Source organism: Saccharibacillus qingshengii, from assembly GCF_013185195.1.
Lineage (GTDB): Bacteria > Bacillota > Bacilli > Paenibacillales > Paenibacillaceae > Saccharibacillus > Saccharibacillus qingshengii.
In genome coordinates this window covers 1-57,671 of sequence record NZ_JAAZWC010000022.1, presented here as the reverse complement: position 1 = coordinate 57,671, position 57,671 = coordinate 1, and the positions used below count along the sequence as shown (strand labels likewise).

Annotated in this window: 46 protein-coding genes and 1 tRNA gene; 17 read left to right on the top strand and 30 right to left on the bottom strand. The window is 57.6% G+C overall.

What is annotated here, in order from left to right:
* Window positions 1–8 precede the first annotated feature (8 nt).
* Together HRQ60_RS17340 and HRQ60_RS17335 are read right to left on the bottom strand one after the other, a co-directional pair.
* A tRNA-Thr gene (locus HRQ60_RS17340) sits at window positions 9–80 on the bottom strand.
* A gap of 202 nt (window positions 81–282) precedes the next feature.
* Window positions 283–603, bottom strand: a complete 321-nt coding sequence (locus tag HRQ60_RS17335) for an MTH1187 family thiamine-binding protein (protein ID WP_172197964.1) — start codon at window positions 601–603, stop codon at window positions 283–285.
* Between the two features lie 355 nt (window positions 604–958).
* On the opposite strand from HRQ60_RS17335, the gene HRQ60_RS17330 reads away from it, so the two are divergent.
* The 6 genes from HRQ60_RS17330 (at window position 959) to HRQ60_RS17305 (ending at window position 9,283) form a co-directional block, all read left to right on the top strand.
* Window positions 959–3,007, top strand: coding sequence for an anaerobic ribonucleoside triphosphate reductase (locus HRQ60_RS17330; RefSeq protein ID WP_246281381.1), 2,049 nt, complete (start codon window positions 959–961; stop codon window positions 3,005–3,007).
* A gap of 40 nt (window positions 3,008–3,047) precedes the next feature.
* The gene (nrdG, locus tag HRQ60_RS17325; protein ID WP_172197961.1) at window positions 3,048–3,578 is read left to right on the top strand and encodes an anaerobic ribonucleoside-triphosphate reductase activating protein; all 531 of its coding nucleotides are present in this window, start codon (window positions 3,048–3,050) and stop codon (window positions 3,576–3,578) included.
* Between the two features lie 376 nt (window positions 3,579–3,954).
* On the top strand, window positions 3,955–4,797 hold the full coding sequence (locus HRQ60_RS17320) for a TerC family protein (RefSeq protein ID WP_172197958.1): 843 nt from the start codon (window positions 3,955–3,957) through the stop codon (window positions 4,795–4,797).
* A 269-nt stretch (window positions 4,798–5,066) separates the two neighbouring features.
* Entirely contained in the window at window positions 5,067–5,519 is a 453-nt protein-coding gene (locus HRQ60_RS17315; RefSeq protein ID WP_172197955.1) for an IDEAL domain-containing protein, read from the top strand.
* 607 nt (window positions 5,520–6,126) lie between these two features.
* A complete protein-coding gene (serS, locus tag HRQ60_RS17310) occupies window positions 6,127–7,434 on the top strand; it encodes a serine--tRNA ligase (protein WP_172197952.1) in 1,308 nt (435 codons plus the stop codon).
* A 262-nt stretch (window positions 7,435–7,696) separates the two neighbouring features.
* Window positions 7,697–9,283 (top strand): methyl-accepting chemotaxis protein, encoded by a 1,587-nt coding sequence (locus HRQ60_RS17305; protein WP_172197949.1) that lies wholly within the window; start codon window positions 7,697–7,699, stop codon window positions 9,281–9,283.
* A 151-nt stretch (window positions 9,284–9,434) separates the two neighbouring features.
* Here the strand turns inward: HRQ60_RS17305 and HRQ60_RS17300 are convergent, their stop codons facing one another.
* Window positions 9,435–11,093, bottom strand: coding sequence for an NAD(P)H-hydrate dehydratase (locus HRQ60_RS17300; protein WP_172197946.1), 1,659 nt, complete (start codon window positions 11,091–11,093; stop codon window positions 9,435–9,437).
* Between the two features lie 88 nt (window positions 11,094–11,181).
* Window positions 11,182–11,814 carry an NAD(P)-dependent oxidoreductase gene (locus HRQ60_RS17295; RefSeq protein WP_172198027.1) on the bottom strand — a complete coding sequence of 211 codons (633 nt, stop codon included), beginning with the start codon at window positions 11,812–11,814 and terminating at the stop codon, window positions 11,182–11,184.
* 339 nt (window positions 11,815–12,153) lie between these two features.
* Here HRQ60_RS17295 and HRQ60_RS17290 point away from each other — a divergent pair, with 339 nt between their 5' ends.
* Complete coding sequence (locus HRQ60_RS17290; protein WP_172197943.1) at window positions 12,154–13,083, top strand: hypothetical protein; 930 nt, start codon at window positions 12,154–12,156, stop codon at window positions 13,081–13,083.
* Window positions 13,084–13,250: 167 nt separating this feature from the next.
* Here HRQ60_RS17290 and HRQ60_RS17285 read toward each other — a convergent pair whose 3' ends face one another.
* Both HRQ60_RS17285 and HRQ60_RS17280 read right to left on the bottom strand, forming a co-directional pair.
* Window positions 13,251–13,703, bottom strand: coding sequence for a DUF4385 domain-containing protein (locus HRQ60_RS17285; RefSeq protein WP_172197940.1), 453 nt, complete (start codon window positions 13,701–13,703; stop codon window positions 13,251–13,253).
* 39 nt (window positions 13,704–13,742) lie between these two features.
* The gene (locus HRQ60_RS17280) at window positions 13,743–14,819 is read right to left on the bottom strand and encodes a lactonase family protein (RefSeq protein ID WP_172197937.1); all 1,077 of its coding nucleotides are present in this window, start codon (window positions 14,817–14,819) and stop codon (window positions 13,743–13,745) included.
* Window positions 14,820–15,062: 243 nt separating this feature from the next.
* Between HRQ60_RS17280 and HRQ60_RS17275 the strand changes: the two genes are divergently transcribed.
* The 3 genes from HRQ60_RS17275 to HRQ60_RS17265 all read left to right on the top strand — a co-directional run bounded on the left by HRQ60_RS17275 (window position 15,063) and on the right by HRQ60_RS17265 (window position 18,663).
* Window positions 15,063–15,992: an ArsR/SmtB family transcription factor gene (locus HRQ60_RS17275; protein WP_172197934.1), complete on the top strand. Its 930-nt coding sequence runs from the start codon at window positions 15,063–15,065 to the stop codon at window positions 15,990–15,992.
* Window positions 15,992–17,098, top strand: a complete 1,107-nt coding sequence (locus HRQ60_RS17270; RefSeq protein ID WP_172197931.1) for a MerR family transcriptional regulator — start codon at window positions 15,992–15,994, stop codon at window positions 17,096–17,098. Before HRQ60_RS17275 ends, HRQ60_RS17270 begins: the two co-directional genes overlap by 1 nt.
* 206 nt (window positions 17,099–17,304) lie before the next feature.
* Window positions 17,305–18,663 carry an amidohydrolase gene (locus HRQ60_RS17265; protein WP_246281380.1) on the top strand — a complete coding sequence of 453 codons (1,359 nt, stop codon included), beginning with the start codon at window positions 17,305–17,307 and terminating at the stop codon, window positions 18,661–18,663.
* Between the two features lie 45 nt (window positions 18,664–18,708).
* Here HRQ60_RS17265 and HRQ60_RS17260 read toward each other — a convergent pair whose 3' ends face one another.
* The 12 genes from HRQ60_RS17260 to HRQ60_RS17205 form a co-directional block, all read right to left on the bottom strand.
* Window positions 18,709–18,936, bottom strand: coding sequence for a hypothetical protein (locus tag HRQ60_RS17260; protein WP_172197928.1), 228 nt, complete (start codon window positions 18,934–18,936; stop codon window positions 18,709–18,711).
* Window positions 18,937–19,021: 85 nt separating this feature from the next.
* Window positions 19,022–20,434, bottom strand: coding sequence for a DUF4179 domain-containing protein (locus HRQ60_RS17255; RefSeq protein ID WP_172197925.1), 1,413 nt, complete (start codon window positions 20,432–20,434; stop codon window positions 19,022–19,024).
* Window positions 20,435–20,449: 15 nt separating this feature from the next.
* Complete coding sequence (locus HRQ60_RS17250; RefSeq protein WP_172197922.1) at window positions 20,450–20,956, bottom strand: RNA polymerase sigma factor; 507 nt, start codon at window positions 20,954–20,956, stop codon at window positions 20,450–20,452.
* A gap of 478 nt (window positions 20,957–21,434) precedes the next feature.
* On the bottom strand, window positions 21,435–22,901 hold the full coding sequence (locus tag HRQ60_RS17245; RefSeq protein WP_172197919.1) for a DUF4179 domain-containing protein: 1,467 nt from the start codon (window positions 22,899–22,901) through the stop codon (window positions 21,435–21,437).
* Window positions 22,902–22,946: 45 nt separating this feature from the next.
* Window positions 22,947–23,465, bottom strand: a complete 519-nt coding sequence (locus tag HRQ60_RS17240) for a sigma-70 family RNA polymerase sigma factor (protein WP_343044727.1) — start codon at window positions 23,463–23,465, stop codon at window positions 22,947–22,949.
* Between the two features lie 195 nt (window positions 23,466–23,660).
* Entirely contained in the window at window positions 23,661–26,654 is a 2,994-nt protein-coding gene (gene pgmB / locus HRQ60_RS17235) for a beta-phosphoglucomutase (protein WP_172197916.1), read from the bottom strand.
* A 473-nt stretch (window positions 26,655–27,127) separates the two neighbouring features.
* Window positions 27,128–28,354, bottom strand: a complete 1,227-nt coding sequence (locus HRQ60_RS17230) for a hypothetical protein (protein ID WP_172197913.1) — start codon at window positions 28,352–28,354, stop codon at window positions 27,128–27,130.
* A gap of 7 nt (window positions 28,355–28,361) precedes the next feature.
* Complete coding sequence (locus HRQ60_RS17225) at window positions 28,362–29,864, bottom strand: glycosyltransferase family 2 protein (RefSeq protein WP_172197910.1); 1,503 nt, start codon at window positions 29,862–29,864, stop codon at window positions 28,362–28,364.
* On the bottom strand, window positions 29,845–30,945 hold the full coding sequence (locus HRQ60_RS17220) for a HEAT repeat domain-containing protein (RefSeq protein ID WP_172197907.1): 1,101 nt from the start codon (window positions 30,943–30,945) through the stop codon (window positions 29,845–29,847). The genes HRQ60_RS17225 and HRQ60_RS17220 overlap by 20 nt, the downstream gene beginning before the upstream one ends.
* The gene (locus HRQ60_RS17215; RefSeq protein WP_172197904.1) at window positions 30,942–32,723 is read right to left on the bottom strand and encodes a response regulator; all 1,782 of its coding nucleotides are present in this window, start codon (window positions 32,721–32,723) and stop codon (window positions 30,942–30,944) included. Before HRQ60_RS17215 ends, HRQ60_RS17220 begins: the two co-directional genes overlap by 4 nt.
* Window positions 32,720–35,866, bottom strand: coding sequence for an ATP-binding protein (locus HRQ60_RS17210; protein WP_172197901.1), 3,147 nt, complete (start codon window positions 35,864–35,866; stop codon window positions 32,720–32,722). The genes HRQ60_RS17215 and HRQ60_RS17210 overlap by 4 nt, the downstream gene beginning before the upstream one ends.
* On the bottom strand, window positions 35,863–36,243 hold the full coding sequence (locus HRQ60_RS17205) for a response regulator transcription factor (RefSeq protein ID WP_172197898.1): 381 nt from the start codon (window positions 36,241–36,243) through the stop codon (window positions 35,863–35,865). The genes HRQ60_RS17210 and HRQ60_RS17205 overlap by 4 nt, the downstream gene beginning before the upstream one ends.
* 206 nt (window positions 36,244–36,449) lie before the next feature.
* Here HRQ60_RS17205 and HRQ60_RS17200 point away from each other — a divergent pair, with 206 nt between their 5' ends.
* A complete protein-coding gene (locus HRQ60_RS17200) occupies window positions 36,450–37,001 on the top strand; it encodes a CcdC family protein (RefSeq protein WP_172197895.1) in 552 nt (183 codons plus the stop codon).
* A gap of 734 nt (window positions 37,002–37,735) precedes the next feature.
* Here the strand turns inward: HRQ60_RS17200 and HRQ60_RS17195 are convergent.
* Window positions 37,736–39,169, bottom strand: a complete 1,434-nt coding sequence (locus tag HRQ60_RS17195) for a glycoside hydrolase family 1 protein (protein WP_172197892.1) — start codon at window positions 39,167–39,169, stop codon at window positions 37,736–37,738.
* A gap of 95 nt (window positions 39,170–39,264) precedes the next feature.
* On the opposite strand from HRQ60_RS17195, the gene HRQ60_RS17190 reads away from it, so the two are divergent.
* Together HRQ60_RS17190 and nagZ are read left to right on the top strand one after the other, a co-directional pair.
* Window positions 39,265–40,377 carry a LacI family DNA-binding transcriptional regulator gene (locus HRQ60_RS17190; protein ID WP_172197889.1) on the top strand — a complete coding sequence of 371 codons (1,113 nt, stop codon included), beginning with the start codon at window positions 39,265–39,267 and terminating at the stop codon, window positions 40,375–40,377.
* A gap of 102 nt (window positions 40,378–40,479) precedes the next feature.
* The gene (gene nagZ / locus HRQ60_RS17185; RefSeq protein ID WP_172197887.1) at window positions 40,480–42,333 is read left to right on the top strand and encodes a beta-N-acetylhexosaminidase; all 1,854 of its coding nucleotides are present in this window, start codon (window positions 40,480–40,482) and stop codon (window positions 42,331–42,333) included.
* 130 nt (window positions 42,334–42,463) lie between these two features.
* On the opposite strand, the gene HRQ60_RS17180 is transcribed toward nagZ, so the two are convergent.
* A complete protein-coding gene (locus tag HRQ60_RS17180; protein ID WP_172197884.1) occupies window positions 42,464–43,462 on the bottom strand; it encodes an NADP-dependent oxidoreductase in 999 nt (332 codons plus the stop codon).
* A 306-nt stretch (window positions 43,463–43,768) separates the two neighbouring features.
* On the opposite strand from HRQ60_RS17180, the gene HRQ60_RS17175 reads away from it, so the two are divergent.
* Window positions 43,769–44,725, top strand: coding sequence for an L-lactate dehydrogenase (locus HRQ60_RS17175; protein WP_172197881.1), 957 nt, complete (start codon window positions 43,769–43,771; stop codon window positions 44,723–44,725).
* Between the two features lie 147 nt (window positions 44,726–44,872).
* Here the strand turns inward: HRQ60_RS17175 and HRQ60_RS17170 are convergent, their stop codons facing one another.
* The 5 genes from HRQ60_RS17170 to HRQ60_RS17150 form a co-directional block, all read right to left on the bottom strand.
* Complete coding sequence (locus tag HRQ60_RS17170) at window positions 44,873–45,223, bottom strand: hypothetical protein (RefSeq protein WP_172197879.1); 351 nt, start codon at window positions 45,221–45,223, stop codon at window positions 44,873–44,875.
* 164 nt (window positions 45,224–45,387) lie between these two features.
* Entirely contained in the window at window positions 45,388–46,128 is a 741-nt protein-coding gene (locus tag HRQ60_RS17165) for an ABC transporter permease (RefSeq protein ID WP_172197876.1), read from the bottom strand.
* Window position 46,129: 1 nt separating this feature from the next.
* Window positions 46,130–46,846: an ABC transporter permease gene (locus HRQ60_RS17160; protein WP_172197873.1), complete on the bottom strand. Its 717-nt coding sequence runs from the start codon at window positions 46,844–46,846 to the stop codon at window positions 46,130–46,132.
* On the bottom strand, window positions 46,843–47,829 hold the full coding sequence (locus tag HRQ60_RS17155; protein WP_172197870.1) for an ABC transporter ATP-binding protein: 987 nt from the start codon (window positions 47,827–47,829) through the stop codon (window positions 46,843–46,845). Before HRQ60_RS17155 ends, HRQ60_RS17160 begins: the two co-directional genes overlap by 4 nt.
* Window positions 47,830–47,995: 166 nt before the next feature.
* The gene (locus HRQ60_RS17150; RefSeq protein WP_172197868.1) at window positions 47,996–48,775 is read right to left on the bottom strand and encodes an SDR family NAD(P)-dependent oxidoreductase; all 780 of its coding nucleotides are present in this window, start codon (window positions 48,773–48,775) and stop codon (window positions 47,996–47,998) included.
* A gap of 112 nt (window positions 48,776–48,887) precedes the next feature.
* Between HRQ60_RS17150 and HRQ60_RS17145 the strand changes: the two genes are divergently transcribed.
* Complete coding sequence (locus HRQ60_RS17145; protein ID WP_172197865.1) at window positions 48,888–49,244, top strand: MerR family transcriptional regulator; 357 nt, start codon at window positions 48,888–48,890, stop codon at window positions 49,242–49,244.
* A 60-nt stretch (window positions 49,245–49,304) separates the two neighbouring features.
* On the opposite strand, the gene HRQ60_RS17140 is transcribed toward HRQ60_RS17145, so the two are convergent.
* From HRQ60_RS17140 to HRQ60_RS17120, 5 genes are all read right to left on the bottom strand, one after another.
* Window positions 49,305–49,499, bottom strand: a complete 195-nt coding sequence (locus HRQ60_RS17140; protein WP_172197862.1) for a DUF4177 domain-containing protein — start codon at window positions 49,497–49,499, stop codon at window positions 49,305–49,307.
* Window positions 49,500–49,530: 31 nt separating this feature from the next.
* Window positions 49,531–50,826, bottom strand: coding sequence for an ABC transporter permease (locus HRQ60_RS17135; protein WP_172197859.1), 1,296 nt, complete (start codon window positions 50,824–50,826; stop codon window positions 49,531–49,533).
* On the bottom strand, window positions 50,823–51,719 hold the full coding sequence (locus tag HRQ60_RS17130; protein ID WP_172197856.1) for an ABC transporter ATP-binding protein: 897 nt from the start codon (window positions 51,717–51,719) through the stop codon (window positions 50,823–50,825). The genes HRQ60_RS17135 and HRQ60_RS17130 overlap by 4 nt, the downstream gene beginning before the upstream one ends.
* Before the next feature lie 492 nt (window positions 51,720–52,211).
* Entirely contained in the window at window positions 52,212–53,795 is a 1,584-nt protein-coding gene (locus tag HRQ60_RS17125; protein WP_172197853.1) for a sensor histidine kinase, read from the bottom strand.
* Window positions 53,792–54,469, bottom strand: coding sequence for a response regulator transcription factor (locus HRQ60_RS17120; protein ID WP_343044726.1), 678 nt, complete (start codon window positions 54,467–54,469; stop codon window positions 53,792–53,794). The genes HRQ60_RS17125 and HRQ60_RS17120 overlap by 4 nt, the downstream gene beginning before the upstream one ends.
* A gap of 270 nt (window positions 54,470–54,739) precedes the next feature.
* Between HRQ60_RS17120 and HRQ60_RS17115 the strand changes: the two genes are divergently transcribed.
* Both HRQ60_RS17115 and HRQ60_RS17110 read left to right on the top strand, forming a co-directional pair.
* Window positions 54,740–55,132 carry a hypothetical protein gene (locus tag HRQ60_RS17115; RefSeq protein WP_172197847.1) on the top strand — a complete coding sequence of 131 codons (393 nt, stop codon included), beginning with the start codon at window positions 54,740–54,742 and terminating at the stop codon, window positions 55,130–55,132.
* A gap of 224 nt (window positions 55,133–55,356) precedes the next feature.
* Window positions 55,357–57,129: an alpha-glycosidase gene (locus tag HRQ60_RS17110; protein WP_172197844.1), complete on the top strand. Its 1,773-nt coding sequence runs from the start codon at window positions 55,357–55,359 to the stop codon at window positions 57,127–57,129.
* The last annotated feature ends 542 nt before the right edge of the window (window positions 57,130–57,671 follow it).

Genomic DNA, 57,671 nt, shown 5'->3' with positions numbered 1-57,671 from the left:
TTAATTGATGCTGATGAAGGGAATTGAACCCCCGACCTACGCATTACGAGTGCGTTGCTCTACCCCTGAGCTACATCAGCCTATCTGTTGTTCTTGAACAGCAACGAAATCTATTATACACCGATTCGGAAAATCCGCAAGCTTTTCGGAGCAAAAAAACAGAAGTTTTAGCGGGTCTGCGCATATGCTTTTTCACATACTTTTTCACATGCTTTTCCTGCGTCTTTTTGCTCCTTTCCCTTCTTTCTTGAACCGTTATTCATACACCGGATGCTCCGGCGCCTACTGCATCTCGCTCTGCTCCGTCATCCGGGCCTGAACCGAAGCCAGCTTCTGCGCGGAGGACCCTTCCTTGTCGCGGCGGTCGTCGATCTTGACCGACGTCGAGACCCGCAGCGCGCCGGATTCGAACGTATGCTCATGCAGCGTCTTCACCGCGTCCAGGATTCGGTCGAGCGGGCCTTCGATGATCGTGCTCATCGACGTCAGTTCGTAGCTGATCCCTTCAAGCGTCGCAAGCTTGCGCTGCATCTCCGCGACGTAACCGCTGAGGCTGGTCGTACCCGTTCCGATCGGAACGATCGTCAATTCCGCTATCGCCATTTGGATTCTCTCCTTTTTTCACGGATTCGACCGTCTGTCAACTCCGTTTTTGGGTTCTCTTCATTGTATACCCCTTTGGCTTCGAAATCGAATTTGCGTTCATCCCGCGCCGCTGTTGGGTTCGTGCAAAAAGGACGTTTTCAACCTTGACGATTTGATTAATTTTTCGATGCCCGTTTGTGTCGGTTATGTGGCAATCCCTCTCCGTTCGCTTCACAACCCCCATATATAGGTGTAAATTTAGTAGCCGAAGGCCAAATATAGTGTTTGGCAGATAAGTGCTTACAGCCCGCATTCCCGATACGATCCGGATGCGGCTCACATAAACCTACATAACGAAAGGACGGAATTCCCAATGAGCATGACCCTTTCCTTCTCCCCAACCCGTCAAGAAAACGATGCGCTCGAGGAAGTGATCCGGTTGGGGCGCGATATCGCCGACAGTCTCAATACCGAGACCCTGCGCGAGAACGCCAACCTGAACGGTGACAGCTTTTCCGGCAAAATGAGCAAATTCGGCAGCGAGTACGCCAAATGGTATGCGCGCCGCCTCGTGCTGCCCAAGGAAGTGGAAGCGGCGATCCGGGACAACACCGTCTATGTACACGATCTGGACCATTATGCGGTCGGCACGACCAACTGCATCTTTATTCCGTTCGACAAACTGCTGGCCGAAGGCTTCAGCACCGGCAATGGTGATCTGCGGACGCCGCGAACGATCATGACGGCGATGGCGCTGGTCGCGATCATCTTCCAATGCCAGCAGAACGCGCAGTACGGCGGCGTCTCGGCCAACAAACTCGATTACGACTTGGCGCCTTACGTAGGCCGTTCCTTCATTAAGCATTTCCGCAAAGGACTGGCGTATTTCGAGAGCTTTGCCGAAGAACAGCGGACTCTTTCCGGCAGCGCTTCAGACAGCTCCCAACCGGACAGTCCGACCGACGAAGAGATCTATATGGACAATGCCGATCTCCAAGCCCGTTATCCGCATGCGTACCGCTACGCCTACCAGGAGACCCGGCAGGAAACGTTCCAGGCGGCGGAGAGTCTCGTCCACAACCTGAACACGATGTCGAGCCGCGGCGGCGGACAGATTCCTTTTACCAGTATCAACTACGGCACCTGCACGTCGAGCGAAGGCCGCCTCGTCATGGAGAGTCTGATGGAATCCACGATGCGCGGACTGGGACAGGGGCAGACGCCGATTTTCCCGATCCAGATCTTCAAATGCAAAAAAGGAATCAACCAGAACCCGGGCGATCCGAACTACGATCTGTTCCTCAAAGCGATCGAATGCTCGACCAAGCGCCTGTACCCGAACTTCGCCAATCTCGATGCGCCGATCAATATGGAATATTACGTGCCGGGCGACCCGAATACGGAGTTCGCGACCATGGGCTGCCGCACGCGGGTCGTGGCCGACCGCTTCGGCCGCAACCACCTGTCGGGCAAAGGCAATCTGTCTTTTAATACGATCAATCTGGTGAAGCTTGGACTGGAACACGGCACCGTGCTCGGCAAACGCAAATGGGCCGACGAAGAAGGCTACTACGCCATGCTGGACCGGTCGCTCGGGATCGCGATGCAGGGACTCCTGCACCGCTACCGGATTCAAGCCAAACAGCCGGCCAAAGCGTCCGACTTCATGATGCGCGAAGGCGTATGGGAAGGCGGAGAAGCGCTCGGTCCCGACGACAAGGTCGAAGACCTGCTCAAGCACGGCAGCCTGTCGATCGGCTTTATCGGAATTGCCGAGTCCATGAAAGCCATGTACGGCAAGCACCACGCGGAAGACGCGGACGTCTATGCCAAAGCGCTGGAGGTTGTCCGTTATATGAGGGATTACTGCGATGCGATGAGCGAGAAACACGATCTCAATATCACGCTGTTCGCTACGCCGGCCGAAGGATTGTCGGGCAAGTTCACCAAGAACGACGCCCGGGAATACGGCTCGATTCCGGGCGTAACCGACCGCGAGTATTATACGAATTCGTTCCATGTGCCGGTCTATTACCAAACGACCGCCGCGCGCAAGATTTCGCTTGAAGCGCCCTTCCACGAACTGTGCAACGCCGGCGCTATCTCGTATATCGAGCTGGACGGCAATGTGCGCAGCAACCCGGAAGCGTTCCGCAAGATCGTCGCCTATGCTCTGGATCAGAACGTCAGCTATTTCAGCATCAATCACCCGATCGACCGCTGCACTTCGTGCGGACACGAAGGCATCATCGGCGAATCGTGCCCCTCCTGCGGGAAAAAGGAAACCGAAGTGCGTATCTCCCGTCTGCGCCGCGTCACCGGCTATCTGACAGGCGATTATCAGACGCGGTTCAACGGAGCCAAGCAGGCCGAAGTGCGCGACCGGGTCAAGCACGCCGGCCAGGCGGTTCGGCAGGAGTAACGCAAGTCACGGCAGAGCGGTCCAAGGAGGCGGAACATCCATGAATATCTGCGGGTATTATCCCGAATCCATTAATGAAGGCGAAGGACTGCGCGCATCGGTCTTTATCAGCGGATGCAGGCATGCCTGCAAAGGCTGCTTCAGCCCGCGTACCTGGAATTTCGATTACGGGGAGCTTTTTGACGACGCCCGGCAGCGCGAAATCATCCAGGAAATGGCGGACAATCCGCTGCTGGACGGATTGACGCTGGCAGGCGGAGATCCTTTCTTCTCGGCGGCGGAAGCTGCCGCCTTCGTCGATCTGGCGCGTGAGCGTATTCCCGGACTCAATGTCTGGATGTACAGCGGCTACACGTTCGAACAGCTTGCCGCCCGCCCGGGCAGCGACGAGTATGAACTGCTGCGGCGCGGCCAGGTGCTGGTCGACGGACGGTTCGAGCAGCATCTGCGCGACGTCTCGCTGCTGTACCGGGGCAGCTCGAATCAGCGGCTGATCCGGATTCCCGAAAGTCTGGAGCGCGGCGAAGCCGTATTGTGGGAACGTTCCAATCCGCTGATTTCTATTCGGTAGGCGTCTCCGCTTGTCACTTTGTACTGTGTAAACTTTTACCTATATAAATCCATTTCCGCCTTTTCTTGTTGACAAGCCGACTGTCTATCCTTTAAGATAAGCGTAACTTATGGAAGACCCCAATTTCATACTTGATCTTTCCTTAACCGGGTAAGAGGGAGTAGCTTTTACAGCAAAGTCGTCAATACGGGAGTATATCCCCGGCTTTGTTGGCAACCATCGTTGTTAGCGAGACTTTTACCGCTTTAGGTTACGTTTGTTCGTGCACACCCGTGTACCTCATCGTATCCTGTGGCGGTAAAAGTCTCTTTTGTTTTATTGGGGTCTTTTCATGGATAAGAGGGAATACAATCCCCACACAAAAGGAGAGAAGCTCATGGATTTGTCGTTAATGCTCGAATACGGATGGGTACTGCTCGTACTGATCGCGCTGGAAGGTCTCCTGGCTGCGGATAACGCGCTGGTACTGGCGATCATGGTCAAACCCCTGCCGGAAGAAGAGCGCAAGAAAGCTTTGTTCTACGGCCTTGTCGGAGCCTTTGTGCTTCGTTTCGGTTCCCTGTTCATTATCTCGTTCCTCGTAGACGTCTGGTGGATTCAAGCGATCGGAGCCGCGTACCTGCTGTTCATCTCGCTCAACCATATCATTAGGGCCATGCTCAAAAAGAAGTCGGAAACCGAAGAAGCGGAAGAATCCGCGGACGGCAAAGGCGTTGGCAAGAAGAAAGTCAGCTTCTGGGGCGTGGTCTTCAAAGTCGAGCTGGCCGACCTTGCATTCGCGGTCGACTCCATCCTTGCGGCTGTCGCTCTCGCGGTAGCGCTGCCTCCGACCAACTGGGGCACGATCGGCGGCTTGGACGCCGGACAATTTGCCGTAATCTTCGCAGGCGGATTTATCGGTCTCGTTATCATGCGTTTCGCGGCGAACCTGTTCGTCGGACTGCTGCACTCCCGTCCGGGTCTTGAAACGGCCGCTTTCGTTATCGTCGGCTGGGTGGGCGTCAAGCTCGCCATGCATACCCTCGGTCACGAAGCGATCGGTCTGGTCCCGCATGATTTTGTCGAAGGTACGATCTGGAAAACAACGTTCTACATTGTTCTCGTCTCGATCGCCCTGATCGGCTGGTTCACTTCCAAGAAGGTTGAAGTGAAAACGCACGAAGAACCGATTCGCGAAGTCGACGAACAAGCCAAGAAGCTTCCAAAGCTCGATAAATAATTGCGAATCCCCCATAGTACCCTGTATTTCAAGGTACCGGGCCGTCCTCTAGGACTGTCCGGTACCTTTTTGCGTGCGTGAAAAGTTGTGCGTATCGGAAGATGTTCCTATTAATCTTTTACGAGTAGATTTTTGCGTAATCATTTTAAAAAAAGCTATAAACTTTCATTTCCCTGCACCGATAAATAAGTCAAGAAGACAAGGCAACAACAAAAAACGACAAACTCATTCAATAAACGACAAATACAAAAGAGAGAGGTGCAGCAATCATGATCATGCTGAATACTAAAGGAATCATGGAAGTTCTCCACAAACAAATCGCCAAGTTTTTCGAAGCGGAGCCTGTACTGCTTGAACTGACCCAGGATGTCCAAAACGGCAGCAGTGAAGAAGCCGGTCAGACGCTGCACTTCTCCAACCCCCACTACTGGGTCAAAGTGATGGACTGCTCGTTCGAAAGCTACGTCAGACCGGTGATCCTCTGCGAAGTGATCTACTTCCTGAAAAAAGAATACATGGACGCCGAAGTCGAAGTAAACGTCGATATCGACCTCTCCGCCAATGCCGAAGAACGCATCACCATTTCCGCCAGCATCAGCTTCAACGACCAGGTCGAATTGGAGCGCGGCGAACTGAACAACCTGATCGACCTTGCCCTGCAGCTCAAAGACAAAGAATGGTTCGAAGAACTGTCGAACCGTTACAACGCCATCAGCGCCTAACACGGCTGGACGTCTCGACAACCTGCCAAGCAAGCATTCGACAAAATCGGACAGCTCCTACTCTTTCTGCATATCGCGTCCGATATCAAACTTCATCCGCTTTTTTCACCTCAGGGTGTACTGCGGACTCCCGACTAGTATCCTTCATCCAGACTTCGCTTCTATCGCCGGGACCCGCTTCATCATATCTTTTTCTCCTTCCCTTTCGGCGTATCTTCTCCCTTCAACTCCAGCCCGATACGCCTGCAGGCTCCGGATTCTCCCCGAATCCGGGCCTTTTTTTGTGCCGATGACGATTGGCGGGATTGACGGACGCGCGCAGACGGCGTTATACTGGGGATCACAATTTCAGAACCCTTACATGCCGATGAAGAGCATCCAACTCCGAGGCGTTTTCGTCAAGGGCCTGCGCAGAGTTGCAGTTGATCCGCAGGCCGCCTAAGTCAACCGGTATTCGCCCGTTATCGCGGAATCCAGAGCGGATCGCTCCTTCGGGAACGGTCAAATTGGGTGGCACCGCGAGCGTAGATTACGCCCCTCGTCCCAAACGAGAGGGCGTTTTTGCGTTTTTTCTACCCCCAATTTTACTCAAGGAGCGTGCATGCACATGATGGACATCAAGGATATTCGGGAACGGGCGGAAGAGTTTCAGGCGGCGGCAGACGGCAAAAAAATCGGGATATCGATCGCGGAGCTGCTCGGCACGGACGATCGCAGACGCGAGCTGTCGGTGCGCGCGGAAGCGCTGCGGACCCTGCGCAACCGCCGAAGTGCGGCCGTAGCTGCCCGGATCGCTGCCGGAGAAGACGCCGAAGCCTCGTTGGAAAAAGAACGGATTCGGGCGGAAAAAGAAGAGCTGGCGAACGTGAAGGACGAACTTGAGACTGTTATGCTCCGCTACCGCTATCTGATGGACCGGGTGCCGAATCGGGTATCGCCGGACACTCCCTTCGGAGAATCGGATGCGGATAATGTCGAAATCGCGGTCGCCGGGCAGATTCCGGACTTTGATTTCAAGCCGAAAGACCATGTCGAATTGGGTGAAATTCACGGATTATTCGACATGGAGCGCGGCGTCAAAGTCGCGGGAAGCCGAAGCTATTTTCTCAAAGGAAACGGACTCAAACTCCAGCGCGCCGTGCAGCAGCTGGCTTTGGATCTGCTGGAAGAACGAGGATTTACCGGAATGGACGTGCCGCTGATCGTTCGGACCAAAGCGATGCACGACACCGGATTTTTCCCTACAGGGCAGGATCAAACCTATAAGATAGAAGGAGAAGACGCGTGGTTGGCGGGAACTTCGGAAGTGCCGCTGATTGCGTATTTCTCGAATGAGACGCTGGATGTGAAGGAACCGATTAAGGTCGCCGGGATCTCGACCTGCTTCCGCAGCGAAGTCGGTTCGGCCGGACGGGACGTTCGCGGGCTCTACAGGGTGCATCAATTCGCCAAAGTCGAACAGGTCGTTATTTGTCGAAATGACAGCGAAGAATCGGAGCGGCTGCTGCAGGAAATTACACGAAATGCAGAAGATCTGCTGGACCGGTTGGAGCTCCCGTATCGCAAAGTGGCCGTCTGTATCGGAGATCTGTCGCAAAAAAATTACAAGCAGTACGATATCGAAACGTGGATGCCGAGCCGGGGCGCTTACGGCGAGACCCATTCGGCTTCGCATGTCGGCAATTTCCAGGCCCGACGGGCCGGTCTGCGCTATCGGGATAAAGACGGAAACCTTCGTTTCTGCCATACGCTGAACAATACGGCTGCCGCAGTACCCCGTCTGCTCATCCCCCTGCTGGAAAATCACCAGCGCGAAGACGGCTCGATTTATCTGCCGCAGGCGCTTCGTCCTTATCTGGGAGGACTCGAATTCCTTGCTGCTCCCGCTTGTATAGCTTGGCAAGCGGACAAATAAATTTCACAAACAAAGTTCTGGAAATCCGATATCCGCACTCGCAGAGCCGCCGTCCTTCAAGGAATGGCGGCCTTTTTTCGTACGGATTACGTTTGGATCTCGGTATGTATAAAATATATTTTTTTACAATTATGTGTTTGGGGTATCAAAAATATCGGATAGGTTGACGACAAATACAGGTATCAAGGCAAAACCCAAAAACCAGGGCTGCAGGAGCAGACGTGCCCGGTAGACCCAATATAATAAAACGGAGTGATTTGGTATGCGATGGTTCAGAAATCGAAAAATCTTCACCAAGCTTATGACGGTAGTAATGACCATGACACTCATTACGGCGGGCGTCGGACTCTACGGTCTGGCCAATATCAACATGATGCGCCACAATCTCAATCAGCTGTACAGCAACAATATGCTGCCGATCCGGAACCTGTCCTTTACCGAAAGCACCCTGCTGAAACTGCGCATCATCTCCCGTGATATCGCAATTGCTACCACCCCGGAACAAAAGAAAGAAATTGCCGATACGGTCGCGCCGCTGGTCGAGAAAGTAACGTCCAATATGAACGCCTACCGGGCCACCGACCTGACTCCCGAAGAAACCGTACTGCTCACCGATTTCGAAAAATATTGGACCGAATATCAGAAGCTGTACGGAACAGCCATCGATATTGCCCAAACGGGCAGCGAAGCGGAATTCCAGAATTACGTGAACGATAAGGTTTCCACGACCAGTAATCTGATGTACGAATCGATCGAACAGCTGGGAACGCTCAACGAGCAGTTCGCTACCGCCGCCAATACAAAATCGACCGGCGATGTGAACAAAGCTTCGATGTGGACGCTGATCGTAATCGGTGCTTCGCTTGTGTTCGGTCTGCTGCTCGTGGCGCTGGTTACCAGCATGATCAGCCGCCCGGTCCAACGGATCGGAGACGTCGTGAAAAAGATCGCCGACGGCGACCTGCGCGAGAAATCCGATTACCAGGCCAAAGACGAAGTCGGCGATCTGTCGTTGTCCATCAATAAAATGGTCGATACTCTCTCCGTTCTGATCGGCGGCATCCAGGATTCCGCCCAGAACGTAGCGGCTTCGTCTCAGGAAATCTCGGCCAGCACCCAGCAGATTGCCGGCGGGACATCCGTGCAGCTGCAGGCCGCCCGTTCGATCAACGAACTGTTCAAAGATATGTCGATCGCTATCGACGATGTAGCCAAAGGTGCGGAAGGTGCCGCAGAACTGTCGAATGCGACGGTAGAAATGGCCCAGGCCGGCGGCGAAACGATCCAGCTTGCCCTGCAAAGTATGGAAGACGTAACGGAACAGGTCGGCAAACTGGAAGAGCATTCGGTAAAAATCGGCGATATTATCGGCGTAATCGACGATATTTCCGCCCAGACGAACCTGCTTGCCCTTAATGCCGCGATCGAAGCCGCACGGGCCGGCGAATCGGGCCTCGGCTTTGCCGTGGTCGCCGACGAAGTGCGCAAATTGGCGGAACGCAGCGGTGCGGCGACCAAGGAGATCACGTCGATCATTCGCGCCATGCAGCTTAACATCGACCGAAGCGTAACGGCCGTCAACACCAATCTCCAGCATGCCGGCGAATCCGGACGCGCCTTCAGCGATATTATTGAACATGTTAGCAGCACTTCGCTCAAGGTCAACGGCATCGCCGCGGCCAGCGAAGAACAAGCGGCGCAAACCAGCGAAGTCATGCACTCACTTAGCGGGATCGCAGGCGCAAGCGAGGAATCGGCAGCCGCAAGCGAACAGACGGCTTCGTCCTCCCATGCCCTTGCCCAGCTTGCGGATCAACTGCATCTGTCCGTGTCCACCTTCCGGGTGTAACCTACCGTAGAGCGGCCGTTTCCTTTTGAAATCGAAAAAACCTGTCTTTTTCCCTTATGGGAAGAAGACAGGTTTTCGGCATGTTCGGAGCGGAATCCGGCATCCCGAGGTTCAGGGACGAAGCCGGAACCGGCACGCAGGCAGACGCGCTCTAGAGCGCTTCGATCACGTCGCCGGCCAGCAGCGACGCGGGGTGCTCGCGCAGCTCCGCCGCGCGCTCGCCGGCGCGGCCGTGAAGGTAGACGCCAAAGGCGGCGGCCTGCAGCGGCGTCAGACCCTGGGCGATCAGACCCGAGATCGCCCCGGTCAGCACATCGCCGGTGCCCCCGGTCGACATGCCGGGATGCCCCGTCGTATTGACGAAGACGGCTCCGTCCGGCGAAGCCACGACCGTGCGGGCGCCTTTGAGTACGAGGGTGACGCCATAGTCGGCGGCGTAAGCCCGAGCCGCACCGATCCGGTCCTGCTGCAGTTCGGCGGTCGGTACGCCGAGCAGGCGGCCCATCTCCCCGGGATGCGGCGTCAGCACGACGTTCTCGCGGCGGCCCCACCGCTTGACGTCTTCTCCGGCATCCGCCAGAATATTCAGCCCGTCCGCGTCAAGTACAAGCGGAACATCCGAGCCGGTCCACAGTTCGCGAAGCCATTCGACATCGCCGTCGAAACGGCCGAGGCCGGGCCCTACAGCCAGTACATCCATCTTGGAAGCCAACTTCAGGATCGCGGCGGCCGAACTGCGCTGCCAGCCGTCTCCTTCCGAGGCTTCCGCCACCATCAGCTCCGGCACATGGCCGACAATATCCGGCAGCAGCGCCTGCGGGAGCGCCCAGGTCACCAGGCCGCTCCCGATCCGCAGCGCGGCGCGGGAAGCCATGAATCCGGCGCCGCTCATCAGCCGGCTGCCGCCGACAACGAGCACATGGCCGTAGGTGCCTTTGTGGCTGTCTTCGGCTCTGCGCCGGGAAACGTCGATCTTAAGCGTACCTTGCAGCGAACGCTCCGTGATCAGATGCGTATTCGGACGCTCGGCGATCCGACCGGCAGCCAACCGGGGAATGCCGACCGCGCGCACGCGCACTTCGCCGGCGGCTCCGGCTCCCGGATACTGTACCAGTCCCGCCTTAAGGAAGGCGATACAGACTGTCCGCACAGCGCGGATACCGTTCTCCGCGATCTGTCCCGTATCGGCATTCAGGCCGCTCGGCACATCGGCCGCCACAATCGGCAGTCCGCTGTCGTTCGCCGCGCGGATCAGCGCGGCGTAAGGCTCGCGCGGCTCGCCGCTCGCGCCCACCCCGAGCAGCGCATCGACAAGGCCGGTAAAGCGCCCGAAGTCCGGCACTGTACCGACTTCAAGCACCGGAATGCCGGAACGACAGGCGGCCCGGTATTGGGACGCCGCTTGTTCCGAGAAGCGGTCTTCGCTCTTGGCGCACAGAATCGAGACGTTCACCCCGGCATCCTGCAGGTAGCGGGCGGCCGCCAGACCGTCGCTGCCGTTGTTTCCTTTGCCGGTCAGGATCAGCCAGTGTTCCCGCTCCGCTCCGTCGAACGGAGCGATAAGTCCGTCTTCGTACACGGGACTCTCAGAAGTTACCCCACGCTTGGAGGAACCGTCGGGCCGCGTTCCGGCCGCCGCTTCGGGGAGGCGGCCGGAGCCGGATGCGCCGCGGCGTTCGCGGCACAGTTCCAGCACTTCTTCGGCGACCGCACGGCCGGCGGATTCGATCAAGGCAAGCGGCGAAATTCCCAGTTCGTCGATCGTATAGCGGTCAATCTGCTGCATCTGCTGCGAAGTTACGATTAGCATGAGGTTCAATCGTCTCCTTTCGTCGGTGCATCCGGCATTCCGGATGCTTCGCCTTCGAGGAACATCGGTCGGCGCGGGCCGATTCGGATCAGTAGCCGACCGTAAAGCGGGCGCGGATAAAGTTCGGATCGTCCAGTTCGTCCACGATCGCCGCGGCAAAATCTTCGATACTGATCCGGCTGTGTCCTTCGTCGTCGGTGACCAGCAGCGACATCCCGACCCGGAAGTTGCCGGTGCGGCGGCCGGGTTCGATCCAGGCGGCCGGGCTGGCATACGTCCAGTCCAGATCGCTCTGCGCAAAAATCTCATACGCTTCCGCGTGCGCCTGCGCCAACGGAAGCAGTTCCTGCGGATATTCCGGGCTGTCCATCAGCCGGACTCCCGGCGCTGTCAGCAGCGTGCCGGAACCGCCGGCCACGATCAGCCGGGTAACGCCGGCGGCATGCGCGCCTTCGATAATCAGCCGCGCCGCTTCGGGAAGCAGCGACCCTTCGCCCGGCTCCGACCCGAAAGCGGTCAGAATCGCATCGCAGCCCGCGGCCGCAGCCGCGATCGCGCCGGGTCCGAGCAGATCGCCGGTTCGGATCGTAAGCGCCGCATGTTCTTCATGAAGCCGCGACGGTTCGCGCAGCAGAGCCGTGACCTCGCATTTGCGGTAAAGCGCTTCTTTGACCAGACCGCGTCCGATCGCACCGTCCGCTCCAAGTACCAGAACTTTCATCAATTCCAATTTGTTCCCGTCCTCTCGTTTGGCCGCCTTGCGGCCGGATGTGGATATTCCTTTCCGGCAAATTGCCGGGAAACGGAACGTTTTTCTTTCTTTATAATACCCGTTTCGGGAGGCGGCCTCTCAGCGGAGCTTCGTCGTCCGGGCAAAATTCCTCTCCCGCTCCGCAAGCCGCCGGCGCAGTCCGTATACGGCCGCCTTTTCTCCCTGCGTTCCGAATTGTACGCGCGACCCGCCTCTTTGTCCATGAATTCGCTTTATTGAAGCTTGAAGAGGCAGGAGGCTTGTGTAATAGTGGAGAGGACAGGTTATGCGAGAGGAAGGCGAATCGGAATGGAAACGTATGTCTGGCTGGCAACGGCCGCATTTGCGATATGGATCTACGAACAGGCCCGCAGGGCGCTGAGCCGGAGGTCCACGAACCGCGAACGAAGGCTTCGCACAGCGCTGGAAGCGCTGGGATCGGCGGCGGCGCTGGTAGACGAAATGATTGAATCCCCGACGGTACCGGCCTTAAGCCGGCTGCGGGAACGCCTGCTGCTCTGTCAGGGCATGCAGGGCTTCGCATCCGATCTGGACGGCCATCTGGCTCTGTATGTGCAGGGCGGCGAATCCAAACGCCTGCCGCTGCTGCAGGAAGTGCTGCACCGCGAACTGGATCGGACCCGCCACGAGCTGGCTCTGCTGCTCGAACGGGAAGAACGGCCGTCCTGGGGCGGCGGATTCCTGCGCCTGCTGAAGCCGGCGCTGGTCCCGGCCCTGCTGGCGGGCGCGGGAGCCGCCGTATGGCAGTATATCCGGGAGCCGGAGATGTACGGCTCCGTATGGCTTCCGCTGTGCCGCCTGTTCTCCTGGCTGCTGGCGGCACTGCTCGCGGCCCGGCTGCTCGAGCCGGGCTACCGGGCCGAACGCCCCGTGCTGCGGCGCGTGGTGCCGCTGCTCGCGGCGGCTCCGGCCCTGCTGCATCCGCTGATGAACGCGGAAGCGGCTCCGTGGCTGCTGGGCGTGCAGCTGGCGCTTGCGGCCGCAGGCTTTGCCTGGCTGCAGCCTGCGGCAGGCAAACGGCGCGAGCGGCCCTATGCGGGCTACTCGCCGCAGCTGCGCCCGCCTGCGGAAGAGCCCGCGACTTTTCCGAAGCGCAGCTCGGCGGCGCATGCCCATCACGCCCATCACGCTGCGCAGCCGATCAAGGCGCCGGATCGCGAGTCGGAACAGGCTGCTGCCGGAGTCTCCGATTCCGAAGGCGCACTGTCCCCGCGCTGAATCCGGCGGGCAGGCTATCCCCTATACAAAAACCGCGGATCCCTTAAGGACCCGCGGTCTTCAAAAGCCGGGAATCCCCGGCTTTTTTTGCTGCCTGCTTCACCGGCGCCCGGACCTGAACCGCTGCCAGCCAACGGCCAGCCGCTTGGCCGCACGCGCAGAACGCCTTATTTCTCGTAGCGCGCTTTGTGTTCTTCCTTCATGCGGATATAATCCGGATCGGTTTTGGCCTGTTCCCAAGCTTCTTTAAAAATCGCGGCCGACTCCGCTTTGACCGGATCGCCTTTGCTGATCGAAAGCGTTCCGTTCTCCGCATATTTGCGGCCGCCTTTGTAATTCGTATAGCGCCTTGCGCGCGTATAGCCCATCTGCAGAAATTTGCGCGCCATATCCATGCCGACAAAATCTTCCGCTTCTTTGTAAGCAAGAAACAGCTCGCGGATCTTCTCGGAAGATTCGCGGGCAATTTCCGGCGTTTTGAAACGCCAATACGGCAGAATCTCGTTCTTGTACGGCTGCACGAGCAGGACTCCCTGCTCGCCGCGTCCCACCCGGTACAGCTCGGGCTGTTTGCGCAAATCCAGGTTTTCATAGTCCAGATCGTAATCGAATGCTTTCATCGCCCGCGCCTCCTTCTGTTCGCTTTTCGCAGTTGGTTTTCAAATCATCCAGTCTGCGGAGTCCGCTTCCGGCATCGGGCAGATACATACCGGACGACTCCGTTCCAGCGCATATCCGATTGGAGTCAACCGCCCGTCTTCCGCCCCGATCGCAAAAGAAACGATGCGGCCGCTCTCTTGGTTGGCCGCCACCAAAAAACCGCCCAGAATCGCGAAGTGGCGCGGAATCCGGCCTCCGGAAGATACGCGTTCGACCAGCGACAGCCGCCCGTCCGAAGGATCGACGGCAAACTGCGTAATGCTGTCGTCCCCGCGGTTCGACACATACACGTATTTGCCGCAGGGCGATACTGCCGTGTGGGCCGCGGTGTTCGCCGGATCGGACGCCTGTTCTGCCGGCAGCAGAGCTTCGCGCTGAAACGGAGTCAGACCGCCGCTTTGCGGCTCGTATTCCAGCGCCGTCACCGTATTATTCAGCTCGCCCGATACATAAGCCCATCTGCCGCCGGGGTGAAAAGCGAGCGTCCGGGGCCCGGTACCCGCAGGAAGCTCGATATCTTCTTGTTTGAACAGCCGCTCATCTTCCAGCGTATATCTGGCGATCCGGTCTGTCCCGAGATCCGGAGCAAACAGGAACGTTCCGTCCGGCGAAGGTACGAACGCATGCGGATGCGCGCTTTCCTGCCGCTGCGGATGGGTGCCGGATCCCGAGTGCTGCACGCAGCTCACCTGTTCCAGCAAGCCATGGGCCCGAATCGAGAAGGCCGACACGCTGCCGCCGTAGTTGGCGGCAAGCAGTATTTTTCCGTTCGGAGTCGCACTGACGAAACACGGCGCTGCGCCTTCGGAAGCGGTCCGGCCGTGCAGATGCAGCTCATAGGTCTCCGGATCAAGCGTGTAAGCGACAATCTCGCCATAGTCTTTTTCGCTCACCGCATACAAATGGGTCCGATTCGGACAGACGATCAGATACGACGGATTCTCGATGCCGCCCATACCGGACACGAGGTGCAGCTCGCCCGTTTTTTCGTTGAGGGTGCAGTGAAACAGTCCTTCTTCTTCCTCCGATGCGTACGTGCCTACGTAGAAATGTCTTGCCCGTTCAACTGCGGTCATCTTTACAGTCTCCTTTTATGCCAACCCGCGCTCGATGCCCAAGCCGGTTCTGAAGTCTTTCTATGTCTCCTTATTAACGGGAATTCATGCTGTATGAAACGAGTTCGCCTAAATTCGCTTGTTTTCGACAGTCGAATCCCGCCTAACCTTTGTTATCCGTGCTTTTGAACGCTTCGCATTATATACTGATAGGAAACGATCCCCGATCGGATATTCGAAAATCGCTACCATTTGGAGGAAGCCATGGAACTCGACATTACCGAACAATCGCTGCCCGTGTACGAAGCGCTTGCCAGCAAAGTCCGTCTGAATCTGCTTGCCCTGCTCGCCGAACGTCCGATGAACGTACGCGAACTGGCCGAAGCATCGAATCTCAGCAGCGCGATCATGACCATGCATGTGCGCAAACTGGAGACGGCCGGACTCATCCGCACGGAACGGATGGCCGGCCGGGGCGGAGCGCGCAAAGTCTGCTCGCTGGCCGAAGACCGCATCGAGATCACCCTGCCCAAAGCGGGCAGCGACCGGCGGTCCGTTCATCCGGTCAATGTGCCGATCGGCCATTTTACCGATTGGGAAGTCCATCCGACCTGCGGCCTGGCGACTACGGAAAAAATGATCGGCCAGTTCGACGACCCGCGGTTTTTCCTGTCGCCCGAACGGGTCAACGCTTCGATCCTCTGGTTCGGCCAAGGCTTTGTGGAGTACCGCGCGCCGAACTTCCTTCTGTCGAGCCAAACGCCCGATGAACTGGAGATTTCGATGGAAATCTCGTCCGAAGCGCCGGGAATCGACGAAGATTGGCCGTCCGATATCACGTTTCATCTGAACGGCGTCGATCTCGGGACTTGGACAAGCCCGGGCGATTACGGCAAACGGCGCGGGAATCTCACCCCGGCGTGGTGGCCGAACGATATCAACCAGTACGGGCTGCTCAAGCGGCTCAAGATCAACCGGACCGGCACGTTCATGGACGGCACGCCGCTCTCTTCCGTGACGCTGGATCAGATCTCCCCGTCGAGCAAAGAATGGAAGCTGCGGATCGGCGTGCGCAGCGAAGCGCAGCATGTTGGCGGCATGACGCTGTTCGGCAGCGGCTTCGGCAATTATAACCAGGACATCCTGTTCCGGCTATACTACCGCGACGCAATGAAGCCGGAGCCCGCCTTGTAATGCGGATTCAGCAGCTTTCGCAAAAACTCGGACTGTCGGCCCGCTCGATCCGTTTCTACGAAGCGAAAGGGCTGCTGCCGCCTGCCCGGCGGTTGGAGAACGGGTATCGGGTCTTCGGCCCGGAGGACGAAAAGCGCTTGAAACGGATTGCCGCGCTGCGGGAGATCGGTCTGACGCTCGAAGAGATCGGCGCGCTGCCGTCTGCCGAAGGTTCGGCGGAAACGGACGAAGCGATTCGCAAAGCGCTGGAGCGGCGGCGCTCGGAGCTGTTTGCGCAGAAAAACCAGCTGGAGCGCGATCTGGAAACGGTCGGGCGCATGATCTCGCGTTCCGAATCGAACGCCGCGCCGGATGCGGCCTCTGTCGAAGAAGACGCATGGTTCGTCATGGCCGCCGAATTGAAACGGATCCGGGAACTTCATGCCGGTTGGACCGACGTCTGGGATTTCGACGCACAGGCCGCCCTGCACGACGAACGCGTGCTTGGCGGCGCTTCTCCCGCCCATCCCTATTACGCGCAGGCGTTGGAAGCGGTCCGGGAACTGATCCGTCCGCATCAAGGGGAATCGGGGCTCGATATCGGAACGGGGACCGGCAATCTGGCCGGGCTGCTGATTCGCGAAGGCGCCATCATGTCGGCGGCGGAGCAGTCGAGCGCCATGCTGGAGATCTGTCGGGCCAAACTGCCTCAGCTCGACGCACGGACAGGAAACTTCCTCTATCTGCCCTTCGACCGCGGCAGCTTCGACTTCGCGGTCAGCAGCTATGCTTTCCATCACTTGAACGACGAGCAGAAGCCTTTGGCCCTGCGGGAAATCCGCCGGGTGCTGAAGCCCGGCGGCCGATTTGGCCTGGTCGATACGATGTTCACGGACTCGGCGCACCGCGAACGCCGAATCCGTGAACTTGAACAGGCTGAACGTTCGAATGCCCGGTCGGAGGAGCCGCCGCTTTCTGCGCGATCAGAAGCCGGGGAGCTTTTTCAAATTCGGAATTCGTACGAAGCGCATCTCGACGAACTGCTGGCTCTGCTGGACTCGGAAGGGTGGCAGACCCAATATTCCCGCGTGTCGGGCCGGGTCTACGCCCTATTGATATCGACTTGAATCTTCGAAGCGGCTCTACGTTTTCCGGGCTGCTTTTTTGGTGCGTTTGTCGAGCCTTCCCTCCCTGTTCCCAACTTCCCGATCTTCCCCGCTTGACCTTGACGCCGCGTCAAGGTCTATGCTTGGCTGCAGGCGAAACGGATTTGCGGCATGCGTCGATTCCGACAAGTGCCGCCGCGTTTTGCAAAGCGAGAGGAGAAGAGGACATGACCGAAAAATACGAAAAAAACGCACGCGAACAAGCCGGCCTTGTGATCGAAGGGGCGGCGATTGTCACGATGGAAAACAAAAAGAGGCCCGAGAGCGGCCCGTTTATCGGAGATATTCGGATCGCAAACGGAAGGATCGACGCAATCCGTAACGGCGATTCGGGCACCCCCGGTCTGGCACAACCCGGAGACGAGATTCTCGATGCCCGCGGATGCGTAGCCATGCCGGGGCTCGTCAACGCGCATCAACATACGCCGATGGCGCTGCTGCGCGGGTTCGCAGACGAACTGAAGCTGATGGATTGGCTGGAATCGAAGATGTTTCCGGCCGAAGCCCGAATGACGCCCGATGATATCGCGGTGGGCTGCCGACTGGCGATGGCCGAGATGATCCGCTCGGGAACGACGGCTTTTGCGGATATGTATATCCATATGGACCGGATTGCCGAAGAGACTCTTCGCAGCGGGATGCGGGCTTCGCTGACTCGCGGCTTAATTACCGCGGACGATGATAACGGACGGCGCATGAACGAAGCTCTTGATCTGATCGGACGCTTCGAAGGCGCCGGTAACGGGCGCATTACGACCATGCTCGGTCCCCATTCGCCTTATCTGTGCTCGCCGGAATCGCTCGGCGAGATCGTCCGCCTGGCAGAAGAGATGAATATTCCGATTCATATCCATCTGGCGGAGACGATCGAGGAAGTCGCGATCCTTCGCGAGCGCTGCGGCCGTACGCCAACCGAGCACCTGCATGAGTTGGGTCTGCTGAACGCACGGACGCATACGCTGCTTGCGCACGCCGTTCATTTGAGCGCCAGCGATATCCGATTGCTGCGCGGCATGCGCGGCGGCGTCAGCCATAACCCGGTCAGCAATATGAAGCTCGGCTGCGGAACGGCCCCGATTGCGGCCATGCGCCGCGAAGGCATTCCGATCGGTCTCGGAACCGATGGAGCCGGCAGTGCGGCAACGCTCGACATGTTTCAGGAAATCCGCGCGGCTGCCTGGATGCACAAATCGGCAGCCGGTGACCCCGCGGCATTCGGCGCTTACGATGCCCTGCATATGGCTACGGCCGGCAGCGCGGAACTGCTTGGGCTCGGCGCAGAGATCGGCATGCTGACCGTCGGGAGAAAAGCGGATCTGATCCTGGTCGACATGCGCAGGCCGCATCTTCAGCCCGTACATGACTTCTACTCGCTGCTTGCCTATGCGGCAAACGGTTCCGACGTCGAGACCGTCATCGTTGACGGCCGCTTCCTGATGCGCGATCGGCAGCTGCTGACGATCGATGAAGAAGCGACGCTGCGCGAAGCGGCAGCCGCAGCGAGACGGATCACTGCCGGAATCTAGATGTCGATTGATGAGTATATCCGTATAAAAAAAGAACCCGCAGCATTATTCCTCGTATGCCGCGAGTTCTTCCTGCAATTTTTCCAGCTCATTCTGGGCCTGCTCCACTTCCGAACGCAAATCGCGAAGACGCTCGTCCGCTCCGCCCTGCGAAGCCGAAATCTCGGCCTGCAGCCGCTCGATCCGGTCCAGCAGTTCCCCGATCCGGTATTCGAGATGCGCAATATCCGAAGAAGCCCCGGTCTGTGAACTGCCGCGCTGCGAATAGGTCATTGTACGCCGCCCCTTTCCGTTTTTCGTTTTTCTTACTATACCCAAACGGGAGGCTTGGAGCAAACTCGAAGCGTACGGGTGCAGATCAATCGATCCGCACTTTTACCGCTTCCATGATCGGATTGGGATAATGCACAATATGGAAGGTCAGCGGCTGAGGCCACTTTTTTTCTCCGATATAGACATATTCCAAGCTCACCTCTGCACCGTCGGCGTCCGTCTGCGAATAAGAGACGGTGCCCGATTGGTCTCCGCCTTCGGAGCTGTGTTCGACTCCGTTTCCGTCCGTGAACGTGTAGTCCAGCTGCATATTGGCCGCCATGCCTGTCGGCGTCCCTCCGGTTCTTTTGAATGCGATGTAGCCTTTGCCGTATTCTGTCCCCGCCGGTTCCAGGCTGATTCTCGAGTCCGGCGCCTTGATGACCCGCATGGCATCCGTATCCACGACAAGCGTGAGCTTGTCGCGATCCAGCGCGGAGATACCGTCGATTGCAAGCGTCAATGAATCGATATCGGGCGAAGCGGCACTTTCGAACTCCAGCGATTCTTCCGTATCCGTCTCGCTTATGGAAGAAGAACCGAGCCAAGCCAGCTCCTCAGTTCTTCCGCCGGATTCGGCGATCAGCCTTGAACGGATCAATCCGAAGATTTGCTTAGTGTTGCCTTTGTCGTAAGCGACATCAACATAGGTAGCGATCGGCGTGACGACCGTGCGCCTCACGTGGATACGTTGGCCGTCTACGGTCAAGACACGGTCGTATTCCGTCGTCCGCTCTCCCGCAGACAACGCGCGAAGGTCCAGCTCGAAAGGTACCGCGATTTCCGTTCGGTATTTCCAGCTGCTGGAAATCATAGCTTCGGGCGTATCCGGTGTCACGATCAGATTAAGCACGGAAGTCATGGAAGATTCCTCGATTTTTCCAGTCCGCGATACAGATAATGTATGGTAAGAAGTCTCTCCTGAATGAAGACGAACATCTCCACTATAGGAAGTGGCTGCGCGAAGACCTTTTGGGTATTCAACCGCCGACCCGTCAATGAGTGCGGGTTGGGCCGTATCGTTCTTGACGCTGTAGAGCAGGATCATGGAACGGCTGTCCGCCGCGGCTCCTTTCAAAGTCACGGTGTAGCCGTTTTTCTGTATCGTGCCGTTCAGAGGTACAACCGCTCCGCGATTTAATATTCCGGTCAGCTTCATGTCGCCTTCCGCCTTTTCCCGGAAAACTTCAAACGTTCCCCAATCCTGCTGCGCCGATTCAGGGGCATCCGGGCCGAAATCTCCTGCAGGCCGAAGCACGGTTAGCATCAGCAGCAGCGCCGCAGCGAAGGCCAAGCCTCCGCCCGCAATGCGCAGGAAGTTCTGGCGACGGGCGCGATTTCTTCCTTCTCCGATTCCTCTTCGGACTGCCGAATCAAGTTTGGCCTTGGATATGACGGCTGCCCGTTCTCCGGTGATCTCGGCATCCTGGCGAAGCCTTCTCTCTTCTTGTTCCTCCATTGCCTTCATACCTCCTCACAATTCCTTTTTCAACTGCTTTAAGCCTTCGCGCAGCCAGGTCTTGATCGTCCCTTCCGGCTTTTTCAATATCCGGGCAATTTCTGTCGTCGTCATATCCTGGTAATACTTGAGCATGACCGCATGCCGATATTTCGGCTTCATTCTTCCGAAAGCCCGTTCCAGATCGACCCGATCGTCGCTCTTCATTTCTTGTGCCTGTCGTTCTTCGAATTCCGCTGCCGGGAACGAGCGTTTTCTTCGGCGCAGTTCATCCATGCAGCAGTTGATCACAATCCGGATCAGCCAACTGGAGAACATCTCCGGATTTTTCAATTTCCTGCGCTTGATCCACGCCCGGCACGAAGCTTCCTGTACGGCTTCCAAAGCATCCGTTTCGCTGCGCAGATAGCTTAAGGCGATCGCATACAGTCTGCGCTGCTGCGTTTCGATCCGCCCGAAAAATAATTCTTCTTCCGAATAAGCTTCTAAGACCGCTTCCGCCTCATCCGACGTTTGACCCATTCTCTATTCCCTCCCCCTCAATTCCGTCCATTAGGCTTCTGCCGAATCGAATCGATATAGGTAAGACGCCGCTTCCGGGCAAAACGATTGATTTATTTTAACAGACGCTGGGCAAAAGAACAGAAAGACACCAAAAAGCCGCCTCCTGTAGGAGACGGCTTCAGGCAGTCGAGAAAGTCCTATTCGTTTAGTAAGCTCGTCGGCTGCGGGAGAAATTCGTTAGCGTATGCTTCCGATGTGCCTTTCTCCGAAAGGCTTTAGGTCGCGTGTTGAAATCGGGAAAAAGGATTGGATTTTAGCGGAATTTTCCCGATTTCAAAGGCGAACACTATCGTTCCTTCACTGAATTTCTCCCTCCGCCTCCTCGCTTCACTTGGCAGCAGACCTTTCTCGACACGTTGAAGCCGCCTCCTGTAGGAGACGGCTTTCGAATGGCTTACTCTTCTAACACCTAAAGAAATCGCTCTGCACCGTTGATTCATTTCAGCTTCACTTCCTTGTGTTCGAGAATTTCGTTGGCGTAGGATGCGATGGTGAAGGTAAGCGGCTGTACATAATCTTTTTGTTCATATTGGTAGCTGACCGTCGTCGATTTGCTGCCGGGCCAAATCTTGTTAATCGGAACAGCGCCGTTCACCGTAAAATCTTGCAGCGGGTATTCCCGGCCGGCTGCGTCGGTGAATGTTCTCGCAAGAGACAGCGTCGAAGATGGGTCGAATGTATTGGAAATCTTATCGAAATTGATCGGATAACCGAACAAAATGACTTCGGTATTATCCGCACCGGCATTAACGTTGGCATAAAACTGCCGGTTGGGCGCCTGCAGGACTTCGTTGGTCTTCGTGTTCACGACCAATTTCCGTTCTTCTTGGCCCATTGCTTCGATGCCTTCTACACTGAACACGACAGAGTCGGGATTTTGGGGCAGAGGTGTCCGGTTAAAAGTAAAGATGAATCGAGAGGAACCGTCTTTCAAAACTTCGGTCACGTCCACGCCGGCGCCGCCTTTCGATACAACCGTTTCCCCGTCTTTGCTCACCGTCAATTTGGCTCCGATCAATCGGGAAATATTCTTGTCGTTAGAGGCATCCGGTACAAGGACGAAATAGCCACGCTGCGGAGTGACAAGCGCCTCCTCGACATGCAGGATTTGCCCGTCGACGGTCAGGGTTTGTCCGGCAGCCAAATGCTGCTCAAGCGCTTCCGCAGCATTTGAACCGATCCGCACCTCCGTCTCCAATACGGCCAGCTTCTCGCTATTTTCGTCATAACCCGGATTAAGCGTCCGTCCGTATACCGGTGCCTGAAGCCGGAACGACTCCAGCTCTTGGCCTGCCGATCCGTTCAGTTCAAATTGGGCATACCCATACACACTGCCGTCTTGGTAAAAATCGCTGCGCGCTTCCTGCGAACCTATGACTGCACCCGAAACATTGGTGAGCGTACCCAAACTGATGGCGGCCGACTGCACGCCTTGTCCGCTAATCCGGTACAGCAGGATCAGTTTCCGGCTGTCGCGTACGGCTCCGTACAGTTCCAGCGTGTAGCCGTCTTTTTCCACTTCGATATTAAGCGGTTCTACTGCCCCTTTTTCCAGTGCGCTTCTCAGAATCGGATCGTTTTTGGTAATGGGTTTGAACACTTCGTACTCGCCCCATTTTCCGTTCTCGTCCGGCTGCTGCCCGGCTACCGCTGCCGGAACGATCGCCGATTCCCTATGTCCTAAAGCCCCTTGTTCCACTGACAGAAATACGCCGGCAGCCAGCGCTAATCCTGCGGCCGTACCGCCTGCATACGTGTAGGTTCTTTTTCTTGAGGCCGTCTTCCCCCGATTTACACCGAAACGTATAGCCTGCATCAGCTTGGCATCGTCGATCTTCCCGCTTTGGTGAAGCGATTCTTCACGGTACATCGCTCTTACACGCTTATCCTGCCCATCTTCCATTTTCATTTCCTCCCCGTACCGCAGCCGATTCCTGTCGTCTGCCGATTATTCGCTTTTTTCCATCTCCCGCATTTGTTTGAGCGCTTTGTGCAGCCAGCTCTTGACGGTCCCCTCCGGCTTGTTCAGAATCCGCGCGATCTCAACCAATGTCAGATCGTGAACATATTTCAAGATCACAACATGACGATACTTGACATGCAGCTGGTTAAGCATGTGATCCAGGTCGATCCGGTGCGAGCTGATCATTTCCGCCGACTTGTCCTCGCCTACTTTTGCCGACGGCATCACCCGCTTGCGCCTTCTCAGCTCGTCCGTGCAGCAGTTGATCAAGATCCGAATCATCCACGGCAGGAGCGCCGAGTCGTCTTTGAGCGATCTGCGTTTGATCCAGGCTTTGCAGGAGGCTTCCTGCAAAGCTTCGAGCGTATCCGCTTCGTTATGCAGATAACTGAAGGCGATCCCGTACAATTTCCGGCGGTGTTCCGCTATTTTTTCGATAAAAAGTTCTTCGTTCTCCGCCGCTGCGCGCGCATTATCCTGCTTAATTTCCAGCGGTGTGTCCACCTGCACTCCCCCTCGGCTTCAATCACACGTGTCTTCTTTTTTTAATCGATTATGTATAGTAGACGGCGTAAAGGCGACGAACGGTTTTCGGGTTTTGAAAAACACGCAAAAAAGCCGTACGGTTCTCCCTGCCGGGATAAACCGTACGGCGAAGCGGAACTTCCGCCCTCATTCATTCAACGATCCGCAGTTCCCTTACCCTCTCAGATCGCGCTTCGGAAATTCGTTCATCCATTCGCGCAGCAGCGCAGGCGTAAGTTCGGCCGGCGAAGCGACATGATGGTCGGCGTCCGGCAGCGTCTCTTCCGTGCCGATCCCTACCGCTGGCATGCCTGCGCGGTGGATCGAGATCACACCCGCTTCGGCGTCTTCGATCCCGATGCAGCGCAGCGGATGGACGCCTACGCCTTCGGCCGCGTTCAGGAAGATTTCCGCGTCCGGCTTCTGCAGCGCGACCGCGCCGGCATCCGCAACGAAGTCGAACAGATCCGTGACTCCGAGTCGGTCCAGTACGGTCGGCGCGTTGCGGCTGGCGGAAGCCAGTGCCGTGCGGATCCCGTCGCGGCGCAGCGCTTTGAGGAGCTTGCGCACGCCCGGCAGCAGCGCTTCCGGGGTCAGCGTGGTCAGCAGTTCTTTGTAGCGCTCGTTTTTGCTGTGCGCGAGTTTTTCCATTTCTTCCAGCGAATACGTCCGGTCTCCGTTTTGGAGAATAAGCTTCAGCGAAGTCATCCGGTCCACGCCTTTGAGCTTCTCGTTATGCTCGCGGTCAAACGGAATACCCAGTTCGTCGGCGAGATCTTTCCAGGCCTGATAATGCAGTTCGGCCGTGTCGGTGATGACTCCGTCGAGGTCGAACAGCACCGCGCCCAACACCCGGTTCGGCAGGGTCAGCTCTTCTTCCAGCTCCACCTCGACGCCGAAGTGTTCCAGCTTCATCGGTTCGCCTTCCAGCAGGCGGTACGTCGTGGATTCCTGAGTGGCGTTAACGTACAGTCTGCGCCCTCTCCACTTCAGCGAGAAACTGCAGCGTTCCCACTGACCCGGCAGCAGCGGACGGAAGCTCAATTTGCCTTGGTCCTGCTTCATGCCCGCGAAGCCGTTGACGATCGCAAGGCGGCTGCCGGCCATCGCGGCGGCGTGAATGCCGTCTTTGACATTGCCGTGCGTATCGTCGAGATCCAGACGCGAAGTTTCCATGAAGAATTCATAGGCCTGATCCATGTACCCAAGTTCCGAAGCGACCATCGAATGCACGCAGGCGGACAGGGACGAATCGTGCGTCGTGAGTCCTTCGTAGTAAATATATCCGCGCGCTTTCTCCGCCCGGGTGAAGCGTTCCGGCTGCACATGGAAAGCCAGGACCAGATCGGCCTGCTTCAGCACCTGGTGCCGGTAGATGTCCATCGGATGATAATGGAGCAGCAGCGGATATTTTTCTTTTGGCGTATTGGCAAAATCCCACGGAGCTTTGTGCAGGAAAGAGTCGTCTTGGCCGATCATTCCCTGCTCGCGGTAAATGAACATCTCTTCGGCCATCTTGCGCCACGAGCCCAGCTCGGCCTCGGTAACCTGGAGACGGTCGCACACTTCCTCGTATTGACCTTCGTGCTGTTCTCTCATTTCTTCCAGCAGATGGACGGTATATTCGAATTGATCCTGAACCATAACGTTCGTATAGGCGTTGTTGTTCACAAGCGCCGTATACTCGTCGGGTCCCGTAACGCCGTTGATACAGAATCCGCGGCCCGGAATGAAGCTGCCGTAACCGGCGAAGAAGCGGCTCGTCTCGATCAGGATCTCCAGTCCGTTGCCGTACTTATAGTTCGGATCGTCAACGGATTCGTTGTACAGCTTGATCGCATGGGCGATATCGGCGTTGATATGGAGCTGGGCCGTTCCGGCCGGGAAATAGGCGGACGTTTCTTCGCCGCTGATCGTTCTCCAAGGGAACAAGGCTCCTTTGAAATTCAGCTCTTCGGCGCGGCGGCGAGCTTCCGGCAGAATATAGTAGCGATAATCCAGCAGTTTGCGGGCAATCTCCGGCTCCGTATGGAGGAAGAACGGGAACACGTACATCTCGGTGTCCCAGAAGTAATGCCCCTCGTATCCTTCCCCGGTCAGTCCCTTGGCAGCCATATTGGTCCGTCCGTCGCGGCCGACGGATTGGAACACGTGGTAGGCGCTGAATCGGAGTCCCTGCTGCAGCGCATCGTCGCCTTCGACGACAATATCGGCGGACAGCCAGAATTCGTCCAGAATGCCTTCTTGAATCGCCGCGTAGCTGTCATAGCCGCGTTCCATCGCTTCGTCGAGCTGACGGATGCCTTCTCTCCACAGATCGCCGGTATTCGGTTCTTCGGAAGCATGATAGACGATATATTTCTCCATCACGAATTCGTCGCCCGGCTGCGCGGCTACCGTGAAACGTTTCTCCACTTTGCCGCTCGAAGCTTCCGTCGTCAGTTCGTACTCCCCGCCCGTCAGCTTATGCTCGACCGCACAGGCCACGTGGAATCCGGTGACCCGGGTACGCTGCATGATGCCCGCGTAGGTCCGGTCTTCGCGCATTTCCAGAGTGGTCAGCACGGGACCCGAGAACGAAGAACCCGAACGCGGATCGCCCGAAGACGACTGGTTGACGACATTGCCGTCGATCTCCGACTCGAAACGGACCGTACCTTCGAAGTTCATCGGTTTGACCGTGCAGCGCAGCAGCAGCAGATGCGGATCGTCCAGCGAAGCCATCCGCTCGAACGTGATCTCCACTTCCCGGCCTTCCAGCGAGCGCCATTGGATCGTACGGGTCACGGTGCCTTTGCGCATATCGAGCTGGCGCCAATAACCGAACAGCGTACCCTGGAATATATGTACAGGTTCGTCGTCCAGCCAGATCCGGATGATCTGGGCATCGGCCACGTTAAGCATCGTTTCGCGGTCGCGTGCCGAACCGTACGTTTCTTCCCCGTATACGATCGGAGCCGATTCGTAGAACCCGTTGATATAGGTCCCGCGCAAAGAAGTGCCCAGCGGCCCGTAATATCCTTCTTCGAAATTGCCCCGCATGCCCAGATACCCGTTGGCTACGGCAAAGATCGTCTCGTCGCGCAGATTCTGTTCGGTGTCCAGCGTATGCTCGGTCACCGTCCAAGGCTCGTAGGCATAAATCGGTCCCCCGGCTGAGTGCTTCATAATATCTTCCTCCCATTCCTTCTGTATCTCGTTCACTCTTTATCCTATTCGTTCTTTTTCACGCAGACTCCTGCTTCATTACCCAACTGGCTCCCGGTAAATAACTCGTCCATGCAGAAAAGAATACGAAAAATTTAAAGAAAGCGTATTCCTACGCAGGCCGGAAGGTGAGTCAGGCGTTGAGCAGCGGGGCCCGACCTTCTTTCCGGACGGATTCCCCGCAGCCTATAAAAAAGAGAGCCTCCGCCGGGTGGCGAAGGCTCCAAGTCAGGGTTGTGTTGAAAGGGCTTACATCTGCATTATAAGCGCAGGTTTTCGTTTTGGGAATCCCTAATTTGTCAAAAACGCGGAAGAACTTCGAAATACACGGATAAACCATCCGAAAACCCTCCGTTTCTCCCGCTGCATCCTGTTTATGCCTTTTTATCCCGGATGAAAGAGTTGGAACACCGCGTCTAAAAAGAAGACTCGCTCTATTTCTGCGGATCCCCGCCGTCTTCAAGAAGGGTGACGGACGCCGCTTCTTCAAGCACCTTGTTCATCAGCGGCACATACACATCCCAATAGAAAGCATCTTCGCTGCCCGGCGGGTCGAAGGTAAACCAGCTTTTGAACGTCGGCCAGCCTGCATAACGCCGCCAGAACGGATATTCGTCGTGATCGGCGTAATCGCCCGCGAAGTAGTAACTGACCTGGCCGGGAGCGGCGGAATCCGGCGAAGCCGAATCGGCGGTTCCCGGCGCTTCACGCCGGACAATCGCCGGAAACCGCTCGCGGATTCCGTGTTCGGCGAGCAGCGCCCGGCCGTTGCCGGTCAGCTGCAGATCGTATTCCGCCAGCACCTCGCTGCCGGACGAAGCCGTTACGATATCGAACCAATAATTATACCGGTTATCCGCATTTAGGCCGAGACGCCCGCGTCCGGCATCGGTGAACGAGATCCGCGCACCGCCTTCGGTCTCTTCGCCTTCGCGCATCACGAACAGATCGCCGTCTTCCTCGACAAACAGGAATCCGGCGCCCGTGTACGTCCATTCCCGCCCTGTCACTTCCCGGTAGCGTCCCGGCACCCAGTCCGGCACTTCGACGCCGGCCGACAGATCCGGGAAGTAGCGGGCGGTCCATCCTGTCCATTCCATGCCCAGCATTGCACTTGCCCGTTTGCGCACCGCTTCTTCCGTCGGCGCGGCCAGCGAGTTGAACTCGGCGACGATCATCGTCCCCCGGGCCGCCGCCGCTTCGATAACGTTGACATCGGCCGTTTTCAATCCGCCGTTTTGTCCCTGGGGAGCGCCGCCGCCGGCATTTGCCGGCACGTCTTCGCCCGCTTCCGCTTCTTCGCCGCTTCGCTCTTCCTCCAACCCGTAGGTATCGGCGATATAGAGCAGCTGCGGTTCGGCCTTCATCTCCGCAAGCGTCCGCTCCTGCGGACGCGTCCCGTTCTTCTCCGGATAATTGCCGTAATAATCGAGATCGTACAGATATTTGTCTCCGGTTTCCGTCCGGTACTTCTGCTGGTTCAGCACCCAGAACAGCCCTTTGTGTTCCCGGTAGCTGTCATCGGCCACCGTCTTGTCGAGCACGGCGACGGACAGCGTACGGGCGGGGCTGACTTCCCAGATGATCCACGGCAGCAGCAGAAGCAGCATCAACGCGGCCAGTCCCGCCCAGAAGCGGGGAAAAGGTTTCTTTTTTTTCAACTGCGGCTCACTCCTTCTTCTCCGGCGGAACCGGCTGCGCGCCCTGAATCGTTCCCGGTTTCTTGTTCGCTCCAAGCACATTGACCCGGGTCATCTCTCCCCAGCCGTGCTTCTTGCCGCGGAGTGCCTCGAACAAGCCCACGGTGCGCCACCACGTCATGATCGGGCGGTACCAGAACGATTCGGACAGCGCGTAAAAGAACAGCCGGAACGTATCCGAAATCCGGTTGTAATTGTGAAACCGCCATTCTTCGAACAGCACGCTCATCGTCGACATCAGCGAACCGAAGAGCAGCATGACCAGAGCCAGCACCAGCGAAATCTCCACGTTGATCCGATCCAGGAAAAAGCCCGACACGACCGTGAAATAACCGAACAGCTCCACCAGCGGTCCAAGCAGCTCGACAAACAGAAAGAACGGCATCGAGATCATTCCAACCCGGCCGTAACGGGGATTGAAGATCATTTTCTTGTGCGCCCGCAGGCTTTCGTACAATCCACGGTGCCAGCGGGTCCGCTGTCTTTTCAAGATGGTGAGGCTCTCCGGCGCTTCGGTCCAGCAGACCGGTTCGGGCACATACACGATACGGGCCTTGCTGTTCTTGCGCCGGATATGTTCGTGCAGCCGCACGGTGAGTTCCATATCTTCCCCGATCGTCCCCGTCTCGTAACCTCCGACTTCGACGACCCAGCTTTTTTTGAATACGCCGAACGCGCCGGAGACGAGCAGCAGCATATTGTAGCGGCTCAGACCGATCCGGCCCATCAGGAAAGCCCGGAGATATTCCACGACCTGCATCACGACAAGCGGCTTGTTGGACAGACGAACGCTTGCGCTGCTCAGGTAGCCGCTGTCGACCTCGCTGCCGTTGGCAATGCCCACACTGCCTCCTGTTGCCACAATTTCTTCGCCGGGACGCGCATCCATGATCGGTTTGACCACTTTGATAAACGCATCCGCATCCAGTACCGTATCGCCGTCAAGCGACACGAAGTAGGGATACCGGCAGACGTTGATCCCCACATTCAGCGCATCGGCCTTGCCTCCGTTTTCTTTGTCGACCAGCACCAGATTGGGATGCCGCAGCGACCGGTAGACGGCGCGGATCGGCTTGGTTTCTTTTTTGAGTCCCGAAAAAGGAACCCGGCCTTTCACTTCGGTCATATTGAATTCTTCCAGCATGATCGGGACAGTGCGGTCTTTCGAACCGTCGTTGACCACGACGATCTCGAACTGCTTGTAATTGATACTGAGCAGGGACCGTACGCTTCCGACGATATTGATCTCTTCGTTGTAGGCGGGCACGATAATGCTCAGCGGAGGGACAAGCTCGGTCTCCAGTACGGTGCTGTACTGGATCTCGCTGAGATCCCGTTCGCGCCACAGACTGCGCGCCGCAGCTGCGGTCAGAAACAGATAAATGCCGGCCGACAGCGCGACGTAGATCGTAATCAGGACTCCGAACACCCGGTGCACACCGGTCAGAATATCAAACCACATTCCGCTCATAAGCCCTCCTCTCCAGCGTTTCCACCGCCATGTCGCGCGCAAAACGGTCCGGATGCTCTTCGGCAACCTTCGCGATGCGTTCAAGACCGTTCCGGTAATTCGACAGCGAAGCGGCCGCTTCGCGGCGCACTTCGTAGGCGGGGTCGGCCATCAGGTTCTCCAGATGCGGTGCGAATCGTTCTTGGCGCACGGCACCGGCCAGACGGGCCTGCATCATTCGCTCGGGCCAGATAACGGCTTCGCCCTGCGAAAAACGTTCTTCCAGCACATCCGCCGCTTCCGGCGTCATATACCCGAAATTGGCCAGCGCTTTGAGCGCGCGGATCCGGGTCTCCCGGTCTTCGGAGCGCATCGATCTCTCCAGCAGCTCCAACACTTCGACCGTGCGCACATTGCCGAGCCGCAGCGTATCCAGCAGACAGCGCCGGACACGGATCGGCAGGCTGTCGAAGCGGCGCACCAGTTCCTCCAGACGCTCTCCCTGCAGCGCAACCAGCACCTGCATCAGCTGCAGATCGGAGAAGCGCTCCGCCGCAATGTCGAAATAGTCCGATGTCTCCTGCGCCTGCAGCGAAGCCAGCGTACGCACGAGCAGAAAACGTTCGTCGTCGCTGTTCGGACCGTTCTCCAGCAGGCCCAGCCGTTCGATCAACCGGTCTTTCATTCCGGTCATCCGGAACTTCTCGATATGGAGCAGCACGTTCATCCGGTCGCCCCAGCGCCGCCGGCCGAGCAGGTATTCGTACTCTTCGGCAAAATAATCCGCGGCAAAAGCATAAATCCGTTCCCGTTCCGTCTGGGACGCGCTGAGCGCAAGGCGGCTGAGCAGCGCTTCTTCCAGCGCTTCGCGGCGCAGCCCTTCGCCCGACATTTCCAAGCGGCGGCTCCGCTCTCCGCTGCCGAGATATTCGACAAGAGGGGAATCAGGATCCGCAAATCTGCGGGTCGCTTCGGCGACCTGCAGACGGTGGCGGGTCCGAAGAACCTTGCGTTCGACCAGGTAGAACAGGGTCAGACCGATTAGTACGACCAGAATGGCGACGGCTGTCCACAATACCCTCAGAACGCCCGCATCGCTCATTGGAAAGCCCCTACTTTCCCGAGCAGACGCCGGACCCGGGCTTCAAGTTCAACCATACTGAACGGCTTCGTCATGTAATCGTCGGTACCCGCACGGATCGCTTCCGCAATCCCCCGTTCGTCGCCGACACCCGTGAGCATCAGCACCGTATAGATCGGCTCGTATTCGCCGCTTCGCAGCCTTGCGAGTACTTCCATCCCGTTCATCCGGGGCATCATGCGATCGAGAATCAGCAGATAGCGGGATCCTCCGGCATGCCAGGGATCGCTCAGGAATTCTTCTCCGTCGGCAAACGAACGAATCTCCAACTCGTATTCCTCTTCCAGACTCTGAAGCTGCTGCTCCAAAATGGTGCGCATCAGAGGATCGTCGTCGATCAAAGCGAGCCTCAGTTGGGAAGCCTCCGGGCCTTCGCTTGCAGCGCCGCCGGACTTCTGGGCGCGTTCACGGCCGGCGGCCGCTTCGAGCGCCCGAACCGCACCGGACAGCGCCCGCTGCCGCGTGAATCCTTCCTGGGCTTCGACGACGCCGTGCAGAGCCGTAACGTCCACCTCGCGGGTCATCGCGCCGATCTCCTCGTCGAGCAGGATCCGCTCCAGGAACTCGCCGCTCTGGTCCGCATTCATCCCCGGCTGCAGCAGATAAAACCGGCCGGCGCGATCCCGCGCCCAGATATCGCGCGGTTTGAGCAGGCGGCGAACGGCATCCGAGAAGTCTTTGAGCAGGCGGTCGCCTTCGCGGTAGCCGGTCCGCTCGTTCAAGCGGCGCAGACCGTCCAACTCGACAGCGGCCAGCGCAAGCGGTTCGTTCAGCTCGCCGAGCAGACCGATTCGGCGGGTCAGCTCGCTTTCAAGAAACGGCATCCCGTAAGCGCCTGTGGTCTGATCCAGCATTAGCTGCGCGGTCACCCGACGCCGGTGCCGGATCAAACGGCGGATCCGCACGACAAATTCGTCGGGATTCATCGGTTTGGTCAAGAAATCGTCGGCGCCTTCTTCGTAAGCCTTCAGGCGCGTGGCGTCGTCGCTTTTGGCCGTCATCAGCACTACGGGAATCATATAGCGGTCGCACAGTTCGCGCAGCCGTCCCATCAGTTCGAATCCGTTTTGTTCCGGCAGCAGAACGTCAAGCACCGCGCAGTCCGGTCTCATTTCGTAGAACCATTCCACCGCTTTGTCGAAACGGGGCGTGGCAAACACGGTGAATCCGCGCGACTCCAGGATATCTTTTAACAGCGCCAGCAGTCCCAGATCGTCGTCGAGCAGCAGCACCGTCCCTTCGGACTCCGCTTTCTCTTCGAATTCTTCCGTAAATTCCGGCTGCTCCCGCCGCGGCACCTGCGGTGCCGATTCTACGGGAACCGCTCCGGCTTCGGCATCCGGCGAACCCGTCAGATTCGACAGCGCCCGGCGCAGATTATGCCCGTCGGACGGCGGCCCGTCCGGTCCGGAATTCCCGGAAGCCGGCGCCGGGTACAAGCCCGCGCCGCTCTCGCTTGGCCAGTCGCCTCGGCCCGGCACTTCAAGCAGCCGCCGCAGCATTTCCAGCCGCTCCGACAGCTCTTCTCCCGTAAAGACGCGGTCTCCTTCTTCACGGAAATCGTTCATCAGACGAAGCGACACTTCATACCACTGCTGCAGACCGATGGTCCCCGAAGTTCCCTTGATCGAGTGCAGCATTCGGTAGACGGTGCGCTCGTCCGTTCTTGCGTCCGGATTCAGCATGCGGTCCAGATTCTCCGCCGCCTGTTGGGTGAATAGTTTCTGGTATTTATTCATAAAGGGGTCTCCTTATCTTCGCTTCCGATCTCCACGATCGAAAAATCCGAGTTCACTTCGACCTGACGGATATCCAGTCCTTTTTGTTCCAGCGAAGCTCTGGCAAACGGCTCGCTCGGCGCGGGAATGGCAAGAGCGGGACGGGACGGCGGATCTTCGATCAGCCGCCGGCCAAGCGCCAGCAGTTCCTTTACCGTAAACGGCTTGCGCAAATAGGTTTCCAGGTCCGCTTCTTCATAATCCTGCGGCGGATCGAGCGCCGAGGAGATCACAATCGGAATTTGCAGGCTGCCTTGTTCGCCCGCCAGCAGCCGGATAAAGTCCCAACCGTCCAGTTCGCCGGCCAGGGACAGATCGACGATGCCCAGCACGGGCGGACGGTTCTCCGGAGATTGACGCAGGGCAAGCAGCGCCGCTTCGGCTTCGGAGAACAGCACCGCCGGACGTCCGTCTTCCCGGAACGCTTCCAGGATCAGACGCCCGAGACTTTCGTCGTCTTCGAGAATCAGCACGGCGCCGGCCGGATTCGCAAGTTCCAGCATCGGCAGCTCGAAGCGGAAGACGCTGCCTTCCCCGAGCGTCGAATCGAACGAAATTGCGCCGCCCATATCTTCGATCATTTCTTTGACGATCGCAAGTCCGAGTCCGGTTCCGCCGATCTGTCTCCGGTCGGAATTGTCGACCCGGTAGAACTTCCCGAACAGCTTGGATTTGGCTTCCTCGGGAATTCCCAATCCGTAATCGCGGATCTCGACGATCCAGCGGTCTTCGCCGCGGCGGATCGCACATTCAACGACTTCTTTGCCCGGCGAGTATTTGATCGCGTTGCTGAGCAGATTATGGAAGATCTGCTTCAGACGGTCTCCGTCGCTTCGCACCGCGCAGACGCCTTCGGGCAGGCTCAACCGCACCGCATGGCCCGAACGGCCGTCCCATTGGGCCGCCATATCTTCCGCAATCGGCTTGAGATCCAGAGGCAGCATGCGGTAATTCTGCTTGCCCGCTTCGATCCGCTGGAGATCGAGAAAGTCTCCGATCAGCCCCGACAGACGTTTGGCTTCGCCGTGGATGGTTCCGATATATTTCTGCGCTTTCTCCGGCTTGACGCTGCGGTTCAGCATCAGTTCGCTGAATCCCAGAATACTGGCCAGCGGCGTACGAAGTTCATGCGAGACAACGCTGACAAACTCGTCGCGCATCCGGTTCGTCTCTTCTTCTTCGGTCCGGTCCCGGAAAACGAACAGCCGGACATCGCCCCAAACGACATCTTCGATCCGCCGGATATAAACCTCGAAATACCGGGCGGACTGACCGGGAGGCTCGAACGAATAGCGTGTCCGTCCCCCGTCCAGATCGGAAGCGAGCGCCGTGCGTATACGATCCCCCGCATCGGCGACAATGCCAAGCTTATCGTTCATCTCGTCCATCGCTTCGGCGAAATTCCGGCCCGTGCAGAAGGTCGGATCCAGCAGTTCGCCCGTAATCCGGTTGCACATCAGGATTTCGCCCTGCGGGCTGCAGACGATCAAGGCTTCGTTGATCGAATCGATCACCTGCTGCGTAGCGTCGCGCTGATCGCCGAGATTGCGCTTCTCCTGTTCCAAAGCGCGGTTGAGCCGGTTCATCTCGCGGTTCTGCCGCTGGCGTTCCGCCTGGGTGAGCTGGGCGAACAGCGCTCCGATAAACTGCCGGATCAATCCGTCCGCAAGTTCCTCTTCGCCTTGTTCCGGCGAGCGGTCGCCATAGAGAGTCAGCAGCAGGAAGCCTGCCGGACGCTCCTCGCCCACTCCGTCATAGACGGGATAATAGGTATCCACGGCGGACTCGTAAGCGCCGTGCGCCCCTTTCTCGGCACCCGATACGGGGCGGCGCCGCGAAACGGGGCGATTGGTCCGCATCGCCTGCAGCGCCGGTCCGGCCGGTTCGCCTTCGAATCCTTCCGCCGACAGCGGATAACCGCCGCTGTACAGCACTTCGTATCCCCGTTCGCCAAAGCGTTCCAGAATCGTCTGCCGGGTCTCTTCTTCGGCGGACGGTCCGCCGGACTCCGACGATCCGCCGTCTTTGGACCCTTCGTTTCGGAAAACGAGCATCCCGGCATCCCGCCCGGTTACAAGCAGCAGCTGCCCGATCGCCCGTTCCAGAAAATCGCCCAGATCCGTCAAACCGACCAGCGACTGCTGATAGGCGTTGATCGCTTCCAGCTGCTGTTCGCGGTGCGTCAGCTGCTCAAGCGTCCGCTCCAATTTCCGGCGCTGTTCAAGAATCTGTTCGTTCTGCGCTTCCAGCTCGTCGTTCTGCGCTTCCAGTTCTTCGCGCTGCTCTTCCATCCGGACCAGATTGTTTTCCAGTTCATATTGACGGCTGCGAATGCCTTCGGCCATGCGGCCGATTCCGCCGAGCAGACTGCCGATCTCGTCGCCCCGCGAAGACCCGCCGAGTTCCACGATTTCGCCGCGCTCGATTTTCCCTACCGCGGCCTCCGCGGCCACAATCGGTTGGATAAACGACCTTTTCAGATAGCGGATCAGCAGCAGGGCCGCTCCAAGCGCCGCGATCAGCGCAAGTGCCGTTACAAGCAGAATGATATAGCCCAGTGTGCGAATCTGTGCCGTCAGATCTCCGATCCGTTCGCGCTGCATATCGACCAGTCCGGCAAATTCCGTTTCCATTCTCCGGACAAGCGCGCTGCCTTGCGATTCGGACAACTCCGCAAGCGCCGCAATATCGCCGGCTCCGATCAGATTCATGGCCTGGGCCGAATACCGGTCAAAACGTTCGTTCAATCCTTCCAGTTCGGTCACTCCGCTTAATCCCTGCTGCACCGCTCCGGCATAGGCATGCTCCAGCGCGTGGAACAGCCGGTCGTATTCTTCCCGGGACGATACCGACTGCTGATACAGATCTTCCCGTTCGTAGGCGGCATAAGCCCGCAGATAGGAGACCGTCTCAAGAAAAGCCCGTTCGGTATCCTGCAGCAAATTCAGCCGCTCGATCCGCTCGTCGAGTTCGTCGGACAGCGAGACATACTGACGGTGCACGATCAGCTCCGCCGCCGCAAGCAGCACGCCAAGCACAAGAAACAGCGTCAGGATCCCGTAAACGATACGCCGCGACAGGCTTCCGGAAGTTCCTTCCTTCATGACGGCTGCTCTCCGGCCAGCTTATGCACGATCTCTGTCAGTTCGACCGGACTGAACGGCTTCGAGACAAACCTTGTCACGCCAGCCTGTATCGCCTGCTCCCGGTCTTTCTCTTCCGCTTTGGCGGTCAGCAAAATAACAGGCTTGTCCGCGTTTCTGCCGCCTTCGCTGCGCAGCCAGCGGCAGACTTCCAGACCGGTCGCTTCGGGCATCATGTAGTCGAGAATAATCAGGTCGTACTCGCCGTAGCGCAGACTGTCCATCGCAAGTCTGCCGTCTTCGGCCTCGTCGATATCGTACCCTTCATCCTCCAGCGTTTCCGTCAGCAAAAACCGCAGGACCATTTCGTCTTCGGCAATCAGAATCTTCTTCTTCATGTTGGCCACTCCGTTCCTTTAAAGGCTGCCGGGTTTGGAAGCCGATGGGATTTGCGCTCTTATTCCTAATCTTACCCCAAAACGATTCGTTCGTGCGAAAGCGTCTTTAAAAACCTCCCGTTTGGTATGGTATAATGAAGCCGCGGCCTTTTTGGCACGCTTTTTGCGATTTTGCAGCGACTCCACCAAGAGAAGGGGCCCAATAGATGATAGACTGGATCAATTCCGTATTCGACCGATTTTTCTCGCTGAACCCGATTCTGCTGAGCGTCCTGTTCACCTTGTTCTTCGCGGGCATGGCGTTCATGGCGCTGTTCATGCGGATGAAAGCCAGCAAACGCCCGCTGACCGCACGCAAGATCATGATGCCCCCCATCGGGATGGCCACCGGCTTCTTCATGTTCGTGATCCGCGATATCCAGATTCCGTGGACGGGCGCGCTGATCGCGTTCCTCGTCGGCTGGTTCCTGTTCGCGTACCCGCTCATTCTCGGCACCAAGTTCGAGCAGATCGGCAGCGACCTGTTCGTCAAAAGGTCCAAAGCGTTTCTGTTCATCCTCGTCATATTGATCGTGATCCGGCTCGCTCTGCACGGATACGTCGAACAGTTCGTGACGCTTCCGCAGACCGGCGGCGTGTTCTTCATCCTCGCGTTCGGCATGATCCTGCATTGGCGTCTCAACATGCTGCTGCGCTTCAAGCGCATGACGGGCGGCTCGACGGGCGGCGGCACGCCGGCGGGTGCGGCGGAAGCTTGAGACGCTGACGCAGCCTGCCGCCGCGTTCCCCGGGACTCGCCAGGCGAACCGCGCGCATTCGCATTCGCATTCGCATTCGCATTCGCATTCGCATTCGCAAACTATACGTCCCGGAATAACTGCGAGAAAACACCTATTTCGCTTCAAGAGAACCTTTTTGGAAAATAACTGCCCCAGAGCAGTTATTTTTCGTTTACAGCCATTTTTCCACCGCTTTTCGCCAAATAAGTGTTCTGAGGCAGTTATTTTGAAAAAAGCGGCGGAATTCGGGAAAATAACTGCCGCTGCGCAGGTATTTGCTCTGACGTACTCGCCTCTGTCGTGACTGTCTATGCCGTGCCCGCAAGTTTGCGAAACGCTACGGAACCCAGCGCCTGCACGCCCCACGCGCCCGACCTCCCGACGCGCAACATCCACCAACGCACGCACCAAAAAGACGCCTTCCTCTAATAAGGAAGGCGTCAGGCTGTCGAAAAAGTCCTATTCGTTGTAGAAGCTCGTCAGCTGCGGGAGAAATTCGTTCCGGTCGCGTGTTGAAATCGGGGAAAAGAATTGGAATTTAGCGGAATTTCCCCGATTTCAAAGGCGAACACTATCGTTCCTTCACTGAATTTCTCCCTCCGCCTCCTCACTTTGTTTGGAATCAGACTTTCTCGACACGTTGGACGCCTTCCTCTAATAAGGAAGGCGTATTTCTTTTTCACACGCAGCCCGCAGTCACTCCGGCTCGAAGCTTAACGCTTCAGACTTTTGCCGTTCGTCGCGATCACTTCTTTGTACCAGTTAAACGATTTCTTCTTGTAGCGCTCAAGCGTGCCGCTGCCGTCGTCGTGACGGTCCACGTAGATGAAGCCGTAGCGCTTCTTGAGCTGCGCCGTGGAGGCGCTGACGAGGTCGATACAGCCCCAGGTCGTGTAGCCCATCACTTCGACGCCGTCTTCGATCGCTTCGCCGACCTGCACAAGGTGATCGTTCAGGTAATTGATGCGGTAGTCGTCTTCGACGGTCTTCTCGCCCCGATCGTTCGTGGTCAGCTCGTCGACCGCGCCGAGTCCGTTCTCCACGATGAAGAGCGGCTTCTGGTATCTGTCCCAGAACGAGTTCAGCACGTAGCGCAGGCCCTGCGGATCGATCTGCCAGCCCCACTCGCTCGCTTTGAGGTGAGGGTTCGGCACGCCGCCGAGCAGGTTGCCTTCGCCCTGGATTTTTTTCTCGGGATCGGCCGTTTCGCAAATGCTCATGTAATAGCTGAACGAGATAAAATCGACCGTGTGCTTGAGCGCTTCCGCGTCGCCGTCTTCGAATTTGATCTCGATGCCGTTCTCGCGCAGATAGCGCTTCATGTAGCCCGGATACACGCCGCGCACGTGGATGTCGGCGAACGCCATGTTTTTGTGATCGGATTCCATGGCCTGGATCACGTCGTCCGGGTTCGGCGTCAGCGGATAAATCGGCATGCTGAGCACCATGCAGCCGATCTGGAAGTTCGGGTTGATCTCGTGTCCGACTTTGACCGTCTTGGCGCTTGCGACCAGTTCGTGGTGAATCGCCTGGTACAGATCCTGCTTGCTCAGGTCTTTTTTCGGCGTCGAGATGCCTCCGCTCATGAACGGCGCTTCGAGGATCGAGTTGATCTCGTTGAACGTCAGCCAGTATTTAACCTTGTCTTTGTAGCGCTTGAACACCGTCGTCGCGTAATGCACGTAGAAGTCGACCAGCTTGCGGTTGACCCAGCCGTCGTACTGACGCGACAGATGCAGCGGCGTCTCGTAGTGGGAGATCGTCACGAGCGGCTCGATTCCGTATTTATGGCATTCGTCGAACAGCTCGTCGTAGAACTTCAGGCCTTCTTCGTTCGGCTCGGCTTCGTCGCCTTTGGGGAAAATGCGCGACCAGGCGATCGAGGTACGGAACACTTTGAAGCCCATTTCGGCAAACAGCTTCACGTCTTCCTTGTATCGGTTATAGAAGTCGATTCCGATCAGCTTCATGTTGTCTTCCGTCGGCGCTTCCGTGATCAGCGGGTCGCCGCCGTGTCCGGCGAAGCCGCCTTTTGGCGTAACGTCCTGGATCGACCAGCCCTTCCCGTCCGTCTGGTAGGCGCCTTCCAATTGGTTCGCCGCTACCGCGCCGCCCCACAAAAAGTTTTCCGGAAACTGTGTGCTCATATCGATTCACTCCTGTGTGTTAGAATGGATAAAGAAGTCTTGATTCCAGCATAAACCGTGAAACGCGTTCCACGTCAACCCCAAGGAGCGACCCTATGTCCAATCTTGAAGAAATCGCGAAATTGAGCGGATTTTCCAAAGCGACCGTCTCCCGCGTCTTGAACAAATCCCGCCATGTCAGTCCCGAGACCCGGGAGAAGATCCTGAACGTCATCCGCGAAATGGACTATGTGCCGAACCGCAACGCCGTCTCTCTCTCCAAAGGCAAAACACTGCAGATCGGCATGGTAACGGAAAATATCAGCGAAGTAATTCTCCCGTTCATGACCCGGTTTGTCGAAGTGGCGGCGGAGCACGGGTTCCAAACGATTATCTACACCTCCGATTCCGACCGGAAGCGGGAGCTTCAGGCCTTCGAGGATCTGAAGCAAAAAAGAGTCGACGGTCTGCTGATCATTACGTGCGTCAACGAGCTGTCCCTGGTCAGCTCATACGGCAAATACGGACCGATCGTCTCCTGGCAGCGGACGGACCGCCCGGATATTCCGTCCGTGGCGATGGATCAATACGACGGCTACCGCCTGGCGGTGGAGCATCTGCTGTCGCTCGGAATTACGAATATCGCCAATGCGTTCGGACGGCCGAGCAGCTTGAATACCAAACGCCGGGCGCAGGCTTACGAAGACCTTATGACGCAGCGCGGCCTTGAGGTTCGGCGCGACTGGTATTTCGAAGCCGTGTACCATATGGCCGGCGGACAAGAGACGGTTCGCCGACTGTTGGCGGGTTCGGCCGACAGACAGCCGGATCCGGGCTGCCGCGAATCGAAGCGGCATCCGGCCGATCGAAGCGCCGTGCGGCCAAATCTTCTGCCCGAAACGGATGCCCGGATTGCCGGACTGCAAAATCGCCGAGAATCTTCGGCCGCCGAATCGGCGGTCCCGCAGGCCGCGATCTGCGCCAACGATTTTGTGGCGGCCGGCGTGCTCAGCGAAGCGCGGCGGCTCGGTTGGAACGTTCCGGGCGAGCTGCGCATCGTCGGGTTCGACAATATGCCGATCGCCGAGACGCTTGGTCTCACGACCGTTCAGAACCCGATCCGCGATCAGGCTTATAACGCGTTTTCCCTGCTTTCCCCCGGCCTGCTCGGACGCCCGCTTCCGCTGAAGCCGCTCGAGTTCGGTCTGGTCGTGCGGGAAACGACGTAAAGTTCCGCCCGAAACCATACACACCATTCATCGCCGCTCCGGGTTCTCCGAAGCGCAGACGATATTTGTGATAACCCATTAAGGAAAGGAGCCGATGTCTTCATGGCTCGCAGCAACCGAAGATCTTCCTCTTCTATAAAAATAGGATCCGCCGTTCTCATCCTGCTCGTCTTGATCGCCGGCACGGCTTGGTTCCTCCAAGGACGCCAAGCGCCGCAGACCGCCCCGCCTTCCGCTTCGGCAGGCGGAGAAAGTGCCGCTGCGCAGGGCGAGAACGAGGTTCTCCCCGATTCCGAGGCGTCCGCCCAGCAGATCGAAACCATTGTCGCACTCGCCCGTGAAGGCCGGATCGAAACCGCAGCCTTCACGGTCGGACGTACAAGCCTCGACGAAGTGAAGAAGGAATGGAACGCTCCCGGCAGAACTTCGCAAAGCGGCAGCGCCGTGTATGCGGAATACCCGCAGCATTCCGCCGCGGTCGGCTACCGCGGCAATAAGGTCATCGATCTGCGATCCGACGACGAGTCGCTGAAGAGTATCCGCTACCGCGATATTCTAAGCGAGCTCGGCGAAGCGGACAGCGTCAAGACTTACCAAGACGATACCGTCGATCAGATCATCCTCGGCTACGACCTGCCCGGCGGTTACGTCCTGCGATGGGTGCTGCCCAAACCGTGGGCCGGAGAAGGAACCGAAATCCAGGAAAACCCTGCGCTTGACCATATTTCCGTCATCCGCACAGCCTCTTCGGCTGCTGCGGCGGCTCCCGCCGACACTTCGACCGCTCCCGCCGATGATGCAGCTCCCGCGGTACCTTCGAAACCGCAGACAGGCGGCAGTTCGTCCAAGCCCGCGGCCGGCAGCCCAGACAAACCGGCGGCGGGCTCGGCCGAAGCGCCGGACAAGCCGGCCGCGGACCCTGCCGTGCCGGGTTCCGGCAGCAGCGCGGCCAAGACGCTTGCCGGCATGACGCTCGAAGAGAAGATCGGCCAGATGATGATCGCCGGCGTTGAGGGCACTTCGCTGCGCGCAGCGGACCGGGCCCTTATTCAAGATCACGGCGTAGGCGGGGTCATTTTCTACGCGGACAATATCGATTCGGCCGCGCAGACGAAGAAATTCGCCGCCGAAGTCCAAGCCGCGAATCCGGAACCGGCTCTTCCGCTGCTCGTCAGCGTCGATCAGGAAGGCGGACGGGTAGCCCGGCTCAAGGGCGTCGACAAGATTCCCACAGCCGGCGCGATCGGCCAACGCGGCGACGCGGCCTATGCCCGATCGATCGGCGAACGGCTCGGCAATCAACTGCTCTCGCAGGGCTTCAATCTCGACTACGCGCCGGTGCTTGATGTGAACAGCAATCCGGACAATCCGGTCATCGGCGACCGCTCGTTTGGCGCGGATGCGGCCTTGGTATCGAAGCTCGGGATTCCGGTCATGCAGGGACTCGAATCCAAGAACGTGATTCCCGTGGTCAAGCACTTCCCCGGCCACGGCGACACGTCGGTCGATTCGCATATCTCGCTGCCCGTCGTGAACAAGACCCTGGCGCAGCTCGATAAGCTGGAGCTGATTCCGTTCAAAAAAGCGATCGCCGCAGACGCGGATGTCGTCATGATTGCCCATATTCTGCTGCCCAAACTCGATAAACAATATCCTTCTTCCTTGTCCAAAGCGGTCATCACCGATCTGCTGCGCGGCAAATTGGGCTTCAAAGGCGTGGTGATGACGGACGATATGACGATGGGAGCGATCGCCAAAAATTACGGAATCGGCGAAGCGGCCGTCCAATCGGTCAAAGCCGGCAGCGATATCGTGCTTGTTGCGCACGGTGCCGACAATGCGATCGATTCGATCACGGCGATCAAACAGGCGGTGAAATCCGGCGCGATCTCCGAGAAGCGGATCGACGAAAGTGTTCTCCGCATTCTCGCTCTCAAAGCGAAGTATTTGAAATAATCCGCAGGCGGCGGGAGCAATAGAAACCGCAAAAAGGGCCTTCCGGTTGATCCCGGAAGGCCCTTTTCCTGCGTTCTTTTGGTATTTCCGCTCTTTTGTCAGCTTCGTTCTGTTGACGGTGTCGTTCCTTTTATATTTTGACCAGCTGTTTGCCCAGATTCTCTCCGCTGAACAATCCGAGGAACGCTTCCGGCGAACGTTCGAAGCCTTCGACGATATTTTCCCGGTATTTCAGGCGGCCGTCCTTGAGCCAGCCCGCCATCTCGGGAATCGCTTCGGCATAGCGGTCCTGATATTGGCCGACCAGGAAGCCTTTGACCAAGGCGGTACGGGTCAGCAGCAGCGGCAGGAAGCGGGGACCCGGTTCCGGCTGCGTCACGTTATACAGCGAGATCTGGCCGCACAGCGGGATCCGGGCGTTCGCGTTCAGCAGTTGGAGCACCGCATCGCTCACTTCGCCGCCCACGTTGTCGAAATAGACATCCACGCCGTCCGGGCACTCAGCCGCCAGCGCTTCGTCCAGCGATTCGGTCTTGTAGTTGACCACGGCGTCGAAGCCGAGTTCATCGGACAAGAACCGGTTCTTCTCTTCCGAACCGGAAATGCCGACGACCCGTGCGCCTTTGATCTTCGCGATCTGGCCGACGATCATGCCGACCGCGCCGCCTGCGCCGGAGACGACAACCGTCTCGCCTTCTTTGGGCTGCCCGATATCCAGCAGGCCGAAGTACGCCGTCAGTCCCGGCATGCCCAGTACGCCAAGCGCCGTCTGGATCGGAGCCAGACTCTCATCGACCTTGACCGCCAGATCGCCGCTCACAACCGGATGCGTCTGCCAGCCCCAGCCTCCCTGTACGATATCGCCTTCTTTGAAGGAAGCATGACGGCTTTGCGTCACGCGTCCGACCGAGCCTCCACCGAAGGTTCCGCCGATCTCGTAAGGTTTCGCATACGATTTGGTATCGTTCATTCGTCCGCGCATATAAGGATCAACCGACAAATACAGCGTCTCGACCGCAATCTCGCCGTCTCCCGGCTGCGAAGCTTCTTCGGTTTTCAGTTCGAAATTCTCCTGTGTCGGCATGCCTTTCGGCCGGCTGGCCAATACAAAGCGTTGATTTTGTGTCATTCGATCCGTCACCTCCGTTAAGATTCGCCTTTTGACGTCGGGCTCTTTCTTCCCCATATCGTCCCGTGCAAAAGGCACCTCTATGTATTACCCTTCCGAACAGAAAAAAGCGCTTTTATCGTAAAACGGGTTTCGCTGTCCTGTTTCCTTTCATCAGTTCGCGCGCACCTCTTTAACCGTGTCACGTATTGTAACATATTTCTGGATTTTTCAGCTGACAATCGACTTTTTTTCCGTTAAAATGAACAAGCACGTTTCCTGAAAAATTTCATGCAAACCAATAAATCCTAAGCAAGAGGTGCAAATATGGGCAAAAAAAATCGAAAAGTCGCTATTATCGGATCGGGTCTGGTTGGATCGAGCAGTGCGTATGCCATGATCAATCAGTCCATCTGCGACGAGATCGTGATCGTCAGCCGCAATCATGAGCATGCCCTGGCACAGGCGCTCGATCTGTCCCACTGCGCCGATTTCACTTCCACGCGCACGCGCGTGCGGGCCGGACATTACGCCGACTGCGCGGATGCGGATATCGTGGTGCTGACCGCCGGAGCCAACGTCAAAGCCGGACAGAAGCGTATGGACATTATCGCCGAAGCCGCTGCGATCACCCGCGAGGTCGTCAGCTCGGTGATGGGCAGCGGATTCGACGGAATCTTCGTCGTCGCCGCCAATCCCGTCGACGTCGTAACGATGATCGCGGCGCAGGTATCGGGCCTGCCGCGCCACCGCGTGATCGGCACCGGCACTTCGATCGACTCCGCACGGCTCAAAACGCTGCTGGCCGACGTGTTCCAGGTCGATCCGCGCAGCGTTCACGGCTATGCGATGGGCGAACACGGCGAATCGCAGTTCGTGGCCTGGTCGCATGTCACGATCGGCGGCAAACCTATCCTGCATATTGTGGATGAACACAAGCTGCGCTTCCCCGATCTTGATCTGAGCGATATTGCGCGCAAAACCAAAGACGCCGGTTGGGAAATCTTCACCCGCAAAGGTTCGACCCAATTCGGCATCGGCAGCGCGATCGCCTATATCACCCGTTCCATTCTGAACGACGATCACCGGATCATTGCCGTATCGGCTATTCTCGACGGCGAATACGGCCAGAAGGACGTATGCGTCGGCGTACCGGCGATCATCGGCGACGGAGGAATCGAAGAACTGATCGAATTCAATTTGAGCGACGAAGAACAAGTGCTGTTCGGACGTTCCTGCGAGATTATTCGCTCGGGAGTCGGCAGTCTGGCCCAGCATTCCTGAGCCCGATAGGCACCGCTTCGCGAATGGAATCCAAAAAAGGCTGTCCGGAGAAAATTCCGGACAGCCTTTTGATTATGGAGATCGCGGCTGGAAGCGGCGCGATCCGGCCAGCTTCTTGCCGGCTCGAACCCCGCCTTTGCCGCACTCTTAGCGGTTTCTGCGCTGTCTTCTAAGTATCGTCAGGCCGAATACGCCGAGCATCAATACAAAAGAAACAGCCATGGAGCCGCAGAAAACAAAGAAACCTTTGCCTCCCGCGAGATCCTCCGGATTGGGGTGCATCGCCTGCGCCGAAGCGGTCCACTCGCTGCCGGGAGCTTCCCGGATCTGAACCGGCCGCGCCGAGGCGGATTCGCCGAAGTGCGGGCTTTCGATTGTAGACGCGGCAGCCGTTTCCATCGGAATGCTTCCGCCCGAGGCTTCCGCCTGAACGAAAGGGATGCCTCCCGTCAGAGAGAGCGCGATCACCGCAGCCACGGCAAATTTTCTTTTGAACATGATAAGTCGTACCTCCTTGTCGATAAGGCGGGGCGGCAAGCCCTTCGCCTAGATCCGTTCGAACCGGGGACTTTTCCCCTTTTCTATATCAACGTCATTGTCGTCCCTCTTGTTAACGGAAAGAAACGGATTTTTTGAATTTTTTTCTTTTTTCGCTCAAAGATCTAGACCGGCTTCCGGTTGAAGTACACTAATCCGGCAGCCAGAAAGACGAGAAAACTTCCTCCAACCGTAATCATCAGACTCTCGATCGGCAGGCCGAACGCGCCGAAGTCGTATTCGCCGCCCGCCTGCATCATCACCAGCATAGGCTGCGCCCATGGATAATAGGGACCGTAGGTCACCGAATTTGCGACCAGAATGTTCGGAACCGTAAAGACCATGTTCAGCACAAGCGGGGCCGCGAAGCTGCTCCACATGGTGGAGACGAACAGCTGCAGCGCGGCCAACGGCAGACAGGCCACGAAGCCTCCGATCAGTTTGGGGGCGAACACTTCCCACGGAATCAGCGACAGATCGTATCCCTTGCCCAGGCCTACCCCAAGCACGACGATCAGGAACAGCAGCTGATTGAACGCAAGCGTCCCGGCCACGACCAGCAGTTTGGACAGATACAGCGCAGTGCGCGAGACCGGCAGCGACAAGATCTGCTTCCATCCGCCGCCGGCATGTTCATAGCGGCAGACAAAAGCCGAGAAGATGCCGGCCATCATCGGCATAAACAGCAGGGCGTGCAGCAGAGTCATTACCATAAACAAAGCGGTCCAACTGCCTTCTTCATTACCGACGTTGGACATCAGCCCGACCACTGCACAGAGAATCGGATCGATGACGGCCAAAAGTATAATTTGCGAACGGCCCAGCTTGATCCGCTCGCTGCGAAGCGCCGAAATCCAGATCGCCATATCAGGCCACATCCTTTCTCGAGAAGTGAATCGATCCCAGCAGATAGAGCACGGCGAACAAAGCCATGCCCAGCCCGACAAATCTAAGCGTCTCGTGTCCCCGCACAACCAGCATCGGCCAGGACAGCGGAAGGATCTCAGGCATCGAAGCGCCGAAGACCGATACCATGGAAGCCGCGATCCCCAGCGAGATCGGAATAGCCTGATTGCGCATCGTCAAAGTCATCCAGAGCATCACGCCGAGCATCGGCAGCGAAGCCAGCATCGGATAGAAGCCGAGCGTCAGCAGATCCAGATAAGGCAGCGGTCCTCCGAAGCCCAGCAGCAGTCCGACGGCGGCCGTCGAAGCGGCCAGCAGCACGCAGGCGGCCAACAGCTGAACCAGGCAGCACAGCAGTTTCGAAGCGAAGACTTCGGAACGGTGGACCGGGAGAGCCAGGGTCTGTTTCCAGGAATTCTGGCGATTCTCGATATTGGCGATCATGCCCATCAGCAGGGTCATCGCCAGATAGATCGCAATCGGCACGAACATACTCGTTTCTTGGATCAGACCGCCCCAGGGGTCGGCCGCATAGGTGTCGTACACCAGATAATCGTAGCGCAGCCCGAAGTTGAGCGCCTGCATGGCCGCAAGTCCGGCCGCTCCGATCAAGACCACCCACCAGATGCCGGTCCGCCGCGTTTTGAGCAGGTCGGCCGCAAACAGCTTGCCGATCATTGCGACGCCTCCCTTGGCAGGCCCGCCGCTCGGGGAGCGCCGCTTCCGCTGCGGAAGTCCGCGTCCGCCGTATCCGCCGAACCGCTTCCTGTCATCGTCAGGAACAGGTCTTCGAGCGATTTGCGGCGCTCTTCCACGCGGTAGATACTGTGCCGCGCATCGACCAGAGCCGACACGAGCCGGGCAATCTGCCCGTTATCGATGCCTTTGAACACCATCTTCCCTTGATCGAGCCGCGGGAAACAGCCTTGTTCGCGCGCCGTAATCATCCCCGCTTCCGGATCGGACAAAGCGATATGTATCTCGCTGCCGGCTTTGCGCTGGAGATTCGGCATACTGTCCTGAAAAATCATTTTCCCCTGGTTGACGATCCCGACACTGCTCGCCATCTGTTCGATTTCGCTCAGCAGGTGGCTGGAAACGAGGACGGTGATCCCCTGCTCCTGCGGCATTTTTTTGATCAGCTCGCGAATTTCCAGGATGCCCGAAGGGTCCAGTCCGTTCGTCGGTTCGTCAAGAATCAGCAGTTCGGGACTGCCGAGCAGGGCCGACGCGATGCCCAGCCGCTGCTTCATCCCAAGCGAATACCCTTTGACGGAACGCTTGGCGTCCTTGGTCAGTCCCACCGTATGCAGGACCTCGTCGATCCGGTTCTTGGGCACATTCAGGATCCGGCGGATCGTCTCCAGATTCTCGACCGCGTTCAGGTGGCCGTAATACGACGGGTACTCGACCAGCGAACCGACCCGGCGCAGAATCTTGATCCGCTCGCGCTTCAGGTCCTGTCCGAAGATCTGTACAATACCGCTGTCGGGCTTGATCAGGCCAAGCAGCATCCGGATCGTCGTCGTCTTGCCCGCTCCGTTCGGTCCGAGAAATCCGTAAATTTCGCCCTGCGGGATCGCCAGATTAAGCGCGTCCACGGCACGGGTCCCCCGGTATTTCTTGGTCAAGTTCCGGGTCTCGATCATCATTTCTGTCATGTCCCTCACCTCTTTGCTCGTTATCGTTATTTCCTATGATAGAGAGCCCAGGTTAAAGGACAGACCTTGCCAAGTTTAAATTCCGTTTAAAAAAGCGTAAAAAAAGCCGCATGCCCGGAAAAGGCATACGGCTTTGGGAATAGGTACGAAGCGGAAATCCGGACACTCAAGACTCTTTTTCGGTCTGGGTCTGGCTTTGGTCGGCGTAAGGGTAGATCGGGCCTCTCAATTCGTAATCGTACGTCAAGCCGTTGACGATTCCGACGGTCTGATCGTTGTCGTACAGATCGAGCAGGAAGCCCGCCATCTGCTGCGCGGTATGGAACTTGGCGACGCGGCCTTCGTATTCGAACTGGTCGACATCGAACGAACGCTTGGCAAACTCGGTCTCCGTTGCGGCAGGCGCCAGCACTTTGGCCCGCATGGGCAGATTCTTGCCTTTGAGTTCCTGGTCCAGTCCTTCGGTAAACGCGCTGACGTAGAATTTGGTCGCGCAGTAGGTGACCGCTTCGGCCACGATCGTGTACCCGCCGCCCGACGAGATGTTGAGAATCTGCGTGCCTTCCTTCGCCGCATAATCGCGTACGTACAGAGAAGACAGAATCGTCAGCGCTTCGATATTGAGATGGATCATCTGTTCGATCTTCGGCAGATGCTGTTCTCCGACGGAAGCGAAGTTGCCGAAGCCGGCATTGTTGATCCACGTCTCGATCTCATACTCGCCCAGACTGTCGTAGAAAGTATGCACATTGGCCGATACGGACAAATCCACGGTACGAATGACCACATCCAGCGCGGGGTCGATCTCCGCCACCTTCGATTTGAGCTGTTCCAATTCTTCCGTGCGCCGCGCCGCCACGATCAGATTCTTGCCGCGGGCCGCAAATGCCAGCGCCGCTTCGTAGCCGATTCCCGAACTGGCACCGGTAATGACTGTGTACTTCATGGAAACTCCTCCTGGACTCGATCGAATTTAGGTCTTGCGATCGGCCTATGCGTTGATTATATTGATTAGAGTTAACTCTAAGTCAAGTCAAAATCCAAAGGAGCGATGATCCATGCATACGATTGGAGAAACGGCGGAGCTGCTCGGCATCAGCGCCCATACACTCCGGTATTACGAAAAAGAACAAATCATCATCCCGCTTCGGGATGCCGGCGGCGACCGGCGCTATACCGAATCGCATATCAAATGGCTGCAGTTCGTAATTAAACTCAAGGAAACGCAGATGCCGATCGCTTCGATCAAGAAGTATGCTTCGCTGTTTAAGGAAGGCGACCATACCGCAGCGGATCGCCTCAATCTGCTGGCTGAACATCAACGTTCGATTCGGGCGCAGATGCAAACGCTGCAGGATGCGGACGAAATGCTGACGTTCAAAATCGCGTCCTACCGGACTTTGACCGAAGTATAAAGGCAGGGTTGTGCTTACGCTTCAATGAAGCATGACGCACAACCCTGCCTATTTTCGTCCTTATGCTTCCTGCGCGACCCGCTCAAAGATCAGTTCGTAAAAAGTCGAACTTCCGAAGCCGGCTGTAGTCGGGGCAAAAATCTGATTCAATCTCCATCCCTCCGCTGCGTGCTCATGCACGATATCGTGGTAGGGCTCTTTAGGTTGGCTCTTGAAACGGTCGAGTTCCACTTTGATGAATTTGTATTCATACATAACCGATTCCTCCTTGAGATTGGGATTCAGCTTAAGCTGCGTCTTTTGCGCCGGGAGCGGACGTTCCGGTCTGCGAACGGGAAGCTTTCTTTCCTGTGGAACCCAGCATCTTGATCATCGTCACGACCGAAGGCTTCTGTCCGTACAGCAGCACACCCCCGCGGTAGATTTTGGCGGAGATCCAGCCGACGACAAGCGTCGATACCGCCAGAATGACAAGCGGAAGCACGATCTCCATCAGCGCCGGTTCGCCGGCACCTACCCGGGCCAGCAGCACCATCGGCGTGAGGAACGGAATATAGGAAGAGACAACGGCAAGCGTCCCATCCGGATTACCCAGCGATACCATCGCAATCGTGAATCCGGCCATCAGCAGCATCGAGACCGGCATGCTGGCCTGGCTGAGTTCCTCGCTGCGGCTGACCATGGAACCTGCGGCCGCAAACAGCGTCGAGTAGAAGAAGTAGCCGAGGATGTACAGCACGGCCGCCACGATCAGCGTCTGTCCGCCGAGAATCGACAAGTCGATCGACAGGCCGCCTACCGACAATCCTTCTCCCGAACCCGCAAAGTTGACGATCAGAGCGCCAAAGCCGAAAATAATGGCGAACTGCAGCATACCGGCCAGGCCGACACCCGCCACTTTGCCCGCAAGCAGCTGACCCGGGCTTACTTTTGTAATGAGGATCTCCTGGATGCGCGATCCTTTCTCGACGGATACCGAAGTCGCTACATTCCCGGCGAACAGATAGATCATAAAGAAGAGCAGAACGATCAGGGCGTATACGGGAAGATAAGTCTCGGCCATCGATTTGCCCCCACCGTTCAGTTCGTTCCAGGCGAAGTCGGGCTGCGCCGTCATCGCCGCCGCTTGAGCATCGGTCAATCCGAGTGCGCCAATACGGGCGTTCGTGTTCAGACGTTCTACGTAAACGGCGAGATTCTGCGCGAAATCGATATCCTCCTGGCGATTCACCGACAGCGTAATCCGCGGAGCCGCGACAGCCGTACCGTCTTCGATCCGGACAATCGCCGCCAGGTCTTCGCTTTGAAGCCGCGCCGTCAACGCCTCGCTGTCGCCTGGCTGCGCCATTTCCCATTCATACAGCGGAGATACCGCGGTGCGGAGAGCTTCATCCCCGATCTCCAGCTGCGACGTATTCACAACGGCCACCGTGCCTTCGTTGAGAGCCGGGTCCCCGAGGAATTTCGGGATCAGGACGACTGCCGCAATCAGCGCGACCAGCAGCACCGTCATCCATTTGAACGAGTTGGAACGAACCCGCTCCCTGAACGAATAGCCGAATACGATTCCGAAGTTTCTCATACCGCTTCCCCCACCTTTTCAATAAAGATTTCATGCAGCGTCGGTTCCTTGATCTCGAATTTCAGCAGCGGAATTCCCGCTTCTCCGATTCTCCGCATCAGCTCATGCGCCTGCGCTTCCCCGCTTACCTTGAGCATCCACTCCTGCGCGTCGCGCCGAATGTCCGTGAAGCCGCCTGCCTGCAGGACCGCCGTCAGGTCAGTCTCGCTGCGGAGCACCAGATTGCTGCGTCCGTAAGAGCGCTTGATCTCCGCAAGCTTGCCTCCGATCTGCATGCGGCCTTTTTTCATAATCGCGATATTCTCACAGAACTGTTCGACCTGCATCATCTGGTGGCTGCAGAAGACAAGCGCTTTGCCCGCCGCGATCTGCTCTTTGACCACCGAGGCCAGCATGTCCGAATTCACCGGATCGAGTCCGCTGAACGGTTCGTCCAGAATAACCAGCTCGGGATCGTGAATGAGCGCCGAGATGATCTGGACTTTCTGCTGATTGCCTTTGGACAGCTGTTCGACCCGCTTGTGCTCATGTTCGCCGATGTCGAGACGCTCCAGCCAGCTTCTCAGCGCTTTGTGCGCCGCCTGCTTCTTCATTCCTTCCAGGCGGGCCAGATAGACAAGCTGTTCGCTGACCGTTTCCTTCGGATACAGCCCTCTTTCTTCCGGCAGGTAGCCGACACTCGGACGGTTCGTGAGGAACGGTCTATCGTTCCAGAGCACTTCGCCCTGTTCATATTCGAGCAGCCCCAGCACCGAGCGGATCGTCGTCGTCTTGCCTGCGCCGTTGCCTCCGAGCAGCCCGAACGCTTCGCCCGCCTCTACAGTCAGTGAAATATCGTCCACGACAACCTTGTCTTCATAACGCTTGCCCAGATGCTTGATCGATAATGTCATCTTGATCGCTCCTTTTATCTGTTTCGTAAGATGGCTTGGGATTTCGCCGCTGTCGGATGTGCCGGATCGGCATGAGCGGCGGACTGTGTATGTACAGTGATTACTGTGTATGTCTATATGCACACTATATGACGAGAGGGGATTTCTGTCAAACGATTTTGCGAAAAAAGAAAAAGCCCGCCGGGAACCGGCAGGGCTGAGGAGCAGCGAAAACCGCGCCGCTTCAGGGTTTATCATCATTTTGAATACAAAAAAATCACTCCGTCCATTCGTTGAGGACCGATGGACGAAGCGAATGAGGTGTGTATAGCAAGAGTGATCACTGTGTATGACGCTGGCAATCACTGTACATAGATTAGGCCGTGTATATATCCGGAAGCGGTGTGTATGCACAATCCGGACCGGTGCACAGCCGCGATGCGTCGGTCATCGGTCCAGCTTCGGCAGCGCCGCCGGAATTTCGCCACAGGCGAAAAGCGGATCCGGCGATGCTCAAGACGGCTTGGAAGCGGGCGGCCAGATCGTAATCACCGTGCCGCCTTCGCCGCTCTCGATGCTCCACTGCATCTGCATCTCCCGGATCATCAGATCGACGATCGACAAGCCGATTCCGGCTCCTTCGGCCGGATTGCGGCGCACGGTCCGATAACCGTCTGATGCGGACGGATTATTCGCCTGCGCAGAAACGTCCGAACGTTCGGCTGTCGGAGCCGCTTCGATCGAGTTTCCCTCCGCAGCCCCGGCCGCTGCCGCCGATTCGGGCTGCCGTGCGGCCGGGAGTCCCGGTCCTTTGTCCCGGATCTGCAAAGGCCGCCGTCCGTCTCTTCCCGCCGGTCCATGCGCCAGACCGATATACCGCCCTTCCTTCGCATGGCGGACGGCATTCTGGAACAGATTGTCCAGGATGCGCATCAACCACTCCCGGTCCATGCGCCAGATCAGCGCTTCGTCCGGGAGGTCGGCATCGACTTCCATCTGTTCTTTCTCGAACACGGGATACCACTGCGCGGCGGCCGCCCGCACGATGCGCAGCACATCCGTTTCTTCGATCCGCATCGGATAACGTCCGGCGGCAATAAGGGTGTACGAGAGCAGATTGTCGATCAGTCCGCCGAGATCGTCCAGTTTACGCGTCATCAGCGCCAGCGATTCCCGTCCGCGGTCGCCAAGAGGCTCCTGCTCCAGCGAATAGGCATGGCTGCGAATGACCGTCAGCGGAGTACGCAGATCGTGCGACAAATTGGCGATCAGCTTTTTGCGCAGTTCTTCTTCTTCGCGCTCGCGCTCCCGGCCCGCCCTCAGCTTCGCCACCATCTCGTCGAAAGTCCCTCCAAGCGCGGCGATCTCGTCGCGCCGCCGCTCGGGTCCGACCGGCATCGGCATCCCGTGTTCGTCGTAAGCGGTCATGGCTGCCTGAAGCCGGACCAGACGTCTGCGGATCCGATAGAAGAACGCCCAGAACATAATGGCGAACAGGATAAACAGCAGCACAAACAGCGTGACCGCAAAGACCTGCGACAGCCGCAGATTCTGGTCCGGTACCGTCGTCGCCGTCAGCTCCCGCGGCACCTGCGCAACCAGAAACCCCTGCCCCGTATCCCGCATATCGTCTTGACCTTCTCCGATAAAAGCGACGATCGTAAACTCGGGCGCCTGATACGCGTTGGCCCGCTTCATGAATTCCGCCGTCCATCCGGCTGTCCAGACATCGGGAATGCCGGAACGCTCCGGCTCTTCCGCGATCGTCCGTCCCTGCGCATCCACCGCCGCAACCGCCACCAGCGGATTCTTGAGGTGAAACTCGCGCATAACGCCAACGATCTTGGACGCATCCGCTCCGTCCAACTTGGCCGCAAGTTCGTGCCAGCCGCTCTCCAGAACCGCTGTCGATACGCCCTGCTCGGGATCGACCTGCTGCTTCTCCGGCTGCCAGATGAAGTAGGTATATCCGAGATACACGGCCGTGACGACAAGCACGATGATCGGCAGCAGAAAAATGGCCAATCCGACCAGCATCAGATAGCGGGCCATCAAGGAATGCCGGAACTTCATGGGCACCTGGCGTTTTTTGCTCATCCTTTTACCCGATAGCCGATGCCCCGGACGGTCTCCACGATCTGCGGGCTGCCGGGATCGCGTTCGATCTTCTCGCGCAGATACCGGATATGCACCATCAGCGTCTTGTCGCCGTCCATATAAGGTTCGCCCCATACCGCTTCATAGATCTGTTCCTTGGTCAGAATCTGTCCGAGATGGCGCAGGAAATACATAAAAATATGAAACTGCTTGCCGGTCAGCGCAATCTCTTCGCCGGTATCCGCACTCTCTACCCGGTTCTCGCGTTCGTATACGAGGAGATGTCCGATACGGCGTCCTTCCGGTTCGGCCGGTGCCGAGCGGCGCAGCATCACTTCGATCCGCGCGGCCAGCTCGTCCGGATGAAACGGCTTGGTCAGGTAATCGTCGGCAAACCGCAGCGCTTCGAGTTTGTCGTCGATCGACGTGCGCGCCGACAGCATCATCACCGGCATCGACGGACGGTCCCGCTTCAATCGCTGGCCGACCGTAAATCCGTCCAGCCCCGGCAGCATGATATCCAGCACCGCCGCATCGCATTGCCCGGCCGCTTCGGAGGCACCTTCCCCGCTCTCGAGCCAGACGACCCCGTATCCCCGTTCTTCGAGATTGCGTACCACCCACTCGCCGATCTGCCGTTCGTCTTCGATATACAGCACCGTTTTTTTGCTCACTTTTCCAATCCTCCCACTCCGGACCCTCGGGCGCAGCCGCTTCTTCGCGCCCCTGTATCCGCTCTGCGTCCATGATACCAGCATTTGCGCTTCGGGGCACATGCGGATACGATTCGCCGGTCCTGTTTTTTCAATAAAGCCTGTTTCTTTCCTCTACGTATTCGGGTAATGAAAAGTACACTTTTTGTTCCGATTATCGGAGCCGATTCCTGAAGTTTTACCGCCCTTTGACCCCAGCCCGATCATTCCATTCACAAGGAGGGAAGCGTTATGATGCCTGTCGCTATCGCGCTGATCTTGGGAGCCGTACTGCTCGGCGGAGCCCTGGCCGCGGCGCTCGTCGTCCGCTCCACACGAAGCCGCCGGTCGTCGAGCAATCTCGTCGATCTTGCCGCCGCCCGCCGCCGCAAACTGCGTACCGCTCCGGCCAAATCGGCCGAGGCGGAACCCGTCAAGCCGAAACGCGCAGCCGCTTCTTCCTCCCGGGGGGCCGATATCCGCGGATTCGTCCCCAAGAATGGAGACGGGCGCCAGCAGCCCTGCTCGTACTGCCAGAAGAAAAGCGATTCGATCGCTTTTTATGTCGACGATTACGGCAAATTGGTCGGCGTATGCAAAGAATGCCGCAAATCGGCCAAAAACCGCGACCTGATGCCGCTTTAATCGAAAGTTTACGCTTCACGTGGAACTTTTTGAAAGACGGACGAACGGATCGCTTCCCCTGCACGATGCGGGAAACGGTTTGTTCGTTCTTTTTTTGCGGAAAAATCCGTTTCTTGGGCACCCGCTTTGTTTCTCGCTTCCCGCTTCCCGGGTATACCTTCTTGTCGGTGCCCGGCGCGCCATTCCACGATTCCAACATTTCCATATCCAAGGGGGACTATCCAATGCTGCTCGAAGCGATCGAACACCGGCCGAAACTGAACTGGGCCTATACCGTTGACCATGAAACGATTCATCTGCGCATCCGCACCCAAAAAAATGACGTGGAGCGGATCTTCGTGATCGGCGGAGACAAATATGCCTGGGATCGGACCCGCGAAGAAACGGCTATGCGCGTATTCGCTACCGATGCGCTGTATGATTACTGGGAGTGCGAAATCAAGCCGCCTTACCGCCGCCTCAAGTACGGATTCCGGCTGGAAAGCGGTTCGGACAAAGTCTGGATGAACGAAGACGGCTTCCACCATACGGAGCGCGAGACGTCCGACGATTTCTACGAGATCGCCTATATCAATCCGGAAGATATTCTGCAAACGCCGGACTGGGCCAAAAACGCCGTCTTTTATCAGATCTTCCCCGAACGCTTCGCGAACGGCGACACCTCCATCGATCCCGAAAACGTCCAGCCCTGGGGCGGCAAGCCGGAAGTGGACAGCTTCTTCGGCGGAGATCTGGAAGGCATACACCAGCATCTCGACTACATTGCGGACCTCGGCGTCAACGCGGTCTATTTCACCCCGATCTTCAAAGCGCCGAGCAACCATAAATACGACACGGAAGATTATATGCAGCTCGATCCGCACTTCGGCGATATCGATACGCTCAAGAAGCTGATCGCGGAATGTCACGGGCGCGGTATCCGGGTACTGCTCGACGCCGTGTTCAACCATTCGGGCAAAACGTTCAAACCGTTCGTCGACGTGAAGGACAAAGGCGAGAAATCGCAGTACAAAGACTGGTTCCATGTCCGCGAGTTCCCGATCGATGTCAAAGACGGCATTCCGACGTACGAGACGTTCAGCTTCGAGCCGAATATGCCGAAGTTCAACACCGGCCATCCGGAAGTCAAAAAGTACCTACTCGAAGCGGCGCGCTACTGGATCGGCGAGATCGGCTTCGACGGCTGGCGGCTCGACGTGGCGGACGAAGTGGATCACAAGTTCTGGCGCGAATTCCGGAATGTCGTCAAGGAAGCCAATCCGGAAGCCTATATTCTGGGCGAACTGTGGCACGAAGCGACGCCGTGGCTGCAGGGCGACCAGTTCGATTCCGCGATGAACTATCCGTTCACGTATGCGGTCCGGAACTTTGTCGCGCTGGAACAGACGGACGCGCTCAAATTCTCCCATTCGCTCGCGACGCAGCTGGCACGCTATCCGCTGCCGGTCAGCCAGGCGGCGTTCAACCTGCTCGACAGCCATGACACGGAGCGCATGCTCACGGTAGCCGGCGGCGACAAAAACAAGCTGAAGCTGTCCGTCGCGATCCAGATGACGTATCCCGGCACGCCGTGCGTCTATTACGGCAGCGAGGTCGGTATCGACGGCGGAGCGGACCCCGACTGCCGCAAGTGCATGGAGTGGGACGAGTCGAAACAGGACCGCGAGCTGCATGGTTTTTACCGGAAAATGATCGCTTTGCGCCTGGAACACAGCGCGCTGCGTACCGGCAGCTTCGACGTGCTGCATGCCGAAGCGGGCGGACGCACGATCGCCTACCGCAGACAGGACGGCGAAGGCATGTTCATCGTTGCGCTGAACGCATCGGAGACGGCGCAGAGCGTCGAAGTCGAAGCCGGCCGTTCCGGCGCGTGGAGCGTGCTCTACGCGGGCGGAGCCGACAAGCAGCCGCAAACGGAAGGCAGCCTCAGCGCAGGCGGCGGCAAGCTGACGATCGAACTGCCGGCTTACGGATACGCGGTGCTGCAGGCGGAGTAACAGACGATATGATCGCTTATCCGCATGCAAACGGACGAATGCCTTGAGGCTTTCGTCCGTTTTTTCTTGGTGGATCGACTTCCGATCGAATTCCGCATGTCGCGATAGACTTATGTGTTAGGCGCGGTTGTTATCCTGATCGGTTTAACGATTATCTCTGCCGAAGTTCAACTTAAAAATAAAGCGTTTCGTAATCCCCTGCTGCACAAACTTCAAACGCTATCGTTCCGAATTGTGATCTTTGGTCGATACGCAGCAATATCCTAATGATTAACAGCTTGCCCTCCCATTAATGTTCGCAAAGTCCCTCGTATATGAGTTTGCATTAACAACGTAATCTTGCCACATTTACGAACACTTTTTGGGCATTTTTTTGCTGTACGCAAACCCATGCTTTTAAAAACATCATTCTAAAACCGCAACAGTTTATTTGCTTATTTTAAATAATCAAAATAAAGAGAAACATTTTATGACGGATTGTCAATCCAAGTGCAACACTTCGTCCTGAAACGATTCGTGTGTAGACTTCCAGCCTAGACATT

Coding starts and splice junctions, on each gene's coding strand:
- HRQ60_RS17335 (WP_172197964.1), bottom strand. CDS start 603: ATGGCGATAGCGGAATTGACGATCGTTCCGATCGGAACGGGTACGACC.
- HRQ60_RS17330 (WP_246281381.1), top strand. CDS start 959: ATGAGCATGACCCTTTCCTTCTCCCCAACCCGTCAAGAAAACGATGCG.
- nrdG (WP_172197961.1), top strand. CDS start 3,048: ATGAATATCTGCGGGTATTATCCCGAATCCATTAATGAAGGCGAAGGA.
- HRQ60_RS17320 (WP_172197958.1), top strand. CDS start 3,955: ATGGATTTGTCGTTAATGCTCGAATACGGATGGGTACTGCTCGTACTG.
- HRQ60_RS17315 (WP_172197955.1), top strand. CDS start 5,067: ATGATCATGCTGAATACTAAAGGAATCATGGAAGTTCTCCACAAACAA.
- serS (WP_172197952.1), top strand. CDS start 6,127: ATGATGGACATCAAGGATATTCGGGAACGGGCGGAAGAGTTTCAGGCG.
- HRQ60_RS17305 (WP_172197949.1), top strand. CDS start 7,697: ATGCGATGGTTCAGAAATCGAAAAATCTTCACCAAGCTTATGACGGTA.
- HRQ60_RS17300 (WP_172197946.1), bottom strand. CDS start 11,093: ATGCTAATCGTAACTTCGCAGCAGATGCAGCAGATTGACCGCTATACG.
- HRQ60_RS17295 (WP_172198027.1), bottom strand. CDS start 11,814: ATGAAAGTTCTGGTACTTGGAGCGGACGGTGCGATCGGACGCGGTCTG.
- HRQ60_RS17290 (WP_172197943.1), top strand. CDS start 12,154: ATGGAAACGTATGTCTGGCTGGCAACGGCCGCATTTGCGATATGGATC.
- HRQ60_RS17285 (WP_172197940.1), bottom strand. CDS start 13,703: ATGAAAGCATTCGATTACGATCTGGACTATGAAAACCTGGATTTGCGC.
- HRQ60_RS17280 (WP_172197937.1), bottom strand. CDS start 14,819: ATGACCGCAGTTGAACGGGCAAGACATTTCTACGTAGGCACGTACGCA.
- HRQ60_RS17275 (WP_172197934.1), top strand. CDS start 15,063: ATGGAACTCGACATTACCGAACAATCGCTGCCCGTGTACGAAGCGCTT.
- HRQ60_RS17270 (WP_172197931.1), top strand. CDS start 15,992: ATGCGGATTCAGCAGCTTTCGCAAAAACTCGGACTGTCGGCCCGCTCG.
- HRQ60_RS17265 (WP_246281380.1), top strand. CDS start 17,305: ATGACCGAAAAATACGAAAAAAACGCACGCGAACAAGCCGGCCTTGTG.
- HRQ60_RS17260 (WP_172197928.1), bottom strand. CDS start 18,936: ATGACCTATTCGCAGCGCGGCAGTTCACAGACCGGGGCTTCTTCGGAT.
- HRQ60_RS17255 (WP_172197925.1), bottom strand. CDS start 20,434: ATGGAGGAACAAGAAGAGAGAAGGCTTCGCCAGGATGCCGAGATCACC.
- HRQ60_RS17250 (WP_172197922.1), bottom strand. CDS start 20,956: ATGGGTCAAACGTCGGATGAGGCGGAAGCGGTCTTAGAAGCTTATTCG.
- HRQ60_RS17245 (WP_172197919.1), bottom strand. CDS start 22,901: ATGGAAGATGGGCAGGATAAGCGTGTAAGAGCGATGTACCGTGAAGAA.
- pgmB (WP_172197916.1), bottom strand. CDS start 26,654: ATGAAGCACTCAGCCGGGGGACCGATTTATGCCTACGAGCCTTGGACG.
- HRQ60_RS17225 (WP_172197910.1), bottom strand. CDS start 29,864: ATGAGCGGAATGTGGTTTGATATTCTGACCGGTGTGCACCGGGTGTTC.
- HRQ60_RS17220 (WP_172197907.1), bottom strand. CDS start 30,945: ATGAGCGATGCGGGCGTTCTGAGGGTATTGTGGACAGCCGTCGCCATT.
- HRQ60_RS17215 (WP_172197904.1), bottom strand. CDS start 32,723: ATGAATAAATACCAGAAACTATTCACCCAACAGGCGGCGGAGAATCTG.
- HRQ60_RS17210 (WP_172197901.1), bottom strand. CDS start 35,866: ATGAAGGAAGGAACTTCCGGAAGCCTGTCGCGGCGTATCGTTTACGGG.
- HRQ60_RS17205 (WP_172197898.1), bottom strand. CDS start 36,243: ATGAAGAAGAAGATTCTGATTGCCGAAGACGAAATGGTCCTGCGGTTT.
- HRQ60_RS17200 (WP_172197895.1), top strand. CDS start 36,450: ATGATAGACTGGATCAATTCCGTATTCGACCGATTTTTCTCGCTGAAC.
- HRQ60_RS17195 (WP_172197892.1), bottom strand. CDS start 39,169: ATGAGCACACAGTTTCCGGAAAACTTTTTGTGGGGCGGCGCGGTAGCG.
- HRQ60_RS17190 (WP_172197889.1), top strand. CDS start 39,265: ATGTCCAATCTTGAAGAAATCGCGAAATTGAGCGGATTTTCCAAAGCG.
- nagZ (WP_172197887.1), top strand. CDS start 40,480: ATGGCTCGCAGCAACCGAAGATCTTCCTCTTCTATAAAAATAGGATCC.
- HRQ60_RS17180 (WP_172197884.1), bottom strand. CDS start 43,462: ATGACACAAAATCAACGCTTTGTATTGGCCAGCCGGCCGAAAGGCATG.
- HRQ60_RS17175 (WP_172197881.1), top strand. CDS start 43,769: ATGGGCAAAAAAAATCGAAAAGTCGCTATTATCGGATCGGGTCTGGTT.
- HRQ60_RS17170 (WP_172197879.1), bottom strand. CDS start 45,223: ATGTTCAAAAGAAAATTTGCCGTGGCTGCGGTGATCGCGCTCTCTCTG.
- HRQ60_RS17165 (WP_172197876.1), bottom strand. CDS start 46,128: ATGGCGATCTGGATTTCGGCGCTTCGCAGCGAGCGGATCAAGCTGGGC.
- HRQ60_RS17160 (WP_172197873.1), bottom strand. CDS start 46,846: ATGATCGGCAAGCTGTTTGCGGCCGACCTGCTCAAAACGCGGCGGACC.
- HRQ60_RS17155 (WP_172197870.1), bottom strand. CDS start 47,829: ATGACAGAAATGATGATCGAGACCCGGAACTTGACCAAGAAATACCGG.
- HRQ60_RS17150 (WP_172197868.1), bottom strand. CDS start 48,775: ATGAAGTACACAGTCATTACCGGTGCCAGTTCGGGAATCGGCTACGAA.
- HRQ60_RS17145 (WP_172197865.1), top strand. CDS start 48,888: ATGCATACGATTGGAGAAACGGCGGAGCTGCTCGGCATCAGCGCCCAT.
- HRQ60_RS17140 (WP_172197862.1), bottom strand. CDS start 49,499: ATGTATGAATACAAATTCATCAAAGTGGAACTCGACCGTTTCAAGAGC.
- HRQ60_RS17135 (WP_172197859.1), bottom strand. CDS start 50,826: ATGAGAAACTTCGGAATCGTATTCGGCTATTCGTTCAGGGAGCGGGTT.
- HRQ60_RS17130 (WP_172197856.1), bottom strand. CDS start 51,719: ATGACATTATCGATCAAGCATCTGGGCAAGCGTTATGAAGACAAGGTT.
- HRQ60_RS17125 (WP_172197853.1), bottom strand. CDS start 53,795: ATGAGCAAAAAACGCCAGGTGCCCATGAAGTTCCGGCATTCCTTGATG.
- HRQ60_RS17115 (WP_172197847.1), top strand. CDS start 54,740: ATGATGCCTGTCGCTATCGCGCTGATCTTGGGAGCCGTACTGCTCGGC.
- HRQ60_RS17110 (WP_172197844.1), top strand. CDS start 55,357: ATGCTGCTCGAAGCGATCGAACACCGGCCGAAACTGAACTGGGCCTAT.